The organism is Rhodoferax saidenbachensis, assembly GCF_031457975.1.
Taxonomy (GTDB): domain Bacteria; phylum Pseudomonadota; class Gammaproteobacteria; order Burkholderiales; family Burkholderiaceae_C; genus Allorhodoferax; species Allorhodoferax saidenbachensis_A.
This window is the reverse complement of record NZ_JAVDXO010000005.1, coordinates 1-57,671: the sequence shown is the minus strand read 5'-3', so window position 1 is coordinate 57,671 and position 57,671 is coordinate 1. Positions and strand designations below refer to the sequence as shown.

Below are 57,671 nucleotides of genomic sequence, written 5' to 3'. Positions count from 1 at the left end.
CGCGGTCTGCACGACATGGTGTTTGGCACCGAAACCAGTACGCGCCTGAAGCTGCGCCTGCTGAACGTGACCAAGAAAGAATTGCTCAAGGATCTGGAGTCCGCGGTGGACCACGACATGAGCGTGCTCTTCAAGAAGGTGTACGAGGAAGAATATGGCACCTTTGGCGGCCATCCTTACTCGCTGCTGATCGGTGACTACCAATTCGGCCGCCATCCCCAGGACTTGGCGTTGCTGGAGCGCATCTCCAAAGTGGCTGCAGCGGCCCATGCGCCCTTCATTGCAGCCGCAGCCCCCGCCTTGTTCGACATGAAGTCGTTCACCGAACTGGGTGTTCCGCGCGACCTCTCCAAGATTTTCGAAAGTGCAGAGCTGGCCACGTGGCGTGGCTTCCGCGACTCGGAAGATTCTCGTTATGTTTCCCTGGTGCTGCCAAGCTACGCCGCGCGCTTGCCTTATGGCGCCAAGACCATCCCGGTGGACAACTTCAATTTTGAAGAAGACGTGGATGGCAAAGACCACTCCAAGTACCTGTGGGCCAACTCGGCGTACCAGTTGGGTTTGCGCATTACCGATGCCTATGCCCAGTACGGATGGTCTACCGCCATCCGTGGTGTGGAGGGTGGGGGCAAAGTCGAGGGCATGACTGCCCATGCCTTCAAGACCGACGAAGGCGATGTGGTGCTGAAGTGCCCGACCGAAGTGCTGATTACCGATCGCCGCGAAAAGGAACTCAACGATCTAGGCTTCATTGCCATCGTCAACTCCAAAGGCTCCAACTTTGCAGCGTTCTTTGGTGGCCAAACCGTCAACAAGCCCAAGCTGTATGACAAGGACGCTGCGAATTCCAATTCCCAGTTGTCGGCCCGTCTGCCCTATGTGCTGGCGGCCTCCCGCTTTGCGCACTACCTCAAAGTCATCATGCGTGACAAGGTCGGCAGCTTCCAGACACGTGGGGAGGTAGAGATCTACCTGAACAACTGGATCTCGGCGTATGTATTGATCAACGAGGGGGCGCCGCAGGCCATGAAGGCACGCTTCCCGCTCAATCAAGCGCGCATCGATGTATCGGAAGTGCCCGGCAAGCCAGGCGCCTTCCGTGCCGTAGTGTTCCTGCGTCCGCATTTCCAGATGGAAGAGTTGACTGCCTCCATCCGTCTGGTGGCGGATCTGCCAGCACCTGCGGTCTGAAGCCTTTTTGATTAACTCAACCTGTTTGGATCATTTATGTTGTACCTAAGTATTGACACTATTAGCGGCAATTGCACAGAAAAAGGTTATGAAGACTGGATCATGCTCGACTCCTTTAGTTTGGGGGTGGCAAACTCATTGACGTCCAATGCTGGTAATAGCGAACGCACAAGCGGTGGTGTACAGATTTCCGAAATGAACTGTTCAAAAACCATGGACGTTGCTTCTTTGTTGCTTGCGGAGGCGTGTGCTGGCAACAAGAATCTTGGGGAAGTGATTCTGACCGTGACGCGTACGGATGGCGACGAGCAATTGGAATTGGTGAACTACACCTTGAGTGATGCAATGATTTCGAGCATCTCGACATCTGGTTCTGGTCACGGCGACCTGCCTCATGAAAGTTTTAGTATCAATTTCACTGCGATCGATGCAACGTACACGAAGCAGAAGCCCGAAGGTACTGCCGAAGGTACGGCCAACTTCTCGTGGGATATGAAGACACGCGAGAACAAATCCGCCGCTGGCGGCTAACCAAAGGCAAGCGTCTTGCGGGACGTCTGGCACCCACTAGTCGGATGAGGGATTTTTTGAATGGCAGAACTCATCCGTGGTGCCAGCATTCCGCTCTTCGAACGCTTGCAGGGCGGTGAGTCCGGCCAATTCGGGCAGGTCATGTCGCCGGCTCAACTTGAGCTCTCGATTGGGCGAGAGCTGTCGCGTTTGTTGAACACGCGGTCCAAATTGCTGGTGCGCGAGTTTCTGGAGAGCAGCGGAACCACCCTGGATTACGGCATACCGGATATGTCTGCCTTGTCATCGCGCTCGCAGTCCGACCTGGACTTGCTGCAGTCTGCAATTGCTAGGGCGATTGCCATGTACGAGCCCCGTTTGAAAAATGTGGTGGTGCGGGCCGCGTCATCTGCGACCGACACGACGACGCGGGTGGCAATTACCGGAGCGGTCACCATCGACATGAAGTTGCGCCCCCTGAATTTTGAACTTCAAATTGACCCACGCCACGGCGGCTTGGCAAAGGCGAATTGACGGTGGCTGAAGTCATACACAGCGATCTGCTCCAGTACTACAAGCGTGAACTGACCTATTTGCGCGAGCAAGGCTCCGACTTTGCGGCGCGCTATCCCAAAGTGGCGTCTAGTTTGGCCTTGCATGGTTCAGAGTCCTTGGATCCGCATACCGAACGGCTGATTGAGTCCGTCGCTTTTTTGGCAGCGCGTGTGCACCAGGACCTGGACCGCGAGTTCCCCCAGGTCGCGGCTGCGCTGCTGGACAATTTGTGTCCCTCTCTGGTGCAGCCAGTGCCTTCTATGTCCATTGCCCAATTTCAGTTGGACCCGACGCAGGGCAAGGTCACCTCCGGTTTTCAGGTGCCTCAGCATTCGGCACTCTATGCCAATGCGTCGGATGGTCAGCAATGCCGCTTCCGCACGGCTTGGCATTCGGTGCTGTGGCCTGTCAGCGTGACCGCTGCCGTTTTGGAGGGCGGTAGCAATGCCGTGCGGCTGACCTTTGAGTGCGGTGTCGGCGCAGATTTTGCTGAGTTGGAAATCGACTCCCTGCGCATTCACCTGCACGGCGACTGGATGACGACGATTCCGCTCTACGAGTTTTTGGTGGCTGACGTAGCGACAGTGAGCCTCACTCCCGAGGGCGAACCCACCCGATTCCTTCCTGCGAACTCATGGCGAGAAGTGGGCTATGGCGAGGATGAGAATGTATTGCCACTGCCGCCCAACGCACAGCCCGCATATGGGTTGATGCAGGAGTATTTTGCGTTTCCGAACAAGTTCCACTTTTTTGACCTTTGCAATTTGCGCGGCAGACTGGGTAAGGGGCGGCGCTTTGAGGTGCGTCTGGTCATGGGGCAGCCCGCGCGGGGAATTGCAGGTATTGATGCGGACCAATTTCAACTTGGATGCACACCTATCATCAATCTGTTTCCGCGGACCAGTGAGCCCCTGTTGATCGACCAGAAGCACTATGAATACCGTTTGGTAGCCGACCGCCAGCGCGAAGCCAGTACAGAGGTGCACTCCATTGTGTCGGTCACGGCATCCGATCCAAACGCGCAACGCCCCGTTGTTGTGCCCAGCTTCGCCGCGCTGAGCCATGCGGGAGCCGGTGCTCCGACCTGTTATTGGTCTGCCCGACGAGAACAAAGTTTGCGTCACGACATCTCCGGCACTGACGTATTCCTTTCGTTTGTGGATCAGACCAAGTCGCTGACGACACCGCCGCAACCCGTGGTCTACGCCAATGTGCTGTGCACCAACAGAAGGTTGGCTGAGCAGGTTCCCCGCAACGCGCGCATGGTGGCGGAAGGCATCTCTGACACTGCCGCCGTACGCTGCCTGTATGAGCCCACCTCGCAGCGCAACCCCCCGCTGGGCAGTGAAACGCTTTGGCGGTTGGTCTCGCTGTTGACTTTGAGCCATCAGTCGTTGGTAGATGGCTCCACCGGCAAAGACCAGTTGCGTGAGATGTTGGGGCTTTTTGCATCCGATAGCACGCGTGACCACGAGCAGATCCGGGGTATTCGCAGTTTGAAGGCGCGCAGTGTCACGGGCCATATTGGGACCGAGGCTTGGCGCGGGTACTGCCGGGGCACGGAAATCTCGCTGGAGTTTGACGAAGAGGCCTTTGTGGGTGGGTCGCGGCTTCTCATGTCGGCGGCACTGGCTCGCTTTTTTGCCTTGTACACCTCGGTCAATTCATTTGTGCAATTGCGGGTGTACCGCGGTGATGAGATATGGAAACAATGGGAACCGATGAGCGGCCGCCAGCTGGTTCTCTAGTCCAAGGACTGGTGGCCAAGCCGCAAGGCTATAACCTCTTTCAGGCCATTAGCCTGCTGGAGCGTGAAGTCCGTGCGCGTGAGCCAACACCGACGCCGCAGCGCGACGCGATGCAGCTGCCTGTGCGTTTGCGCTCTGTGGTCTCTCTGGGTTTTCAGGCCAGCGACGTCAGCAACGTGAGCGAGGACGATTCGCAGAGTGCACCGTTTGTCTTGCGCACACCCGTGTTGTCGCTTGCGGGAGCGCAGGGTCCGCTGCCCCTGCCATTTACCGAGATGGTATTGGAGCGCAATGCCGCGCGTGACTACGCCACAGCAGACTTTCTCGATATCTTCAATCACCGTTTTCTGGCCTTTCTGTACCGTAGCCGCAAGAAGCACAACATGGGGCTCAATGGCCTGGCGCCGGCGGCGTCACCACTGGCCTCCTGCCTGGATGCACTTAGCGCACTGGGACTGAAGGCTGGCGTGCGTGCGCCAGATGGTGATGCTGGATGGCTTGAGCACGCAGGCTTGTTGGGTGGTGCACCCCGGTCGATCGCTGGCTTGCTGGCGATGTTGTCCCATCGCCTGGACGTGCGTGCTTCGGCCAGGCAATTTTGTGGTGGCTGGCGTTTGCTGGAGCCCGCGGATGTGCTGCGTCTTGGTGGGCGAGGGAGATCGCCCAGGCTTGGTCGCTCGGCCGCCTTGGGTCAGCGGGTCTGGGATCAAAGTGCCGGTGTTTGCATCACATTCCATGGGCTGCGGCTGCCTCGCTTGCAGCAACTGCTAAAGGGAGGCAGCGAGCACGCATTGCTGGGTTGGATGGTGCGCCGCTACCTGTCACAAGACCTCGACGTTGAAATCGTGTTGCAGGTTCGACCTGACGACTTGCCGCGTGCTGCGCTAAGTGCCCAGCAGCCCTTGCGCCTGGGTTGGACCTCTTGGTTGGTTTCGCGGCCAGCCTCTTTGGTGGATTTGCCGCCAGTGCGCTTCAAGCTCGCTGAGTCTGCGGCAGCGCCACAATGAAGAAGGGCGCCTGACCGTGGAAATAGACACCCGCACCCTTCTTGGCAAATTGAACCCGGAATGCAAGCGCGCTCTGGAGCGTGCAGCCGAGCTTTGCGTTCAACACACGCATTACAACGTCGAAGTCGAGCACTTTTTCTTCATGCTCATGGACAGTAACGCGCCCGACTGGAAGGTGCTGCTGGCTCACTTCGCGATCCAACCCGATGCCATTGCGCAGCAGTTGCAGCAGGCGATGGACCATTTCAAGCGCGGCAATGCACGAACCCCGGCCCTCTCGCCCCACTTGGCTCCTTTGTTGCAGGAAGCCTGGTTGCTGAGTTCCATGCTTCTGGGCGAGCAACGGATCCGCTCCGGGACGGTGCTACTGGCTGCCTTGGAGGTGGATGCCGTGCGCGGCGTGTTGTTGGAGTCGGCGCCCGGACTCTTGCAAATCCCGCGCGAATCTTTGCGCAATGGTTTGCCCGAATGGTTGCGTGGCTCCAGCGAGGACAGCCGCAGTCACTCAGGCAACATCGTTAGCGGCGCGATACCGGCGGTTGCGGTTGCGGCTGGTGCAGGGGCAGGGGCAGCTGCACAGATGCCGAGTCGTTCGGGTACCCATGGAAATACGCCTTCGCTGGACCAATACACCGTAGACCTGACGGAATGGGCACGGCAAGGACAGATTGATCCCATTCGCGGCCGAGATGCTGAGATTCGCCAGCTTATCGACGTGTTGCTGCGCCGCCGCCAAAACAACCCGATTCTCACGGGTGAAGCTGGTGTTGGCAAAACGGCCGTAGTCGAAGGTTTTGCGCAGCGCGTGGTGCAAGGGCTGGTGCCCGCTGCGCTGCAAAATGTGTCGGTACGTTCACTCGACTTGGCGCTGCTCCAGGCCGGGGCTGGCATCAAGGGTGAGTTTGAAAATCGCTTGAAGTCTGTCATCCACGAAGTCAAGGCGTCGGCGCAACCCATCATCCTGTTCATTGACGAAGCCCATCAACTGATTGGTGCGGGTGGGGCGGAAGGTCAGGGCGATGCCGCCAACCTGCTTAAGCCTGCGCTGGCACGGGGCGAGTTGCGCACCATCGCTGCGACCACCTGGGCTGAATACAAGAAGTATGTGGAGCGTGACCCGGCCTTGGCGCGGCGGTTTCAGGTAGTCAAAGTCGACGAGCCCACGGAAGAGGTCGCCATCGAGATGCTGCGCGGCATGGTGGCCACGTTGGAGAAGCACCATAACGTGGAGATTGTGGACGACGCTGTCCGTGATGCCGTCAAGCTGTCCCATCGCTATATCACCGGCCGCCAGTTGCCGGACAAGGCCATCAGCGTGCTTGACACGGCGTGCGCTCGCGTAGCGGTCGGTCAGAGTGGTTTGCCGCCGGAGCTGGAGAATTTGGAGCGAGAGATTGCCAACGCCGAGGTTCAGTTGCGGATCTACAGGCGCGAGAGTGCTGCGGGCAGAGACCATGCCAGTGCCATCCAGAGCCTGACGGCTGAGATCGCCCGGTACAAGCAGGATAAGGAACGACTGGACGAGAAGCTGGCGGAAGAAAAACGGGCGGTTGCGGAGATCATTGTGTTGCGTCGCCGTCTTGCCCAGCAGGCAGATGCCAACACCCCCGTCGACAGTGGTGAAGATGTGGGATGGACCTCCGCCAATCTGGTACGGCTTGAGAAGGGGCTGGAAGCCATCCGCAGTGATGAGCCCCTCGTCCCCGTCTACGTCGATTCGGCGGCGGTGGCGGCGGTGGTGTCAGGCTGGACGGGCATCCCCATTGGCAAGGTGCTGGCGGATGAGTTGCACACGGTGCTGCACCTCAAGGAGCGCCTGGCCGAGCGGGTGGTGGGGCAGGACGCGGCACTGGATGCCATCGCCCGGCGCGTGCGCACCTCTCGCGCGGACCTGGATGATCCGGGCAAACCGGTCGGTGTCTTCATGCTGGTGGGCCCCAGTGGTGTGGGCAAGACAGAAACCGCCTATGCACTGGCCGATCTGATGTACGGCGGCGACCGCAACATGGTGACCGTGAATATGTCGGAGTTCCAGGAGGCACATTCGGTCTCCAACCTCAAGGGTGCGCCACCTGGTTATGTCGGCTATGGCAAAGGCGGTGTGCTGACAGAGGCGGTGCGGCGTCGACCGTACAGCGTGGTGCTGCTGGACGAAATGGAGAAAGCCCATCCGGATGTGCTGGAGTTGTTCTTCCAGGTGTTTGACAAAGGCACGATGGAAGACGGCGAAGGCGTGCAGATCGATTTCAAGAACACGCTTATTTTGTTGACATCCAACGCGGCACAGGACGTCATTACCCAGGCCTGTGCGGGCAACGTGCGCCCCTCTGCCAGCGCATTGGTGGAAGCGCTGCGCCCAGAATTGCTGCGGCAGTTCTCCCCCGCCTTTCTGGGGCGCTTGACCCTGGCGCCCTACTACCCCCTGGGAGACGCGCAGATACGCGCCATTGTGCGGCTCAAACTCGCCAAACTGGCGCAGCGTTTTGCCAACAACCACAAGGCCGTGCTGACCTGGGGTGCGGAGGTGGAAAATGCCATCGTCGCCCGCTGTACCGAGGTTGACAGTGGTGCCCGCAATGTGGATCACATCCTGTCGCATGCCTTGCTGCCGGAGTTGTCGCGGCGCGTGCTGGAGTGCATTGCCACGGCGGATGACTTCAATGCCGTGGTTGTGCGGCTGGATGGTACGGATCAGTTTCAGTTCGACTTTGCACTGACATCCGAGGACTGACCGGCAATGCGCGAGGGATTTACCCAACAGAACTCCGTGATGAGCGTGACTACGCCGTTCGGCGCGGATGCTTTGATTCTGGATACTTTCCACGGGGTGGAGGCGCTTTCCCAGCCGTTCAAGTTTTCGCTGACGATGCGCGCAGCCAAGGCGACGCTGGACCCTGCCACCATCGTAGGCGCGACCATCACGGTCAAACTTCAGGTGCCCAAGGGGCCGAAGCGCTATTTCAGTGGTATTGCCTCCCGCTTTCTGTATGCGGGAGGGGACGACGCGTTCTCCTTCTATACCGCAGAGATGGTCCCTACCCTGTGGCTGCTGACACTCAGCCGCGACCGCAAGATCTACCAGAAGAAGACAGCGGCCGACATCATCAAGGAGGTGTTGGGGGATTTTGCCGTGGTGTTTGATGCCAAACTCACTGGTACCTACGGTGTCCGCGAATACTGCGTCCAGTACGATGAAACTGCGTTCGACTTCATCTCCCGGCTCATGGAGGAAGAAGGTATCTTCTACTTCTTCACGTTTGCCGATGGCGTGCACACCATGGTGCTGGCGGATGCCGCCAGCGCGCACAAGGCGTGCACCGATGCCACCGACTTGAAGTATTTTCCGGACCAGGATGGCCGTCGGCGCATGACCATCGTCAACCAGCTGGAGTTGGAGAGCCGGCTGGTGTCACAGAAATTCGAGTTCGGTGATTTCAATTACCTCACACCCACCACGGCGCTGAAAGCCGAAGTGGACGGCACCCTCGGCAAAGGCAAACAGTTTGTCTATCCTGGCAACCATGTCGTCGCTGCGGACGGCACTCAGCGCGCTACGGTGCGTTCGCAGGCGAGCCAGAACCAGGGCGTGATCTGTCGCGGTACGAGCTACAGCTATCCGCTGACGGCGGGTACCAAATTCAACCTGACAGACCATCCCCGCACCGCGCTCAACACGGCACTGGTGTTGCGCTCGGTGACGCACTGGGCCAGCGCGGCGCAGTATTGCAATGCGTTTGAAGCGTTTGACGCCACGGTGCCGTACCGCACTCCGCGGCACACCGCCTTGCCACGGGTGTCAGGCAGCCAGACAGCCTTCGTGGTCGGACCGTCAGGAGAGGAAATCTGGACGGATGAACACGGGCGTATCAAGGTGCAGTTCCACTGGGACCGGCTGGGCGCCAAGGACGACAAAAGTTCTTGTTGGGTGCGGGTTGCGCAGTCCTGGGCCGGTAAGGGCTGGGGCAGCTTGTTCTTGCCCCGGATTGGGCAGGAAGTGGTCATTAGCTTTGTGGACGGCGACCCGGACCGCCCGCTAGTGACGGGCAGCGTCTACAACGCGGAGAACGCGCCACCGGTGACCCTGCCATCGATGCAGACCCAAAGCACGATCAAGTCGCGCTCCTCAAAAGAAGGCGCTGCCGGCAATGAGATGCGCATGGAAGACAAAAAAGATTCCGAGGAGTTTTACTTTCACGCCCAAAAAGACATGAAGGTGGAGATTGAAAACGATCTAACCACCATGCTCCACAAGGGCGCTGAGATCCACACGCTGGAAAAAGGCGACCGCACCGTGGATGTTCAGACCGGCAAGGAAACCCACAACGTCAAGGGCACGCGGGAATTGACCATCACCGGCAACGAAACACACACCAACAAAGCAGATTTCAAGCAGGTGGTCAGTGGCAAGTACGAGCTCAAGGTGACAGGAGACTTGCTGATTGATGTGACCGGCTCCATCACCATCAAGTCAGCCAGCAGTGTGTCGAGCAAGGCCGGCACCACGTTCACCAATGAGGCGGGTACAGCCTTGACCAACAAGGCCGGAACGGAGCTGACCAATCAGGCGGGCACCGGACTCAAGAACAAAGCGGGTACCACGTTGGACAATGAAGGGGCCATGGTCAACAACAAAGCGTCTGCGACACAAACGGTCGATGGCGGTGGCATGCTGACCCTCAAAGGCGGCATGGTGAAGATCAACTGATATGGACGCAACCTCCTCCACCGCCACGACGGAGACCATTGAGCAGTTCGATGCTGAGGGGCGACTGACACAGCGCTCCGGTCTGCGGGCGGGCATCTTGCATGGTGACTTCAGTGCGTTTGGTACCAACGGAATCACGCTGCTCAAGGCCACTTACGTCGAGGGGGTTCTGGATGGGGGGCTGACGACGCGGGATGAGCAAGGTCGCTTGTTGCAAGAGGCCAGTTATTCAGCGGGTGTGCAGCATGGTCTGACGCGTGTTTACCTAGCGGGTCGACTCTGTATGGAGCAGAACTACCAGCGGGGAGTACTGCACGGCCCAAGTGTCATGTATTCCGAGGCAGGCGAAATTTCTTCCAAGCAGATGTATGTGCAAGGGCTGCTCGAAGGCGAGGCTGTTTATCTGAACGAGGGCCGTATGGTTCGCAAAGTGGCTTACCGCGGAGGGGTGCAAAACGGAGAGGCGGTGGATTTCAACCGCGACGGAAAACCCGTGCAAAAGGCCTTCTACAAAGACAATCTGCTGGATGGCACCGTGACACGGTTTTGGCCCGATGGGAAGATTCTGGAGATGCAGGACTACAAAGCGGGCAAGCCAGTATCTGCTCTGCGCAGTTTCGATCAGAATGGTGACGAAATGCACAGCGCCAGTGCCAAGCCCGGCATAATGCAGCGGCTCGAACAACTGGTGAAAGGCTGAACATGGGGATTCAAGTAGCCATGGGCGCCAATCTTCAGTGCAGCTTTGGCGCAGCGCCGGGTACGCTGATGGTGCTGCCCGCCAACAAAGTCCTGACGGGCACCCCGGCGGCCAACATCATGGACAACAAGCCCATGGTCAACATCCTGCCGTTTGGCATGTGCAACTGCCCGGCGAATCCCATGGTGGCCGCTGCGACGGCGGCGGCACTCGGTGTGTTGACCCCTATGCCATGTATTCCTGTCACCGCTGCGCCTTGGGCACCGGGCGCTCCTACCGTACTGGTGGGAGGCATGCCAAGTTTACAAAACTCTTCCAAGTTAATGTGCAATTGGGGTGGTGTGATCCAGATCCTGGTACCAGGACAGACGACCGTCATGGTTCCCTAAAGTGAGGTTACTAGCGCATGCAATACACATTTTCAATGACACCGCGAATGGTGACCCTGGCCGCGGTGTGTGTCATCTTGCTCTGCGTTCTGCTTTTCCTGGTTGGTATGGAGATCGGGCAGAAGATGGCAGGTCAGACGATCAACGTGCAAGTCCCAGACGTTTCCAAAGCCTTGCCCGCACCACCAAAGTTGCCGGGTGTTGCGGAATTGGCGGCACCCTTGGCCCCCACAACCAAACCATGAACATGACCAAGAAAGACGAGAGCGTATCCATGCAACACGGGCCACGATCCATGACGCGCCATGCTGTGCAGTGTTTGGCAATATTTGCTGGTGCATGGCTGACCGCAGGGGCACATAGCGCAACCCCGGCTCCCGTGCTTATGAAGCCGGCTGCCGTAGTGGAGGCGCCTGCACCCGCACCGGTGCTTCCCACCACAACGCTGGTCAAGGTGGCGGATGGGCGCTTGCTGGCGCCGGACATCGCGCGCATTGTTAACCGTGGCGAGCTTATCGTGGCCATGCTGGGCGTGGATTCGCCACCGTTCTTTTATACGCGCAACGGCGAACTGGTGGGGTTGGAGGTCGACCTGGCCAAGGCTATCGCCAAAGAGCTCAAGGTGACCGTGCGCTTTGATCGCAGCGCCCAGACTTTCAACGAAGTCGTGGCCGTGGTGGCACGGCAGGAAGCGGATTTGGGGGTTAGCAAACTCTCGCGCACCTTGGCGCGCGCCCAGACCATCAGTTTTACCGATCCGTACCTGCGCTTGAACCATGCATTTATTTTGAACCGGGTCAAGTTTGCAGAGTTAGCCCGGGATCGGCCATTGCCCACGGTCATCCGCGGTTTCAAGGGTTCGATTGGTGTGATCGCCAAATCATCCTTTGCCGACTACGCCGTCAAGAATTTCCCCAATGCCGAGATACGGGAATTCCCAAGTTGGGGAGACGTACTCAAGGCGCTTGAAAAAGGTCAAATCATGGCGGCCTATCGCGATGAATTCGAGATCAAACGCCTTCTGAAGATTGATCCCACCGTATCGCTGACGCTGCGCACCGTGACATTCAAGGACCTGGAAGACAGCCTGGGAATTGCTGTGGGCATCCAGGATCCGACCTTATTGGCGTTCGTCAATCAGTTCCTCGCGGAGGGAACGGAGAAATTGACCATCGATAAGGTTCTCAAGGCAGTGTCGCAATAAAGGCTGACGGAAATTCCTCCATGATTGATTCTAAAAAACTATACGCACTCGCACTCAACCCCTGGGTCGTGGTTTCCATGCTGGCCGCGGGGTTTGCGCTGGGGCTGTACCAGCCTGGCGTGGCGCGCAACCTGGGCATTGTTGGTGATGTTTATGTCGACATGCTCAAAATGATTGCCTTGCCGTTCATGGTGTCCGCTGTGATATTTAGCTTGCAGCGGCTGTTTCGTGAAGGTGGCGCGGGCAGCTTGTTGGCGCGCGTGGGAGCGGTTTTTGTCGTGTTTTCCATTGTGGTCGCTGCCTTGGGTGCCGCCACCCTGTTGGTGATCCGTCCAGGCGAAGACTTGTCTGTCCAGACCCGCCAGACCTTCGGCAAGATTGTCGGCAATGATCTCAACTCCAGTGACACCGTGATGAGTCTGCAGGGCATTGATGCGCCAGCCAAGTCGGTCAACTTTGCCGACGTGTTGGTGAGCATTGTTCCCTCCAACATCTTCGCAGCGTTGGCTGGGGGAGAAACGCTCAAAGCACTCGTGTTTGCCTTGATGTTTGGTTTCGCGGTCGGGCAGGTGCCGTCGCGGATTGCGGATGGACTGACCTATTCCTTGGAGACGATTTACCACGCCTGTCAGACGCTCATGCGTTGGCTGAACTACCCCTTGCCCATCATCCTGTTGTGCATGAGCGCGTCGCAGATGGCCAAGACCGGGTTGGGGCCGCTGCAGGCGATGGCTCAGTTTGTATTGGCTTTCGCGGTCGCTTCGCTGTTGGCCCTCGCCTTGGCGACCCTCATCATCTGGAAGCGATCGAACGCCAGCCTGGGCCAGACTTTGGGGGCCTTGCGTGGGCCTTTTGCATTGGCGCTGGCTACGCGCAGCAGTGCTACTTGTATGCCCATCATGATTGAGGGGCTGGTGGATCGTTTGGGGTTTGCCCGTTCCCGCGTCGAATTGTTAGTGCCCCTGAGTGTGTCGTTGCTGCGTGTGGGGCCGGTTATTTACTATGTTGCGGCCACGCTTTTCATTGCACAGCTCTATGGCCGCGTGTTGGGCCCGAGCGAGCTGGCCATCGTCATGGCGGCATCTATTCTTGCGGGTTTTGCGTCAGCAGGCATGACAGGTTTGCTGACAGTGTCACTTGTCGGCCTCACCTGCAGCTATTTGGGGCTGCCATTTGAGGCAGCATTCATTCTCTTTTTGGCCGTGGACCCAATTTGCGACATGCTGCGAACGCTGGTCTTGGTCATCGGCAACAGTGCTGCGGTTTCCGTGGTTTGTGCGAAACCCTTGAAGATATAGAGGGCACGCTGGATGTCACGAATTGGTGTGTTTGGCGGAATGGGCCCTTTGGCCACAGTCGATTTCATGGAGAAATTGGTTCGACTGACGCCTGCCACGCGTGACCAAGACCACATTCCTTTGTTGGTTGCCAGTTTGCCCCACACACATGACCGTTCCAGTGCCATCTTGGGCCGTGGCCGTGACCCGCTTCCACAGTTGCTGCAAGGCATCGACCTGCTCAACCATGCGGGTGTTGGTGTTATCGCTATCCCTTGCAATTCTTCGCACCATTGGTTTGCGCAGTTGCGCGAACGGAGTCAGGCACCCTTGCTGCATATTGCCGAGGCCAGCGTGGCGGCTGTGCCCCGATCACATGCGACACGCGTTGCAATCTTCGCGACGCGGGGAGCGTTGCTGTCTGGCTTTTATCAACGCTCTCTTCAGGAGCAGGGTCTCGACTATTTCTTACCGGATCCAGATGGAGCGCAAAACGAGGTTGACGTGTGTATCCGGGAGGTCAAGGCGGGTCGCTTCAATGTGGCAGGCTCCTCGCTGGAGCGAGCCTGTGTTGCTGCCGCCGCCGCAGGTGCTACGGCCCTGATCATGGGTTGTACCGAGATTCCCATTGCAAGCCGACACGCGGACACGGCCGGATTAACGCTGATTGACAGCTCATTGGAGTTGGCGCGTGCCAGCGTCGGATATGCCCTTGAGCGTGGGTGGAACAGGCCGGGATGGGACTCCTGAAAACGCTGGCCTCCAATCCCCTGATGCTGCTGCTTTGCCTGCTGGCGGGTGCGGCAGTAGGGAGTGCGGCACCGGAGGTAGCCGAGCTCGCGTTTGTGTTGGGACAGGTCTACCTGGCCTTGATCAATATGGTGGCTATCCCTCTTATGGTGGTGGCTACTTTCTTTGGTCTGCGCCAGACGCTGGCATTGCCGCAACCTGCGCGCAGAAGTTTCATGATTGTGGTGCTGGCAGTGGGCTTGGTGTTTGCATCGGCGCTGCTCGGAACGATTTTTGGCTATGTGACCGATCCAGGAAGCAGCCTGAGTGTGGCAAACCGCGCGTATCTGGGATCTGTTGTGCTCAGTTCGGCCGCAGGCAACACCGAACTCTCCCTTTTTGATATAGATACCCAGAACACGGCCTCTGCTGTCCATGCCTGGGGTACTTTTTTGCCGGACAATTTTTTCAAAGCACTGGCGCTGGGCCAGCCGCTTGGAATTCTGATCTGTGCCATTTTGTTCGGATTGGCCTTTGCGTCCATGGGCAAGACCCGGAGCAACGTGTTGATGGGGATTTTTGAGGCCATCTACCGCACCTTCGAAACGATTATTTCCCGGGTGAACCTGCTTATCCCGGTTCTGGTGTTTGGCTTGGCAGCGCACTTTGCGGCCAGTGCGGATGGCCAGGTTTTGCGATCCATGAGCTCCTTCATCGCAACGTTTGTCGGACTGTCGTTGCTACTTGCCACATTCGCCACAGTGCTGGTATGGCGAAACTCAGCAGCGCCTTTGTTGACGGTGCTGTCTTGCCTGAAAACACCCGCCTTGATCAGCTTGACGTCAGCCAGCTCTACGGCTGGCGTGCCGGACACCATTCGTGCCATGAGTGCCAAGCTCGGATATAGCCGGGGCATCGTTGAGCTGGTGGTGCCCGCGGCCTCTATTTTTGTACGTGCCGGCTCTGCCGTGTATTTCGCACTGCTGGCGGTCTTCGTCGCCAATATTTATGGACACGCGTTGGATGGCACCGGGTTGATGCTGATTTGTCTGGGGGCCACGATGTCGGCTTTTGCATCGGCCGGGACCAGCAGTTTTGCGGTGGTTGCTTCGGGGAGCGTGGTGCTGTCGCTGCTGAACTTGCCTGTAGAGGCAGCGCTGGCACTTTTCCTGGCAATTGACCTGATTTGTGAGGCACCACGCAATCTGCTCTCCACGCTGTGCTGTTGCGTATTGATTGTCTTGGTGTGCCAAGGGCTTCCTTCTGAGCGTACCGATGCAAAGCAAGGCGACGATGTGGAGGTAGCTGCCCCGGTTCAGTTCTCGTTCACCCGGACGAGTGCGTCGCTGGCAGTCATTTGCTGCATAGTCCTGGCCAGCTTGATTGTGGTGGTTGGGATTGGCGTTGGACAAAGGGCCGGCAGTCCGGGCGTTGGACGGCCCAGTGCTGCTCTTTCTGGGGAATTGCTAGTGGATAATCCTTTGAATACAAAATGATTACCTATCTGAAGCACATCCTCCTGGCTTTTGCATTGCTCCAACTCACAGGCTGCGGAGTGTTGGATTACATCATTCCCAAAGGCATGATGGATTTCGCGTCGCCAAAAGGGACGAAGCTGGGGTGGGACAGCGTCACTATTTCGGCTGCCAATGACGCCAACCTCAATAGTCCTGTGGCGCTGGACATCGTCGTGCTCAAGGACGATGCCTCTTTGAATATGTTGGCTACTCTGCCCGCTGCGAAATGGTTCGCTACGCGGGGTGAGATGGAAAAGACGTTCCCTCTGGTGATCAATTACAAAAGCTTCGAGGTCGCACCCGGCCAGACATTGCGTATCGCCGCGTCCGAATTCGGATCTGCGCGAGTGGCTGGCGTCATGATGTACGCCGACTATTTGACACCTGGTGAGCACCGGATCCGGGTAGACCAGCTACAGGGTACTGTGTTGGTTCAGCTGGGCGCCCGCGATTTCACAGTTACCGCGCAGTCGCCCAAATGAACCCCGGAGCAGCCATGTTGAATGACATAAAAAACCTTTCCCATGGACCAGCAACAGGAGGCGGGCGATGAATAACCCAGGTTCACCGCGCGCGCGGATTCAGTGGCACGAGGGCATGTTGCTCTCGCCGCAGCACTTTCAACAAGAGTCTGGTCGTGTGGATGCCTTACTGGCGTGGCAAATGCAAGTCGCAGTGCCTTTTGCCTGGGGTGTACGGCGACTCAAAATAGACACTGCCTTATTGGCTGCCGGTATTTTGAGAGTGGTCCAGCTGGAAGCGGTGATGCCAGATGGCACGGCCGTTGTGCATTCTGCACAAGACGTACAGCATGGCGTTTTGGAGTTGGATTTGGGTCCTTATGCGACGGCCATGTCGAATGCGGCGATAGATATCTACCTTGCCCTGCCCGTTTCGCCCAGTATGCGATCCAATGGTTCGCCTTCACGCTTTCGTTCCGTAGCGACAGTGGCAGTTGAGGATGAGGTTTCTGAGGCGTTGCCAGCAGATGTGCCGCGGCTGCTTCCCAATTTGTCGCTTCTCGCGGGTGCTACGCCATCGGGTCTCTACACCAGCTTCAGGTTGGCCACTGTGTTCAAGGACAATGAGGTCATCAAATTGGGCCCGGCATTGCCGCCCCTGCTGGAGGTTCCCAAAGAGGGGGAGTTTTGGGAGCGTCTCTCCACGTTTGTGGCGCAATTGCGCGGCAAGGCCGCCTTTGTGGCCAAGCAGACTGCGGTGCCTTCCTCGCGCACGGAAGACCGTTTGGCCTACCTGGAGCAGCGTGAGCGTCTGCGCAACCTGATGACAGGTTTGCCCCTGGTCGAGGCTGTGATGCGGACACCTGCCTTGCATCCCTACCAATTATTTCTGTCTCTTTGCAGTCTTTTAGGGCCCTTGAGTCTCTTGCGTCCCGGCGGTCTCCCGCCGGTACCACCGGAATACGACCATGCGGATCCGCTGGCGACGCTGACCCCGGTTTTGGCAGCCCTGCAGGGGGCGTTGGACGAAATCAGCCAAGACTACCGCGAGTTCAAGTTTGAATTCCGCCATGCCGCATTTGAAATCGTGTTGCAGAGCGAGTGGATGGCGCCTCAACTCATCGTGGGTCTGCGGGGGCAGCCAGAGCGTGAATTGATTGCCTGGATGGAGGGGGCCATTGTCGGGTCACAGTCCACGTACGGCTCCTTGCGCGAGCGCCGGGTCTTGGGGGCTGAGCGGCTGTTCATCGAATCGTCCAAGGAGCTGGGTGTACGTGCCAGTGCAGGTTACACCTTGTTCTCTATCAAACTCGATGAGACATTGATTTTGGCCGCAGAGTCATTGGTGATTAGCAACTCTGCCGAAAGTGCTATGGCGCAGCGTCCTCAAGAGATGGTGCTGTTCGTCAAAGGCTGAGGCTAAAACAGGAGCAATTTGCGCATGGCCCGTCAGATCCGAGAAAAACACGAAGACGACCATTTGATCGCGCAATTTCGCGCGTTCTTTGCCGAGGTTTCCAAAGCGCAGACCCGTGCGATGGAGATGCGCGAGATCAATCCCGATGCCGCCGCCGCGGCGGTGAGTAAGGATCTGGAGCAGTTGATCGAACTTCAGACCCTGGAGTCCAAACGCGAAGGCAGTCGCTCGGAACTGCAAAGCATTGCCGATGCGCGCTACCTTAAAGCGGCCCTGGCGGACGAGATTTTGCTCAACACCGAATGGGTTGGGCGCGATCGCTGGACCGACCATTTGTTAGAGGCCTCGCTGTTCCGGACGAGTTTTGCGGGTGACCGTATCTTTGAAAAGATCGAGGAGTTGCTGTCCAATCGCGAGCCGTCGCTGAGGCCTATCGCGGCACTCTACCTGTTCGCTCTGGCCCTGGGGTTTCAGGGCAAGTTCCGCGGTGCGGTAGCGACCGAGCGTTTCGCGGGTTACCGTGCCGAACTGTTCCAGTTTGTATACCAACGCCAAGCCGATTTGTCGGGCCGCGACCGCGTGTTGTCCGAGCGTGCCTATGCCAGCACCTTGTCGCATCTCTCCCCGCGCAAGATGCCAACACTGAGCCGTTGGTCGGTCATCTTCCTGGTCGGTGTGCTTGGGCTTTTGGCAGTGTCTGAAATGCTGTGGCTCTGGCAATCGTGGCCAGTGCGTGATGTGCTGCAAAGTGGCACGGGCACAAGCCAGGAAGGTGCCAAATGAGCATCTTGCGGGACAACCTGTTCCTCGCCTCTCTGGCCCTGCTGACCCTGATCGTCTTGGCCGTTCTGGGCCTGGTTCTTTACTTTGCAATGCGCAGTGCCTCTGCCAAGCCTGGCAGCGATCCCAAGCTGGCCAAACTGCGCTTTGACTCTTTGCGCAACTCGTTTCGCCAAGCGGTCGAGTTGATCGAAGGAAATATCGCCGCACGCTCGGAGCGTTACGCAATCCCCTGGGTATTGGTGTTGAACGAAGGATTGGAGCAACGCGGGCTGCCGATTGAGCAATCTGGCGTGCCCAGTGCGCTGAGTTCGGAAGCCGCCTCGGCGGCCACCTCACAAGGCATTTCTTGGCATTTCTTCGACAAAGGTGTTGTTGTGGAAATGCAGGGGGCCTATCTGGGCTCTCCAGACGACGAAAATGCGGCCGAAAAACCCTGGGACGAATTTCTCAGCCTGTGCCACAAATACCGCCCCCAGCGCCCATTTGATTCGGTCGTGATCACGGTGCCCGCCGCCATGCTGATGGATACGAGCCCAGACGCCGCGCTGGAATTGGGCAAGATGGCACGGCTGGCCCATCGCAGGTTGTGGCTTGCACAAAACCGTTTCGCCATGCGCTTCGCCGTATACGTTGCGATTTCAGGGTGCGAAAAGATTGAGGGCTTTGCAAGCTTTGCACGGACCTTGCCTGAACCCATGCGTGCTGGCATGTTGGGCTGGTCCTCGCCGTATGACCTGTCGACCACTTACCAAGACACCTGGGTGGGCGAAGCACTCGACGGTGTGGTACGCACCATTTCCGATACGTCTGCGGAGCTGTTCGCTAGCAAGCAAACCCTGGCCGACACCCGCGGTTTCTTCTTGCTACCCAGCCGTATCGAGGCTTTGCGCGACCAGTTGCAGGTCTACACCGATGAGCTCATGCGCCCGAGTGCCTACCATGAGCCCTTCTTCTTTCGGGGCATCTACTTCACTGGAGATAGCAGCCAATCTGCGCAAACGGCCGAGACGCAGTTTGCAGAGGCGGATGCGGAGCCCGTGCTGGAGTCCCTGGACACTGCGGATCTGGTGTCCCAGCTCATGCAAGAGCCTGCATTCTTGCGGGATCTGTTCGAAAAGAAAATATTCATGGAGTATGGGCTGGCGCGTCCCTCGCGCCAACCGCTGGCTCGGCCCATGCTTACCCGTGTTGGCCAGTTCACCGCCATTGTGGTGCTGGGCGGGTGGAGCGTAGGGTTGGTTGTCGCCACCTTGCACCTGGACCGCCGCAGTCACCACCTCAGTGCAACCCTTCAGCAGATCGAAGCGGACGCAAGCTACCGGACCCAGAAGATGCGCAGTGGGGAGTCCATTGCCCCAGACTGGTACAAGGCGCGAACACTGACGCTCCTGAGCGTCATTGAAGAGCTGGGTTCACAGAAAATGTTCTCGGTGTTCATGCCGGGGTCTTGGCCCATCTGGGACAACCTTGACACCCGTGTGGTGGAGCGCGTGGAGCGCGAGTTTGGTGACATTGCCATTGGTACTTTGCGGCGAGAGCTCTATGCACGCGCCTCCGAGCTCACTGGGGTGCCCCAGGATGAAAGCACGGCAGAGCTCATCATTGGCGGTGAATGCGTGAATCCCGTGCCTGTGGCTGGCCCAACCCACAAGGCCGTATTGGCAGTGGAGGACACCGCTGAATTCCCGGCCATGCTGCAATACATCTCGTCCGTAGAGCGGCTGGAGCAGGCCGTGGAGGCGATGAAGCGACTGCAAAAGGGCGGTGCCAACGAAGCCAACGACCTACGCCTGCTGGTCAAATTTACGTTAGGTGCCGAGCTGCCCAGCAATCTGTCGCAAAGCCTGCGTTTGCTGCGCGGCAGTGATTCAGGTTCTAGCGGTTCCAACGGCGTCAGTGTCATGCACATGCAGCAGGCCGTACGCTGCTCTCTGGTCAAAGGCATGAACGCACTGGACCAGCGCGTGTTTGTCAACAATGACCTGCTGGTCATGGAGCGCCAGCTGGCGGCATTGAGCTACCGACTCTTGTCAACCGATTTCCGTGTCACTGGCTTCACCCAGACGGTGGCGGGTTACAAGGAAATTTTGAACATCATCCGCGAGCAGGAAAATATGCTGGCGACCGGCCGAGGTGGCTGGATGCACGAATTGAATTTCGATTTGGGCAAGGCCTATGCCGCAGCGCTGGACCGCATTGCACAGGCGACACGGCTTCTTGGTCCCGAGGCGGCAGAACAAGTTCGCCAGCGCGCAGTCAACGAGTTTCTGAAGTTTTCCAGCGAGTTCTCGGCACGCTCCAACCCGGAGCAGCAAAGCGACATTGTTTGGCAGGAAAAGGAAGCGCGCTATGGTCTCTCCGCCCAGCGGCTGGGCTTGCGTGATGCGATTGCCGGCCTGTTAGGCCAACCCTTCATGACCCAGCCTGGGGACCGGGACATTCCCGAGATTCCCGCGCAGGGCGTTCTGCTGTGGGACGTCACCAAGCTAGACCAGGCGCTGGCACTGGGGGACCTGCACAAGCGCTTCATGGCCGAAGGCCTGCTGAAGTTTCCGCCGTCCAATCGTCCGGGCGTGGTGGCATTCCTGAATGCGCAGTTTGCACGATTGATCAACGACCGCATCGTCGATGCCCTGTCGGTGAGTGGTCGCGTGGACCCTGCCAATGCGACCGATGCCAATGCGTTTGACGCGGCGCGCGCCCGACTGACCAAGGTGGAGGCTTTGCTGTCCGATCTCGGTGCCAACACCACCGCAGACACTTTGCAGCGTTTGGTGTCTGCCGATGCGAGCATCCGCTTGCGCCAGATCGACAAGAGCCTCAACCAATCCGATCTGTACGCCATTCGTGGACGTGATTTCAGCTACTGGACCGGCGATCGCGGGCCTTTGCTGCAGGCCTTCGGAGTGCCCGATACCCAAGCCCTGCAGCAGTACTTGGCACTGCAATTCAGCCGGGCCGAGACCTTGGGGCGGCAGGCCGAAATCTACCTACCGTCATTGGACAAGATATCGACCGATGGCCAATTGGCCAACCGCTGGCAAGCCATCAATCGCGAGCTGGAGCGCTACCGCAGCAAAAACCCCAACAGCAGCCTCGGTGTGTACGAGCAATTCCTGCTTACCGTCGGTGCAGAAACTGATCGCAATACATGTACCGAAAAACTGGCCGGAAAATCTCCGGGTAGCAGGCCTGCAGATTACTTTGCGGAACGCTATGTCCAGGTCTACGGTGCTCTGCTTAAGCGCTGCAACGAATTGCGCTACACCGAGCAACTGGAGCAATGGTCCGCGTTTGCGAATACATTCAACGGGCAGGTCGCTGGCCGCGCTCCGTTTGCGGTGCCAGGGGTCAAAGACACGATCGATGCGGACTACGAGGATGTCAACCAGTTGTTAAAGACCTCCGAGAAGCTGTCCCGCGTGTTGAAAGACCCTCAGACTGCGAGCCGCACGGCGCCGTATTCCCAGTCTGTGCGCAAGTTCTCGGACCAGTTCGAGCGCGTGCGCGCCTTCCTGGCACCCCTGTACCCGCCGGAAGATGGCATGGTGCCTGGCTACGACGTGATGGTGGAGTTTCGAGCCAACCAAGCGGCCGAAGTAGAAGGCAACAAGGTCATTGACTGGTCGTTGGATGTCGGGCCGCAAACAATCAAGCTGCGCGATACCCCCCGTTTGATGCGCTGGGAGCCTGGTATGCCGGTGACGCTGAACTTGCGGCTCGCCAAAGACATTCCTGGCAACGCCTTGCCGGATCCTCAACAAACGGCAATGGCCGTCGATGGCAAGGCGGTGACCTATCGCTTCACCGATACCTGGTCGCTGGTACGCATGGTGCAGCGCCAGCGCGAGGCGGACCCAAGCGGCCGTGGCGATCTGCGTACTCAGTTGCTGCGCATGGAGTTCCCGATTGGAACGGGCACGGAACCGGGCAAGGGTGCACAACCAGACACCCGCGCCAAAGTCTATCTGCGGTTGACCTTGTTCCCTGTGGGCAAACGCACACCCATGGTCTGGCCTGTTTCCTTCCCGGTCCGGGCGCCTGAATTCAATGGCCAGTGAGCGCCTGCACATGGATGACTCTGATGAGTTTCAGCCAGACGTAGAGGGCTTGCTCGTGCCTGTCGCGGGCGAATTGCCGGCTGGCCCCTCCATGCGGTATGACCCGCAGTACATGGCGATCCGGATCGCACGCGAGGAAGAGGATCCACGGTTGCCCATGCGCGAATGGGAGCGCCCCCTGAAGAAGGCCGACTGGCGTGCGGTGGCGGACAACGCCTGTGCCATTTTGCGCAGCCGGTCCAAAGATTTTCAGGTCGCTGCCTGGCTGTGTGAGGCTTGGATACAGCAACATCAGCTCAAGGGCTTCCATGCGGCCGTGAGGCTGATCACGGGGCTTGTCGACGGGTACTGGGATACGGCGCATCCCCAAATTGAAGCGGAGGATGACGAAGCCCGTATTGCACCGCTGTACTGGATGAATGAAAACCTGCCGCGGGTGCTGATGCTGCGCGTGCCTCTGATGCATCTGCCTGAGCGTATGCCCAGTGCCGTGAATGTGTTTGATTGGGACCAGGCGCTGGCGCTGGAAAACCGCAAGCCCGAAGGCAAGAAGCCCACGTCGGCCAAGAACGCCGCCGTGGTGGATAGCCCCATTCCTACGCGTTCGGAAATCGTGGCAGGGGCCAGTGGTACCCAATTGCAGTTGCTCATTGACAACCGCGGTCTTCTGCTTGCGAGCGTGGCCGCATGGGAAGCTTTCACGCAGGCACTGAATGAAAAAATGGGTATGCAGGCGCCCAGTGTCGCCAAGGTGCCGGATGTGTTGCAGCGCATGCTGCGCATGTGCGACACCCTGATTGCCGGGCGCGAGCCCCTGCCCAAAACGCCAACGGTGGTCACACCGGCCCCTGCTCCCACCGCTCCGTTTGTGCCGGTACGGGCGACGGAGTCGCTGGCAACAGTGGCTCCTGCGGCGCCATTGTCGGCATCCACACCTTTACCTGAAAGTGACAACGCCATGGGTCCCATCAACAGCCGTGAAGATGCCTATCGCATGCTCGATGCCGTGGCGGAGTATTTGCAAAAAACGGAGCCGCACAGCCCGACGCCGTATTTGGTCAAACGTGCAGTCACCTGGGGCCGCATGTCGCTGGGCGATTTGATGCAGGAGATCGTGCGCGAGGAAGGCGACATCGGACGCTATTTTTCTCTTTTGGGCATCAAAGGGCCCAAGGGTTGAGCGATAGGGTGTGACCATGCTCTCGGACGCCGAAGTCATTCAACGCATGCGCGAGTTCCTGGCGGCCCAAGCGCCATTGCAGGGGAATGGTGGCTTGGGGGCGCCGTCGCACATGCTGATCGGGTGGCCTGAGGCCCCCGAAGAAACCGCGGCACCTGTCAGCGATGCCGCACCTGTCAATCTGAACACGCTGCCCGACAAGCCGCCTGTGCCTCCTCTGTTGCCCATTCTCGAAGAGGTGCAGCTGGAGAACGCGCAGGTGCTGCCCGAGATTGACCAGACGCTGGAGCAAATCGATGTTTCCATGGGTGGCGTTGACCAGGCCGGGGTATCGCTGGAGCCCGCCCCGCTGCAGATTCCCAAGATTGAGGAAACCATGACCGAGGCAGGCGGTAACGTCAAGAAGACACTGGACGCGCTCTGACGGCACCCGGCCATGCAGCTTGTTACCAAGGCGACCGACGCCATCACCGAAGGCGCCAACCAGGTAGTGGCTGCGGTTCTCAAAGCAAAGGCCACTGTCGAAGAGGAGGTAGTCGGTGGCATTGAAGAGGCCACCAACACCGTGAATCTGGTGGTGGAAAAGGTCACGGGTATCGCCCAGGCCATCCAGGGCTTGCAAGACACCCTGAACCCCCAAGCCCTGTCCGGTCCCCTGCTCACCGCCTTGCAGTCACTGCCCCCACACGCGCAAGACATGGCGGACCAGTTGAAAGGCATGGGCGAACGCCTGCTCGCTGTCGGAGAAAACCTGGCGGGCGTCACCACCGATGTGCAGGACATCGTGGCGATGGCCCAGGGTCTGCCGCAGCGCGTGGCCGACATCCGTCCCGACGTCACAGCGGTACCGCCGCGTGTGCAGTCGGTGATTGCGGAGGGCTCGGGCCTGATGGACAAAGCCCGTGCGCTGGGGCCACGCATGAAAGCCTTTGCCGACCAGCTTGCTCCACTGCAGCAACGCGCACAGCAACTGCGCAGCACCCGCCCTGCCGATCTGGTGGCCACTCAAGCCCAGATCGCGTTGGAGGTACAGAAGTTGGTTGGCAGTGTGCAGACGGAGATTGACAACACCGATGCCGAGCTTGCCAGCACGGCCACCGATATCCGTACCGAGGTGGATGCGACCGAGCAACTGGTGGCTGACATGGTGCAGGACGTGCGAGGCAAGGTGGACGCGCTGATCGACGAGGTCAGCGGGGCGCTGGACCCCATCGTCGAGAGGGTGGACACTGCCGTGAGCGACATTGAGGCTGAACTCCAGCTGCTGCGTGGCATGGGCGACACCCTCAAGGATAAGGTGAATGAACTTATCGAGGGGGTATTGCACCCTGTGCGCGAAGTGGAGTCTGCCATTGATACCGTGGTCGAGCAGATCGACACGGTGGCGCAAACGGTAGATGCGATTCTGGACGCCGTCGAGTCCGCGTTGCAGCGCCTGGAGCGCATCGTCGAGAAGCTCAAACGCAGCCTGGATGAGGTGGTAGACGCCGTGGACTACGCCATCCGCGGCCTGCAGAATGCGCTGCAGGACGTGGTGGTCGAAATCGACAAGCTGGAGGTGCTGCTGAACCACTTGCCCGAAGAATTTGACATCGTGGAGCAGCAGATCGACCTCTCCAAAGTGTCCATTGCCCAGGTGCAGGACACCATACGCCAGTTCATGGTGGTGGCAGACCGCAGTCTGGCGCAGGCGGCACGCGAAATGGAACAGGCCAATGGCCTGTGCGACCAGGCCATCGAGGTGTGCACCAAGTACATCAGCCGCTCCATGGCCATGGTGGCGGCGCGCGCGCTGTTCATGGGCGTCAAGGGCATGATCCCCGGCATCAAGGCGACTATCGCCACGGCGCGCACCACGGTCAAGACGGCGGGGGACACCTCCATTGGGTTGATGGACGAGGCCATTGTGCAGGTGGAGGGCCTGCGGCCGGTGTTGGCGCAGGTGGTGGAGCTGGTGCGCCAAAGCATCGCGCAGGTCATCCTTGTGCTCGACCAGGTCAAGGCCGCAGTGCAGGAAGCCAGTGCCCAGATGGATGCGGTCTCCGAGCAAATGCATACCGTGGTGGAGCAGGTCGAACTGCAGCCCGATCCCCTGTTGGCGCAAGTGCGTCAGGCACGTGACGACTTTTTGGCGGCGGCGCAGCCGCTGGAGAAGATTCAGCTGCTGCACGACAAGGTGGTGGAGATCAAGGCGACTGCCGTGGTGCCTGTGCACGACAAAATCGATGCGATGCGCACGCAGTTGTTGGAGGCGGTCTCCAAGGTGCAGGCGCAGATGCAGCCGCCCATGGACCTGGTCAAGCAGCAGATGCGTGTGGTCCATCAGCAGATCGACGTGCTCAGGGTCAAGGTGCAGGAACCACCTGCCAAGTTAATGGACATGGCGGAGGATCTGCGCCAGCAGTTCCATGTGCAGTTGCAGAAGGCGTTAGGCGTCATGGACGGGTTGTTTGCGCAGGCCCGCAATGTGGTGCGCCAAGCCAAGGTGGCGGTCGACCGCGCTGCAGGACTCAGCGGTGATGCGGTGCGCATGTCGGCGCAGCTGGAAACCCAGTGGGCGCAAGCGCAGAGCACGGTGGACCGGCTCACCGAGCAGGGCCAGGCGGCCCTGGACGCCGCCAAAGGCCAGGTGGACGGGGTGCAGGCGCGCATCGACGACGCCAAGACCCAAGCCACCGCCGCAATGGATTCGGTCAGCGGCAAGCTCAAGGAGGCCGGAGAGGCGGTGTCGGGAGCGCAAGAAGGTATGAAGACCGCCGGCGGCAGTGCGAAAGAAGCGGCAGACTCTGCCACGTCCGAGGCAGACTCTCTGCAGTCGTCAGGCCAGCCGGTGCAAGACGCGCTGCAACAGGCCAAAGACGACGCTGCCTCTGCGGGCGACAAGGTCAACGCTGCCACAGAGGGGCCCTGTTCACAGATGAACCAGGCCCTGGAGACTGTCAAGACCATGAAGGATGACACCCTGGCTGCGCTGCAGCCGGCGGCCGATGCGGCCGAGTCGGTGCAGGCCAAGATGCAGGAGAGCCTGGCATCAGTGGCAGCGCCGGTGGATGCGTTGAAGGACAAGGTCAAGGAAGCATCCGCGCAAATGACCGAGAAAACGCAAGCAGCGCAGGCACAAGTACAGAAGCTGCGCGACCAGGGGCAGGCGCTGATTGACGATGCCAAAAAGAAGGTCGAGAGCGCCAAGCAGGAGGCCCAGGTCGCACGGGCCGATGCGGTGAAGGCCGAGACCACGATGGATGCGGCGGTAGTGGCACAGGGCGGGCAGTCGCAGGCTGCCAAAGCGGCAGCGGCAGGAGCAGCGCCCGCGGCCGCTGCTGCAGCTCCGCCCGCGGGCGCTGCTCCTGCCGCAGCCGCAGCGGGAAGTTCTGGGGCGGCAACCAGTGCGTCGGCTGCGGGTGGTGCCACTGCCGCAGCACCTGCCGCTGGTGCCGGGGCCCCCGCGGGCGCCGGTGCTGCGCCCCAAGAGGCGGCCAAGACGGCTGCGCCAGCGGCGGCGCCTGCCGCCACACCCGCTACTGCTGCGCCTCCAGTGTCCGCCGCACCACCGGCTGCCACAGGTCAAGCACCCCAAGCCGCCGCCGCGCAGGCGCCAGAAAGTGCTGCAACGGCAACCGGCGCTGCGAGCGCTCCCGCCAGCACTGCACCAGCGCCTGCCGCAGCTGCGACCTCGCCGCCCGCTGCTGCCACCACCACCACCGGGGCGCCTGTAGGTGCAACAGCCTCGGCTGGTGCTGCCCCGCAAGCCGCAGCGGAACCCGCGGTGCCGGGCATGGCCACGCCCGAGGTGCCATCCCTGCCCGAAATCCCTGCAATGCCAGAGATTCCGCCGCTGGACATGCCCACCATGCCCGCTGTGGATGGGCTGACCTTGCCAAAAGACATCGCATTGCCGGAGGTGACGCTTCCCGATCTGGCAGCAAACATGGCGGTACCCGATTTGTCCGCGCTCAAGGTGCCGGAGTCGCCTATTGCGGGTTTGAACTTGCCACAGGGCCTGACCTTGCCAGAGGGCTTTGCTCTGCCTCCGGGTACGACCATGCCCGAGTTCAGCGATGTTGCCAGTGCGCAGCAGTGGCTGGATGCCTTTGCGAAAACTGCGCCTCCTCCGGGCTAGGGCCGACGGGTTCTAGTCAGTGTCCAGCGCCTGGTTCACGCGCCGTACCATCCACCAGACACCGCCTAGCGCCAACGGAATCAGTGCCCCTACCCAGAGTTGGGGATCAAACGCCAGCCCGCCACTCTTGAGGGCCTGGGCCGCCTGCCAGAGCAAACTGACGATGCAATAGGTGGCGGCCGCAATGGTCAGCCCCGCCACCGTCCGCTGCAGGCGCCGCACCAACAGCTGGGTGCTGTGCAGTGTGGCGATGGCATGCCGGTTCTGCGCCTCTCCGATGGCCTGAATGCGCGTTTGCAACAGGGCCGTGGCGTGGCTGATACGCACCGACAGATCCACCATGCGCTTTTCGACAGCCGTGATGGTGGCGATGGCAGGGGCCAGTCGGCGGTCCAGCAGCTCACTGAGTGTGCGGGTTTCTGGTGCCGCTTTTTCACGCAGCTCGCTCAGGCGCTGCGTGACAATGGCTGCGTAGGCCCGGCTGGCATCGAACAACGCGCGGTGCTCCGCAATGCTGCGCTCCAGACGTGCCGCCAGCGGCGTGATCTGGTCCAGCAACTCCTGGTTATTGGCCAAAATTCCGCGTAACTGCCCACTGAGGCCCGCCAGTTCGGTTTCCATTTCGGTGATCTGCGGCATGAGCTGTTGCGCCGCGGGTAAGCCGCGCAGTGCCATGATCCGGTAGGTTTCGATGTCCAGCAAGCGCTGCGCGATGCGGCCCGCTCGCGGCTCGCTCATGCCCGGTGTGGCCACTACCAGCAGGCGCTCAAACCCATCGGGCTGCAGCACCAGGTCGGTGACGACGCAGGAGTGGGGCGGGGCACCCATCAGGGCCGCCACGGCAGCGCCTTCGGCAAACCAGTGACCATAGGCCGTGGCCCGTGTGACTGCATGCGGGGGCTCGCCCCACAGCATGACCAAGTGCATGGCGGCCAGCGTGGTGCCTGGAATGTTCTCCAGCCAGGCATCGTCAGGAAACAGCTGCGACACATACTGCTGCGGCACGTCGTTGATCAGCGTGGCCGGTGGCAAGGCGCGCATCAATGTGTAGCGCGTGAACTCAGTATGGCGTTCCCAGCGCAGCGTGCAGGGGCCCACCTGCACCCGCAGCTGCTGCGTCTGCAGCATGGAAACATCTAGGTCCTTTTGGCCCGGCAACAAGGCCAGGTGGGCACATTCGGCCTGCAGGTCCACGTCTGTATTGCGCACCACCACACACAGCAAGTGCACCGGCAGGCCCATGCGGGGCGGGGGGCGCAGCAGAACCTCGTTGTGCAGCACAGCGCGCAGCGCATCGTCTTCGGGTAGATGCCGTTTGCCGGGTGCAGCGGTGTGAGAGTTCATGGTGGGCTTGGGGGCTTGCCTTAGGGTGCAACGCTGCGCAGCCGCAGGGACAGTTCCCTGGCGATATTGCGCGTGATTTTCAGGGCCGCAGCCGGATGCTGTTCCATCAGTGTAGCAATGGCGCTGCGGTCCAGCAGCCATGCGCTCACTGCGGTGTCGGCCCGCGCACTGGCGGAGCGCGCTTGGCCATCGATCAGTCCCATTTCCCCCACGAACTGGCCCGGCCCCAGCGTTGCGAGCCGCGCAGCGTCCTGCCGGGCATCCCACAGGATGCTGACCTGGCCCGCAGTGAGAAGCCAGATGCCGTTGGCCTGCGCACCCCGGTCAAACAAAGTAGCGCCTTGCGTCACGTTGCACATCTCGCCCAGAGCCACAACGGCCTGCACCTCCTCCTGCGTCAGGTCTTGCAGGAGTTGGTTGTGGGCGATGGGATGTGTCTGGGCACCGTGGAAGACGCCGGCATCCGCCAACAGACGGTTTTCGCAGTCTTCCAGGCTGCGGTCCAAGTCGGGGTGGTAGGCCACGCCGGGCAGTTGGCCCACGCCCGCACGCAAGGCCTGCGATGGAGAACTACCCAAGCCACTGAGCAACACGGTGCGCCCGTCTGCTTGCAAGGCGAGCACCAGGTTGCGCACGGCATTCACCCCGCTGGGATCTACGTCGTACACCTGGCTCAGGTCCAGAGCCACCAGGGTGGCCTGGGCATCGAGCTCGCTGGCGAGCTGCCGCAGGCGTACGCTGTTGCCAAAAAATAGATGCCCGGTCAGTTGCAGCACGCCCACAGTACGCGCCTGCTGACCCAGCAGGCGCAGTTCCTCAGGGCCGCGGACGCGCCGCGAACGGCGGCTGTCCAGATAGGTCCACTGGGCCGTGAGATGGCTGGATACCCGCTTGAGCACGGCCAGGCTGGACAGGGCAATGCCCACGATGCAGGCCCAGATCAGGTCACCAAAGAAACCAATCAACGAGATCACCAGGGTGATTTGAAATCCGAGGTCCCAGACCGGTGCCGTGCGGCGACGCAGCAGTTGTGCCAGTTGCGCGCGGAATATGGGATCGACCAAGGGGCCGCATTGCAGCAACAACAGACCCGCACCGATGCCCACAGGCAGCGCGATCAGCCAGGGCGCGGCCAGCAGCAGTGCCGTCAGCACTGCCGCGTACGCCACCAGCACGGCAAAAGTACCGCGTCCCCCCGCGTTGCGATGCGTGACGCTGACCAAGGCGCTGGTCGTGCAAGGCACCCCACCGGCCAGCGCGCCGACCATATTGGCGCCACCCAATGCCATCAATTCACGGTTGCCATCGGTGCGCAGGTTGAAGCGGTTTTCCATAAGGGCAGCCGCCGTGAAGCTCTCCAGAATCATGATGAGCGCCAGCGTGATGGTGCCCGGCACTGCGATTCGCAGCATGCGGGGCAGTTCTCCCAGCGCCATATCCGATGCGTGCAGCACGGGCACCCACTGGCCGGGTGCAATCGACAATAGGGACAACGCGGGCGCGGATTCGGCCGCCTGCAGTCTCGTCATCGCAAGGCCCGTCAACACGGATGTCACCACGGCGGGGATCGCCCGTGTCCATGCGGTGTTGCGCTGCAGCCATTGCCACAGCGCGTAGGCTCCCAGCATGGCCAGCGCCGTCAACCCGGCGCCGGATGGTGCCCCCCAGAGCCGCTGCAGCGCCAACCAGGCCAGCAGCAAGGCCGTGCCATTGCCAATGCCCGCGGAGACCGGCGACGGGATCATCTTGAACAGGGTGCCCAGCCGAAAGACGCCGGCGAGCAGCACCAGCGTGCTGGCCGAGAAATACAGGATGGCACCGGTGGCGAGGCCTGCGCGCAATTGCTCGGGTGTCAGTCCCTGGGACAGGTCTGGCGCGTGGGTGCCTGCAGACGCCACGCAGAGCAGGTAGACCAGGGTGGCGTAGGTGGTCTGCGATGCCGCACGTGGTGCAGACAGCAGGGCGATGTGCCCCCCCAGCGCAAAGCGAGCCAAAGGAACCACACCGACAGCCACGAGCGTGGCCCAGTAGCCTGCGCCCAAGGCAGCACTGCCCAACAGCCCGACCAAAATGAGGATGGGGGCGATGAAGCTGGATAGGCCCTGCAAGGCGGTCTCCAGGCCGCCGCGCAGGTCCCGACTCCAGGATGAGGTGGTGGTCAGCATGGCTACTGGTCGTTCGCCACAAAATTCACCAGCGCATCCATGGCCGGCCGCGCCTCACCAGCGTTGGCATGGTTGATAAAGGCCACCACCACGTAGCGTTTGCCGCTGGTGGCCAGCACATAGCCTGCGCGCGCCACCACATTGCTCAGGCTGCCAGTCTTCAGGTGGGCGCTGACGCCGCCTTTTACCTTGCGCAAGGTGCCATCCACGCCCGAGATGGGCAGGGACGACATCAGCTCCGGCATCACCGGCGAGACATAGGCAGTTTGCAGCAGGCGGGCCAGGGCCTGGGCGCTGATGCGTTCCTGGCGCGACAGGCCCGAGCCGTTGTCCAGCACGGGCACGTCGTCCGCACTGATGCGCTCACGCCACCACCGCTGCACCACGGTGCGGCTGGCGGCAAAGCTGCCTTGGGGCAGCGTGGGATCGGATTGACTCTCTGCCGATGCGGCGGCGGGGGCGTTGCCCACGCGACCCAATGTCAGAAACACCTGTTGCGCCATCACGTTGTTGCTGTACTTGTTGATGTCGCGGATCACTTCGGCCAGCGGCGCCGAGTTGCTCACAAACGCAGGCTTGCCGGCCGCAAGGGCTGGCGGAACCAAGCCAAAGCGCACCGCGCCCATGACCTTACCGCCCATGCTTTCCCACAGGCCTTGCACGGCACGCGGGCTGTAGCTCTTAGCGTCCGCGTAGGCCACGGGCCAGACCTTTTCGCCGCAACTGGCCGGGTAGCTGCCCAGAAAGCGGATGCGGGCGGGGTCGGCAAAGTCGGCCTTCAAAGTGCCGCGGTAGTCACCGCACTCGCCCGCGCTCAGCGGTACGGTGGCCGCCAGGGCCACACCGGCCAGCGGTGGGTCGTACTGCACCTGTGCCACATTGCCGGCGCGATCGGGGGTGAAGGTCATCACCACCGATTTGAAGTTGATCAGCAGCGCATCGGGCGCTGCGTTGTAGGGGCGCAGCGGTTCACCATCGAATTTGGCGGGGTCGGTCTCAGGCACCTCCAGCGCGCTGCGGTCCAGCACGATGTCACCGGCAATGGTCTTGATGCCCAGGCCCTGCACGCGGCGCAGCAGCAACCACAGCCGCTCCAGCACCAGCTTGGGGTCACCCTGGCCTTTGATGTAGAGGTTGCCGTTCAGGATGCCGTTTTGTACCGCGCCATCGGTGTACACCGGGGTGGCCCAGGTGTAGGCCGGGCCCAGCAGGTCCAAGGCGGCGTAGGTGGTCACCAGCTTCATGACCGAGGCGGGGTTCATGGGCGTGTTGGCGCGGTAGGTCAGCCGCGCCGGGGCGCTGGGGTTTTGCGCGTCCACGACCATAAAGGCCACCGCCTCACGCGGCACCTTGGCGCGGGCGAGGGCGGCGTCTACCTCGGGTGGCAGGGGCTGGGCCAGGGTGGGTAGTACGGCGGCCAGCAGGCTAAGGGTCAGGAAGGCGGGGCGGAGGCGATGGGGCAGGGGCATGCGGGCATTATCCGGGTAGCCCCGATAATCAGGGCATGCCTGTATTCACCCCAGTTCACACCCGCATTGGCGGTGATGCTCGCCTAGCCGGGTGCAAATTGCTCCTGAAAAAGGAGCTGCTAGCGCAATATCTACGGGGGCTAGAGGCCTATTTTGCTTAAAACCATGAACTTGCTGGCCATCGATACCGGTACCGAACACCTGTCCATTGCGGTCAATCGTGGCTCCGCGTTGTGGCAGCACACGGGTGTGGGTGGTGCGCGCGCGTCCACCGACCTGATTGCCGGTGTGCTGGACCTGCTGGCCCAGGCTGGCCTGACCCTGCAGGCGCTGGACGCCATCGCCTTTGGCGCAGGCCCGGGCTCGTTCACCGGGCTGCGCACGGCCTGTTCGGTGGTGCAGGGTCTGGCCTTTGGCGCCAAACTGCCGGTGTTGCCCGTGGATTCGCTGATGGCTGTGGCCGAGGACGCGCGCATGGCTGCAGTGCCCGATACGTCGGCCCTGCAGGTGCTGGCCTTGCTGGACGCCCGCATGGACGAGATGTATGCCGCCCACTATGCCTATGCCAACGGCCAGTGGCGTGTACTGCAGCCACAGCAACTGCTGCGGCCCGAGCATCTGGCGTTGCCCGCGCAGGACGCGGCACTGGGCCCCTTGCTGCTGGCAGGCAATGTGTTTGGTGTGTACACCGACCGCCTGCCCGCGGCCGCACTGCAGGCCGCCACGGTGGTGAATGCCCTACCCACTTCTACGGCCATGCTGCGTCTGGCGCCCGCGCTGCTGGCCGCCGGCCAGGCTGTGGACGCGGCCCATGCCATGCCTAGCTATATCCGCGACAAGGTGGCCAAAACCACCTCCGAGCGTATGGCCGAAAAAGCCGCTGCGGCTGTTTGAGTTTCCCGCACGCCATGTCATCCCTCCCGCGCGCACCCGAAGCCCTCTTTGAGCCCCTGCTGGCGGATCGCCTGGACGAAGTGCTGCGCGTGGAAAACCGCGCCTATGCCCACCCCTGGAACCGTACCAACTTTCTGGACGCACTGCACAGCGGCTACCAGGCCCAGATGCTCATGGCCGATGGCTATGTGCTGGGCTACTTCGTGGCCATGAAGGGGGTGGACGAGGTGCACCTGCTCAACATCACCGTCGCCCCTGAGTTCCAGGGCCAGGGCTGGGCCCGCGTGATGCTGGACGGTCTGGCGGTCTGGGCCCGCGGCCAGGGGGCGCAGTGGCTGTGGCTGGAAGCCCGGGTGAGCAACCTGCGCGCCCTGCACGTGTACGAGCGCTATGGCTACCGCCGTGTGGGCCAGCGCAAAGCCTATTACCCGGCAGACGGTGGCCAGCGTGAAGACGCAGTGGTCATGAGTCTGCCCCTGTGAATCTGACGAGAACCTCCACCCCATGGCCCTGAACCTTGACGACCGCCAACGCGCTATGCTGCTGGAGATGGGCGTGCGCGTCTGGCTGCCCGGCACGGCCTTCGAGACCGAGCCGCCCAGTGTGGTGGCCCTAACAACCCCTGTCGCACCCACGCCAGCACCGGCCGTTCGCGCCGTCCCGGTACGCAGCGAAGTGCCCGTGCCCGTGGCGGCACCCGTGCGCGCCGTGCCTACGGTGCAACCGCTGGCCGCAGGCGATGGCCTGGCCATGGACTTGGCTGGCTTGGGTTGGGAGGCCCTGGCCGATACCGCCGCCAACTGCCAGGCCTGTGGCCTGTGCGCGGGCCGCAAAAATGCGACCCTGCAGCCCACCACAGGCCAGCGCGACTGGATGGTGGTGGGCGACCCGCCCGAGGAAGACGAAGACCGTGCGGCCCAGGCTTTTGTGGACAACCCCGGTGCGCTGTTGGACAACATGCTGAAGGCCGTGGGTGCCAGCCGCGCGGGCGAGGGTGCACAAGGTGCCTACGCCACCAATGTGGTGAAGTGCCGCCCGCCACACGGGCAGATCCCGCAAGTCGCCGACCTGGCCCAGTGCGCCCATTACCTGCAGCGCGAAATAGCGCTGCTGCAGCCCAAAGTCATCCTGGCCATGGGCCGCTTTGCCACCCAGACCCTGTTGGCCGAACACGGCGCGCTGGCCACCCAGCCGCTGGGCAAGCTACGCGGCACGGTGTACCAATACCAGGGCATCCCCGTCATCGTGACCTACCACCCCAAAGTGCTGCTACGCGCCAGCGCCGACAAGGCCAAGGCCTGGGCCGACCTGTGCCTGGCCATGGACGTACGGGATGGCCGGTAGGGCCCCCACGCTCCGCCGCTGTGCGGGTCGCTGCCCCCCGAGGGGGCTCATTTGCTTTGGGGCGGCCCGGCGGCAAATGGCCTCCGTAAAATAGCCCCATGACCTTTCTTGACCAGTTGCGCACCGCCGAGCGCCAAAACGGCTCCCTGTTGTGCGTGGGCCTGGACCCCGAACCCGCCAAGTTTCCCGCCCACCTCAAGGGTGATGCCAGCAAGATCTACGACTTCTGTGCCGCCATCGTTGATGCCACCGCCGACTTGGTCATCAGCTTCAAACCGCAAATTGCCTACTTCGCCGCGCACCGCGCCGAAGACCAGCTCGAAAAGCTCATGGAGCACATGCGCCGTACCGCGCCCCAGGTGCCCATCATTCTGGACGCCAAGCGCGGCGACATTGGCAGCACGGCCGAGCAGTACGCGAAGGAAGCCTTTGAGCGCTACGGTGCCGACGCGGTCACGCTCTCTCCCTTCATGGGCTTTGACTCGGTGCAGCCGTATTTGAAGTACCACGGCAAGGGCGCTTTCCTGCTGTGCCGCACGTCCAACCCCGGTGGCGATGACCTGCAGCCCCAGCGCCTGCTGGATGTGCCGGGCCAGCCGCGCCTGTACGAGCACATTGCCAGCTTGGCCCAAGGCCCTTGGAACCTCAATGGCCAACTGGGGCTTGTGGTGGGGGCTACCTACCCCGCAGAGATTGAACGCGTGCGTGCGCTGGCGCCCACCTTGCCACTGCTGATTCCCGGTGTGGGTGCACAAGGCGGCGATGCGGTGGCCACCGTCAAGGCGGGATGGAAATCGGCAAACGGAGAGACCACTGCGCCCATCGTGGTGAATTCTTCACGCGCTATTTTGTATGCCGCGAGTGGTGCGGACTTCGCATCTGCAGCCCGCCAGGAAGCACTGCGCACCCGCGAAATATTGCAAGCTGCCACGCGCTGAATACCGCATGGGGCGGGCCCATGTCGTCAAGCGCACCCTCGGTAAATGTTTGTAAGAGCGCTGGGCAATCCAGCGGGATGGCCCTAGCCTCGGGCCCTACTTACAAGCTACGCGCCATTGGGCGACTTCGCTATGCACTCCGCCGTTGGAGATATTGCCACCGCCCCTGACACGCAGCCCGTTGAAGCGGATGCGCGCGCCGCTTCGCTGGCCGCAGCAGTGCTTGCCTCCGCGGCGTTATCAGCGTGTGGTGGCGGTGGTGGCGACTCGTCGTCTGGCGGCTCTGCGTCGGCCCCTGCTATTGGTGGGCGCGCAGTAGCGTTGCAATCTGCCAGCTTCGCTGCCGCCACGCGTGCGGTCGTCCCCTCGGCGGAACAGGCCGCCCGCTTCTTGATGCAAGCGCAATTCGCGGCCACCGATGCCGACATCGCATCCGTGCGCGCCAATGGCTACGCCGCGTGGATAGAGCGCCAAGTCGCTCTGAACTACGGCACTACTGGCTGGGATTGGCTCAACAGCCAAGGCTATGGCGACGTTTACAGCACTAACAATTATTACAACCAAAGCTACCCTGCCGATTACATGGCCTGGAGCCAGCTCATGGCGTCCAGCGACCCCATGCGCAAGCGCATGGGGCTGGCGCTGTCCGAGTTCTTTGTCGTGTCACTCTCGGGGTTGGAGTTCGGTTGGGTCAGCCACGCCATGGCCCACTACTGGGACACCCTGTGTGCGCATGCCTTTGGCAATTTTCGGGATTTGCTGGGCGCGATCACCCTGCATCCGGCCATGGGGTACTACCTCAACACCAAGGGCAACAAGAAGGAAAACGCGTCGGGTCGCCAGCCCGACGAAAACTTCGCCCGAGAGGTGATGCAGTTGTTCAGCGTGGGGCTGTACCTGCTCAACGCGGATGGCAGTTTGAAGCTCGACGGCAACGGCAATCCGCAGGAGACCTACACCACCAGTGACGTCAGCAACCTGGCCCGTGTGTTCACGGGCTACGACCTGGACATGCGGCAGAACGTTAATGTCACGATCAATGGAGACGCCATCGGCAACACCGCATTTGCGCGCTTGCCCATGTTGCTGACGGCCAGCAACCATTCCAACCTGGCGGCTACGTTTTTGGGCGTGACCATTCCGGCGAACACGCCTGCTGCTGCGGCCTTGAAAACAGCGCTGGACACGCTATTCAACCACCCCAACACCGCGCCGTTTTTCTGCAAGCAGATGATCCAACGTCTGGTGACCAGCAACCCCAGCGCCGCCTATGTGGGGCGTGTGGCCGCCGTGTTTACCGACAACGGTCTGGGTGTGCGCGGGGATTTGGCGTATGTGTTTGCGGCCATTCTGCTGGACCCCGAGGCGCGCAATGCGCCAGGCTTGAGCGACCCGGAGTACGGCAAGCTGCGTGAACCGATGTTGCGCCTGGTGCAGTGGGCGCGGACCTTTGGCGTGGGCTCTGCTAGCGGTGGCTGGAAGATTGGTGACCAAAGCAATGCGGGCACTCAGTTGGGCCAGAGCCCGCTGCGCTCGCCCTCGGTATTCAATTTCTTCCGGCCGGGTTACACCCCGCCCTCCACGGTGGCACCACCCGCCGTAGGCATGAGCGCCGGATCTGTGGCACCCGAGTTTCAGCTGGTGACTGAGACCAGCGTGGGCGGCTACCTCAACTTCATGATGGTCGCGATTGAAAGTGGCGTGAATTACTCGTCGGATATCAAGGCCGCCTACAGCACTGAAATCAGCCTGGCGACCAGTCCCTCTTCGGGCAACCCCAAGGCGCTGGTGGATCGGCTCAATCTGTTGTTGTGCGCGGGGCAGCTGTCTTCCACAACCGTGACCACCATCACCAATACCGTGGGCGGCATGGCCGGCATAGTGGCCTCCACCAGTACTACGGCCACCAACCTGCGCAAGCGCGTGTGCGCGGCTGTGCTCATGGTGATGGCCCATCCCGAATACCTGATCCAGAAATAGGCGGACTGCCATGCAATTTCCTCCGTCCGACCTACACACTCGCCGCGCGTTTTTGCGCCGCTCCGGGCAATTGGCCCTGACCGGCACTGCGCTGCCGTTTGCACTCAATTTGGTCGCTATTGGTGAGGCCGCAGCTTTCAACGCACCCAGTGGGGACTACAAGGCGCTGGTGTGCGTTTTTTTATACGGCGGTAATGATTACGCCAACACCGTCATTACCTATGACGACCCGAGCTACAACCAGTACAGCACCATCCGCGGCGGCGGCGCTGGGCAAACCGCTGGTGGCATTGCGCTAGCCAAATCCGCGTTGACGCCCACTCTGCTGGCACCCACCGTGGTGCCTCAAGACGCGCTGGGCCAAAACCGCCAGTACGCCCTCCACCCCTCCATGACGGGCCTGGCCAACCTCTTCAACAACGGCCATGCTGCGGTACAGCTCAATGTGGGGCCGCTGGTGGCACCCTTGACCCGGGCCGAATACAACAACAGCAACCACACCCTGTACCCACGTCCGCCGCAGCTGTTTTCCCACAACGACCAGCAGTCCATCTGGCAGTCCTCTTCGCCCGAGGGCTCCAAGGTGGGCTGGGGTGGCAACATGGGCGACCTGGTGCTGCAAAACAGCTTGAACACCAGTTCCATCTTCACCTGCATGTCGGTGTCGGGCAACGCCGTGTTCTTGTCCGGTGATACTGCTCTGCAGTACCAGGTCAGCACCAATGGAGCCATCAAGATCAAACCGGCGACCGATGCCACGGTCTACGGCTCCGCCTCAGTGCGCAGCACGATCGAGGCGTTTTTGCGCGACAGCCGTGTGCACAAGATGGAGAACGAATACAACGCCGTGACTGCGCGGGCGTTGAATGCCGAGTCGTCCGTCACCGCCGCACTGGCGCTCACCCCACCCAGCACCGTTTTCCCCACTGATGGCTTGGGCCCTCAGCTCAAGATGGTGGCGAGGCTGATCAATGGCCGCGCCCAGCTGGGTGCTCGGCGCCAGGTATTTTTTGTATCCATCGGTGGATTTGATCTGCACGACAACCTGGTGAGCCTGCAGTCGGTGTTGATGGACCGCGTGAGTAAGGCCATGACGGCGTTTTACGACGCGACGGTGGAGGTGGGCATTGCCGACAAGGTGACTGCCTTCACCGCATCCGACTTTGGCCGTACGCTGGCCTCGAACGGTGATGGCTCCGACCATGGCTGGGGCAGCCACCACCTGGTGGTGGGTGGTGCTGTGAACGGTAAAGCGTTTTACGGGGTGCCGCCGCCGGTGAGCGTGAGCGACGTGAAAGATGGCGGCGGCAATTACTTGCCCGAAAACGCTTGGCATGTGGGCCAAGGGCGCCTGTTGCCCCGTACTTCGTCTGACCAGTACGCGGCCACGCTGGCCAAATGGTTTGGGGTGACCGATGCTGAGATGCCCAGCGTGCTGCCAAAGATCGTGAACTTTGGCACCGCAGCAGGCCGGCCGGATTACCCGACCGACCTGGGGTTCATGCAATAGGGGTTGCGTTCAGGCGCTAGGCTTCTCAATCCCCAGCTCTGCCAATTCCGCATCGTTGAACACGCGGGACCGCGTATGAAAGGCCTTGCCCTCCGGCCCTTCCAGCGAGAAGGTACCGCCGTGGCCTTCGATCACATCGATGATGAGCTGCGTATGCTTCCAGTACTGGTACTGCGCCAGCCCAATGTAGAACGGGCAGCCACCAATATCGCCCAGGTACACATCGCCCGCACCCATGGTGATCTCACCTGGCAGGTAGCAGTTGGCGGCGCTGTTGTCGCAGCAGCCGCCACTCTGGTGGAACATCAGCTGCTCGCCGTGTTTGCTTTGCAGAAACGCGACGAGCTCCAATGCGGCCGGTGTAGCAACGACCTTGTCAACCATCAGAAGAAGCCCAGCTTGTTCTCGCTGTAGCTCACCAAGAGGTTCTTGGTCTGCTGGTAGTGGTCCAGCATCATCTTGTGCGTCTCACGCCCAATGCCGGATTCCTTGTAGCCGCCGAAGGCTGCGTGGGCCGGGTAGGCGTGGTAGCAGTTGGTCCACACGCGGCCGGCCTTGATGGCGCGGCCCATGCGGTAGGCCACGTTGCCGTTGCGGCTCCAGACACCGGCGCCCAGGCCGTACAGCGTGTCGTTGGCAATAGCTAGCGCTTCCGCCTCGTCCTTGAAGGTGGTCACGGCCAGCACGGGGCCGAAGATTTCTTCCTGGAAGATGCGCATCTTGTTGTGGCCCTTGAACAGTGTGGGCTGCACGTAGTAACCGCCTTCCAGGTCACCGCCCAGGTGGGCTTGCGCGCCGCCAATGAGTACTTCAGCGCCTTCTTGCTTGCCCAAGTCCAGGTACGACAAAATCTTGGTGAGTTGCTCTTTGCTGGCCTGTGCACCCATCATGCTGTCAGTGTCCAGCGGGTTCTTCTGCTGGATGGCTGCCACGCGCTTCAAGACGCGCTCCATGAATTTGTCGTAGATCGATTCTTGAATTAATGCACGTGAGGGGCAGGTGCAGACTTCACCCTGGTTGAACGCAAACAGCACCATGCCTTCGATGGCTTTGTCCAAGAAGGCATCGTCCTTGTCCATGATGTCGGCAAAGAACACATTGGGGCTCTTGCCGCCTAGCTCCAGCGTGGCGGGAATCAGGTTGTTGGCAGCGGCCTGTGCAATCACGCGGCCTGTGGTGGTGGAGCCGGTAAACGCAATCTTGGCGATGCGTTTGCTGGTGGCCAGCGGCATGCCGGCTTCGCGGCCGTAGCCGTTGACGATATTGAGTACGCCGGGAGGCAGCAGGTCGGCAATCAGTTCGGCCAGGATCAGGATGGAGATGGGGGTGGACTCTGCCGGTTTGAGCACCACGCAGTTGCCTGCGCCCAGTGCCGGCGCCAGCTTCCACGCGGCCATGAGGATGGGGAAGTTCCACGGAATGATCTGGCCCACCACGCCCAGCGGCTCCTGGATGTGGTACGCCACGGTGTTCTCGTCGATGTTGCTCAAGGCACCTTCTTGCGCCCGCACGCAGCCCGCAAAGTAGCGGAAGTGGTCCACGGTGAGCGGGATGTCGGCGTTCAGCGTTTCGCGGATCGCCTTGCCGTTGTCCACGGTCTCGGCATAGGCCAACAGCTCCAGGTTCTGTTCGATGCGATCGGCAATCTTCAGCAGGATGTTGCTGCGCGTGGCGGCATCGGTCTTGCCCCAGGCGTCGGCTGCGGCATGGGCGGCGTCCAGTGCCAGCTCAATGTCTTCGGCAGTCGACCGTGCGGCTTTTGTATAGACCTTGCCGCTGACCGGCGTGATGACGTCAAAGTATTGGCCCTTGACCGGGGGCACAAACTTGCCGCCAATGAAGTTGTTGTACTGGGTCTTGTAGGTGATCTTGGCGCCGGCCGTGCCGGGTGCTGCGTAAATAGCCATGGTTGTCGTCCTCTTGTGGTTGCTTTGAATGAACCTGCGTCGGCTTTTCCGGCAGGTACAAAGCTGTCTCAAGACGCGTGCCATGCAAGCGGCGACCGTGGGCCTTTGATTTCATTGGGTTTGTTGCGCCGCAGCACCCCGTGCAAGCTGTCCGCAAGCCAGGGCTGTCACGATTCGCCACAGTGACAGGTGTCACAAAATGGAACAGTTGGACATGCGGACCGGTGTGCGCCATTGCCTCGCACACCACCCACCCCCATACTGTGCCGAAGCGGGGCGAACACGACCCCGCGCAGGAGACAACGTGCGACAAACCTCCCCCATGCTGGCCTTGCGACAGGCCCGCCAGCAGCTATTGGAAACCGGCCAGTGCCCTGATGGCGTATTGGACGAACGCTTGGCCCGCTCTTGGCACCGCAGCCTGGCCGCGGGCTTGGCACCGGCCGGTCGTGCGGCCACCGACCACGCGGGCAGCGCCAACCTGCGCCAGGCGCTGGCCAATAGCCACGCCTTGCTGGCCCACTCGCGCCCGGTCATGGAGTACGTGTTTGACCAGGTGCGTCACAGCCAAAGCGTGGTGGTGCTGGCGGACCCGCACGGCATGCTCATGCATACGCTGGGAGACGTCAGCTTTGTAGGCAAGGCCGAGCGCGTGGCGTTGACCAGTGGTGCCTCCTGGCACGAATCGCACCGCGGCACCAACGCCATTGGCACCGCACTGGCCGAGCGCAATGCGGTGGAGATTCATGGAGGTGAACACTTTCTGGAGCGCAATGGTTTTCTCACCTGCGCGGCCTCGCCCATCCTCTCCGCCACCGGCGAACTCATGGGCGTGCTCGACATCTCGGGCGACCACCGCCATGGCCATGGCCACACGCTGGGCCTGGCCAGCACCGCCGCCCGCATGATCGAAAACCGGCTCATGGTGGCCACCTGCAAGCGCAACATCCGCCTGCACCTGCACAGCCAGCCCGAGGGTATCGGCAGCGTGGCCGAAGGCATCGTCGCCCTGTCGGACGATGGCTGGGTGGTCGGCGCCAACCGCGTGGGCCTGGCGCTGTTGCGCCTGAATGCCGGTGACATCGGCGCCACCCTGCTGGAGCGCGTGCTCGATGTGCGGCTGGATGATCTACTGTCGCGTCACAAACGCCGCCCCCAGCAGGTGCAGCAGCTGCGCCTGCACAGCGGCGCCGTGCTGTTTGCCCAAGTGCAGGTAGACGCCGCGGCGCTGCCGGTGACCAGCCTGTCACTGCCTGTGGCGAATGCCATCGTCAACGATGCACTGGCTGCGCTGGACACAGGGGACTTGCGTTGGCGCAGCGCCGCCGACAAGGCGCGCCGCGTGGTGGCCAAGCCCATCCCCGTGCTCATCCAGGGCGAGTCGGGCGTGGGCAAAGAGCTGTTTGCGCGCGCCCTGCACGCCAGTGGTCCGCGCCATGGGGCGCCTTTTGTGGCCATCAACTGCGGAGCCATTCCCGAAAGCCTGATCGAGTCCGAGCTGTTCGGCTACGTGGCGGGCGCCTTCACCGGCGCGCGCAAAGAAGGCAGCCTGGGCCGCCTGCGTGAGGCCGAGGGCGGCACGCTGTTTCTGGACGAGATTGGCGACATGCCCCTGCCCATGCAGACCCGGCTGCTGCGCGTGCTGCAGGAGCGCACGGTTACGCCCGTGGGGGCGGGCAAAGCAGTGGCCGTGGACTTTGCCTTGGTCTGCGCCACACACAGCAAGCTGGCTGAGGCGGCAGAGCGCGGCACATTCCGCCAAGACCTGTACTACCGCATCAACGGCCTCACCGTGCAGCTGCCGGCCTTGCGTGAGCGCAGCGACTTTGGCGCGCTGACCGAGCGCCTGCTGGCCGACCTGAGCCCGGAGCGCGAGGTACAGCTGGCCCCTGAACTGCTGGCCCGCTTGAGCGCCTACGCCTGGCCCGGCAACCTGCGCCAATACGCCAGCGTGCTGCGCACCGCCTGCGCCATGCTGCTGGAGGGAGAAGACACCTTGGACTGGGTGCATATGCCCGACGATCTGGTGGACGCGCTGAGGGTGGGGGATGTTGCGGAGGCAGTGCCAGTGGAACCCGCTGCTGCCCAGGCCCCGCAAAGCCTGCAGGCCCTGGGCCACGCCGCTATCCAGCAGGCGCTGGAGGCTGCGCGTGGCAATGTGTCGCTGGCCGCGCGCCAACTGGGTATTAGCCGGCAGACGCTGTACCGCAAGCTGCGCACATAAATCGCTATTGTTTTGATAGCTGTTTGCGCAAGTAACACGGGGGCTGGAGCCCAATTTAACACTCGGGTGGGCTAGACCTTGGCGCCCGCCTTGATCAGCGCAGCCCGCACCTCTTGTTGATCTCCGAAGGTGGCGAGGAGCAGCGCGTTGATGCTTCTTTGTCCAGGGTCGACCGCATTAGGGCTCGCACCCGCCTTGAGCAGCGGGCCTACGACGGCGCTGTTGTAGTGCTTGATGGCGTCGATCAAGGCCGCGTCGAGTTCCTTGCGCCCTGAGAAGGCGTTGGAGTCGAGGCGGAACTGGACTTGTCCCGCGCAATGGGCACGCACCGCCTCACCCAAGGAGCCCACGCGGTCGCACGGGTCCATCAGATTCCCGGCTTGGGGGTTGGCAGCGCGCAGCGCCAGTTGCAAACCCATGTAGTTGCCATTCGACGCAACCGTCGTGTCATCCGAGAGCAGAAAACGGGAGTGCCCATTGGCGTTCGCCGTCTGCACCACCAGCTGCAAGCGCACATCCTGGTCGCCAGCCAGGCTCTGCGGCAGCGTGAGTTGAAAGCTGCCATCGCTGCGCAGGGCCACGGGGTCTTTTGCCAGATCGACCACCCAGGGCAGGGGCTCGCTTTGCGCCAAGGTGGTGGTGGTGCCGTCGCTGGCGGCCTGGCTCAGCACCAGACGAATGCTTTCCACCCGGCAGTTGACAGCCGGTTTACAGGCGCCCGCTGGCGCGAGCGCCAACTGCTGAATGCGCATGCGCAACTCCCCGCGGTTCACTTGTGCCTGGCCTTGCAGGTGCGCGCGCAAGTGCCCATCGTCGATCAACCAGTTGCTCAGCAACACACCAAACTCCGGTGTGCGCACGTGCGTGCTCAGGAGCCAGGAGGCATCGGTTTCGTCCACGCCGCGCACGCGCTCCACTCCCGCCACCGCAGCATCTTCGACCACCGACACGCTGTCCGTCGACATGGTCATGACCGGCCAGTCCTTGGGCGGCGCATCTGGGGACCACATGGGCAGCAGCAAGCGCCAAGCTACCAAGCCCACCACGGCAAGGGACAGTGCGAACGCGCCCCGCCGGACCCAGCGAAGGCCACTTCGGACGCGTGCTGGCGACGGAAGCCTAGACGCATAGTCCGGCTCCGGCAGTTCCGAAGTCGACGGGGTGTCAGTATCTGGGTGTAGCGATTCCGAGGCGTCGTCTTCGCTGTCTAAGCCAGTTTCGCGGGACGTTTCGGCTTGGGTCTCAATGTGAAAAGGCCATGCCGCGTCATCGCCCTGGAGTACCAGGGAAACGTACAAAAAGTCATCTTCTGAACCTGGCAGATCGGTGGGAAGGGTGAATTCGGCCGTGACGGCCTGCACCATGAGCTCGCCGTCCACCAGCGTGGGGACCGGGGTGGCCATAAATTTGCGCTCCCAGACGCTCCCAAAGCTGCTCATGTCTTCGCTCGGCGAATCAATGGTCACCAGCAGTGTCCAGGCCTGCGCCTTCATAGGCCGGGTCAGGTTGAAGGTCGCCATCGTGGGCACGCCGTGGGGCACGGGGTCCTGCGAGAGGTGCAGCGTGACGCCAGTGCCGCGCAGGCGACTGAGCCAGAGCAATAGGGCGCCAACGGCAAGCCCCACACCCGTGAGCACCGCCACGCCTTTGAACCATTCCGCAATGCCAGGCTCGGGCATGACCAGCGCCCAGACCAGCGCGTTCCAGGCGATGGCGATCACTGTCAGCTTCGGTGCGCCAGTGCCGAGCGAGTTTTTGTGGTGGGACATCGTATTTTTCATCGTTGCTGGAACAGGCGGCGTTTGGCGATGCGGTCTAGTCGGTGAATAGATTTGCTATTAAATCAGGAGCTGCTCGCGCATATTCCACGGGGCTAAGTGCCACTTTGGCATTTAATTCTCCAGTAGCAGCGGCTTCAGATAGCGCCCCGTATAGCTGTCCGGGTTCGCTGCAATGTCTTCCGGCGTGCCCACGCCCACCACCGTACCACCACCCGCGCCACCCTCGGGGCCGATGTCGATGAGCCAGTCCGCGGTTTTGATCACGTCCAGGTTGTGCTCGATGATGACGATGGTGTTGCCCGCGTCGCGCAGCTGGTGCAGAACCTTGAGCAGCAGCGCAATGTCGGCAAAGTGCAGGCCCGTGGTCGGTTCGTCCAGGATGTAGAGCGTGCGCCCGGTGTCGCGCTTGCTCAGTTCCAGCGCCAGCTTCACGCGCTGCGCCTCGCCGCCGCTGAGCGTGGTGGCGGCCTGGCCCAGGCGGATGTAGGAGAGGCCCACGTCCAGCAGGGTCTGCAACTTGCGCGCGATGGTGGGCACGGCCTGCAGGAACTCGTAGGCGGCCTCCACCGTCATGTCCAGGATCTGCGCGATGTTCTTGCCCTTGTAGAGCACTTCCAGCGTTTCCCGGTTGTAACGCTGGCCCGCGCACACGTCGCAGGGCACATAGACGTCGGGCAGAAAGTGCATCTCCACCTTCACCATGCCGTCGCCCTGGCAGGCCTCGCAGCGGCCACCGGCCACGTTGAAGCTAAAGCGCCCCGGCCCGTAGCCGCGTTCGCGCGCCATGGGTACCTCGGCCATCAGCTCGCGAATGGGCGTGAACAGGCCGGTGTAGGTGGCAGGGTTGCTGCGCGGTGTGCGACCAATGGGCGACTGGTCGACGTTGATGACTTTGTCGAAGTACTGGATGCCGTCGATGCTCTCGTGTGCCGCGGGCTCGTCGTGCGCGCGGTAGAGCTGGCGCGCCACGGCGGCGTACAGCGTGTCGTTCACCAGCGTGCTCTTGCCCGAGCCGGAAACGCCGGTCACGCAGGTCAGCAGGCCCACGGGGAAGTCCACGTCCACGCCCTTGAGGTTGTGGCCCGATGCACCCACGACGCGAATGGCCTGCATGTTGCCTTGGGTGGCAATGTGGTGGGCCTGGCGCTCGGCCCAGGCCAGCGCGGCTTTGCTGGGGGCGCCCTTGTTGCCGGTTTTGGCGCTGGCCTTGGCCACGGGTTTGGCTTCTGCCACTACCGGCAGCCAGGGCGTGCGGCGCTTGGGCACGGCAATCTGCAGCGTCTTGGCCAGGTACTGGCCGGTCAGCGATTCGGGGTGGGCCTTCACTTCGTCAAATGTGCCTTGGGCGATCACCCGCCCGCCGTGCACGCCCGCGCCCAGGCCCATGTCGATCACATGGTCGGCAGCGCGCATCATGTCTTCGTCGTGCTCCACCACCAGCACGCTGTTGCCAATGTCGCGCAGGTGCTGCAGCGTGCCAATCAGGCGGTCGTTGTCGCGCTGGTGTAGGCCGATGCTGGGCTCATCCAGTACGTACATCACGCCCGTCAGGCCCGAGCCGATTTGCGATGCGAGGCGGATGCGCTGGCTCTCACCACCACTCAGCGTTTCCGCGCTGCGGTCCAGGCTCAGGTAGTTCAGGCCCACATCGTTGAGGAACTTCAGGCGCAGGCCAATCTCGCGGATCACCTTGGAGGCAATTTCGCCACGAGCACCGGGCATCTGCAGCGTGTTGAAGTACTCAAAGCTCTCGCGCAGCGTGGCGTGGCTGATTTCAAAAATGGCACGGGCCTGGTCACCCTCCCCCACCTTCACATGGCGCGCTTCCCTGCGCAGGCGCGAGCCAAAACAGTCGGGGCAGGGTTGGGTGCTGCGCAGGCGGCCCAGGTCTTCGCGTACCAGGGCGGAATCGGTCTCGCGGTAGCGCCGCTGCATGTTGGGGATGATGCCCTCGAAGGGATGCTTTTTGGTGACCTTCTTGCCTTGTGAGGCGCCCGAATCCATCACGTAGCTGAACTTGATCTCTTCCTCGCCGGAGCCGAACAGGATGGCGTTTTGCACCGCTTCGGGCAGGCTCTCGAAGGCCGCATCGATGTCGAACTGGTAGTGCTTGGCTAGGCTCTCTAGCATGCTGAAGTAGTAGCCGTTGCGCCGGTCCCAGCCCTTGATGGCGCCGCTGGCCAGGCTCAGCGTGGGGAAGGCGACCACGCGCGTGGGGTCAAAAAACTCGTGGTTGCCCAGGCCGTCGCAGGTGGGGCAGGCGCCCACGGGTGAGTTGAACGAGAACAGGCGCGGCTCCAGCTCGCTGATGGAGTAGCTGCAGATGGGGCAGGCGAACTTGGCGTTGAATAAGTGCTCTTTAGGCCTCTGGCCCCCGTCGTCATTGCGCGAGGTGCTATCAATTTCAGAGTCCTTGGGCGTATCCATCTCCAGCGCAATGGCCCGTCCGTTGGCTAGGCGCAGCGCCGCCTCAAAGCTTTCGGCCAAGCGCTGCTTCAGGTCGGCGCGCACCTTGATGCGATCCACCACGACGTCGATGTCGTGCTTCTCGGTCTTCTTGAGCTTGGGTAGGTTCTCGGCCTCATAGGCCTCGCCGTTGATGCGAAAGCGCACATAGCCCTGGGCCTGCATGTCGGCAAACACGTCCAGAAATTCGCCCTTCTTCTCGCGCGCCAGCGGCGCCAGAATCATCAGCCGCGTGTCTTCGGGCAGGGCCAGCACGGCGTCCACCATCTGGCTCACGGTCTGGCTCTGCAACGGCAGGTTGTGGTCCGGGCAAAACGGGGTGCCCGCGCGGGCAAACAGCAGGCGCAGGTAGTCGTGGATCTCGGTCACCGTGCCCACGGTGGAGCGCGGGTTGTGGCTGGTGGCCTTTTGCTCGATGCTGATGGCGGGCGACAGGCCCTCGATCATGTCCACATCGGGCTTGTCCATGAGCTGCAAGAACTGGCGGGCGTAGGTGCTCAGGCTCTCTACATAGCGGCGCTGGCCTTCGGCGTACAGCGTGTCAAACGCCAGGCTGGACTTGCCGGAGCCGCTCAACCCGGTGATCACCACCAGCTGGTTGCGGGGGATGTCCAGGTCGATGTTCTTGAGGTTGTGGGTGCGCGCGCCCCGCACGCTGATGTTTTGCTGCTGCAGGGCTCTGGCCAGATATTTGCCGTCGTCAGTAGGAGAGTTCAAGTTCGTGGCCGCCAAAAGAGTAACCCGCCATGATAGACAATGTCGGGTTGCGCCGCCCGACCCGGGTTTGTGCCGCCTTTTGCCCACGAGTGCCCGTTTTGCCTACGTCCGCCCTGCCCGACACCACCATGACGCCGCAAGAGCGTCGCTCCAGCGCCTCTTTGGCCCTTATATTTGCCCTGCGCATGCTGGGGCTTTTCCTGGTTTTGCCGGTATTTGCGCTGGAGGCGCGCCGCTACCCTGGTGGCGACGACACCGCGCTGGTGGGCCTGGCCATGGGCATTTATGGACTGACCCAGGGCGTGTTGCAGATCCCGTTTGGCATGGCGTCCGACCGGTTTGGCCGCAAACCGGTGATGGTGGTGGGGCTGGTCATTTTTGCTGCTGGCAGCGCGCTGGCGGCCTGGGCGCCCAGCCTGCCCTGGCTGGTGGCCGGGCGAGCACTGCAGGGTGCCGGGGCCATTTCGGCCGCGGTGACGGCCCTGCTGGCCGACCAGACGCGTGATGTGGTGCGCACCAAGGCCATGGCGCTGATCGGTGCCAGCATCGGGCTCATGTTCGCGCTGTCTCTGGTGCTGTCGCCTTTGTTGGCGGCCCACGTGGGCTTGCACGGCTTGTTTGCCATCACCGCTGCGCTGGCGTTGGGCGGTATTGCCGTGGTGCTGTGGTGGGTGCCGCCCGAGCCAACCCAGCATGTGGACGCCGCGCGCGGCGGTTTGCTGGAGGTGCTGCGCCATCCGGCGCTGCTGCGGCTGGATTTGGGGGTGTTTGTGCTGCACGCGGTGCAGCTGGCCATGTGGGTGGCCTTGCCTGCGATGCTGGTGCAGGCGGGCTTGGCACGCGATCAACATTGGCAGGTGTACCTGCCGGCGGTACTGGCCTCGTTCGTGGTGATGGGGACCACCCTGTTTCCGCTGGAAAAGCGGGGTTACCTGCGCGCCGTATTCCTTTGCGCCGTAGGGCTGGTGACGCTGGTGCAACTGGGCCTGCTGGTGCTGAGTCGTGCCACGCCTTCGGTAGCGCTGCTGGCTACACTGCTTTTTGTATTTTTCTGCGGATTCAATGTGCTGGAGGCCAGCCAGCCCAGCCTGGCCTCGCGCGTGGCGCCGGCTTCCGCCCGCGGTGCGGCGCTGGGCGTGTACAACACCTTGCAGTCGCTGGGGTTCTTTGCGGGCGGTGCGCTGGGCGGCTGGCTGGTGAAATGGGCCGGACCGCAGGCCCTGTTTGCCACCAGCACAGCGGCCATGCTGGTGTGGCTGGCCGTGGCCTGGCCCATGCGCGCGCCTGTTGCAGCCCGGACGGCATAATCGTCCCACTTTTCTGGAGAAAACCATGGCATCCGTCAATAAAGTCATTCTGGTCGGCAACTGTGGCCGCGACCCCGAAATTCGTTACCTGCCCTCTGGCCAGGCCGTGGCCAACGTCAGCGTGGCCACCAGCAGCCGCCGCAAGGACCGCAACACCGGCGAGACGGTGGAAGACACCCAGTGGCACCGCGTCACCTTTTATGACCGCCTGGCCGAGATCGCCGGCGAATACGTGAAAAAAGGCCGCCCCATCTACGTGGAAGGCCGCCTGAAGTACGGCAAGTACATCGACCAGGCTGGCGTGGAAAAGAACACGGTGGACATCGTGGCCACCGAATTGCAGCTGCTGGGCGGCCGTGAAGGCATGGGCGGTCCGTCGGATGGCGGTGACGAAGGCGGTGCACCGCCGCCCCCCCGTCGCATGGCGCCTGCCGCTGCCCCGCGCGCTGCAGCCCCTGCGCCAGCACCCCGTCAGGCACCGGCGCCACGCCCTGCCAGCGGCTTTGACGACATGGACGACGACATTCCGTTCTGAAATCGATGCGCCTCCGACAACAAAAAAGCGACCCTCGGGTCGCTTTTTTGTTGCACGCGCCCTGATCAGAAGGTGCGGCCCTTGGTCACCGTTTCACGCACGATCTTCCAGGCATCGCCGACGCGGACCAGGGACAAGGTCTTCTCTACCGAGTCGCGATAGTCCACCGAGCCATATTCCTGTTTGAAAGCTACCTCGGCACTCTTGGCATCGCAGGTCAGGGGCTTGATGTCGCTCACGGTGGCCTGGATGTCACCCTGTTTGCCAATGCGCTTCTTGCGCAGGGTCTCCCACGCGCTGCGGCTTAGGCCCATGGCAGGCACAAAGTTTTCTGCGTAATGGCTCAGGTAGCCGGTGGCGTCCTTGGAATTCCAGGCCGCTAGCCAGGTCTGTACCGACTGGGGTACCTGCATGCAGGCTTGCGCGGCCGGGTCAGGCGTGGGGGCTTTGACCGGTGCGGGCAGTGCTACTGGCAAGGGGGCGGGTTCTACCGGCGATGGTTTTGCCACGGCGACCGGCACAGGCGTCTTCTCAATCGAGGGCAAGGTGTGGCTGCTGCACTCCATCATCTCGTCATCGTTCTCTTGGCCACCTTTCACTTCGGGCAGGGTGCTGGACAAGGTCTGCAGTTTCAGCGCTTCCAGCAGCGAGCCTGACGACGCCAGCACCCGGGCATGGGCCAGTTGCAGGTCGTATTCGGCATTGGCCAGGGCACGGCGTGCCTGGTAGTACTCGTTTTCGGTGTCCAGCAGGTCCAGCAGCGATCGCTGGCCAATGTCGAATTGCTGCTGGTAGGCCACGCGGGCCTTGGAGGTGGACAGCTCGTGTTGTTGCAACAGCTTGATTTGCGAGGCAATACGCATCGAGTCGTTGTAGGCAATTTGCCCGGTCTGCCATACATCGCGGCAGGCCTTGTCGCGCAGGTCAAAGGCCGAGTTGAGCTTGGCTGCGTACTGCTTGATGCGGGTGATGTCCGAACCGCCACGGAACAGGTTGTAGTTCAGCACCAGCTCTAGCGTGGAATCGCGGAAGTCTCCGATGACACCGCTCTGGTTGGCTTCATAGCTTTGGCGCGCCCGGAATTCCAACGTGGGGTACATCGCCGCTTTGCGCAGATTCAGGTCGGCACGGAAGGCGCGCAGGGTGGCTACCGAGGCAAGAAAGTCCGGGTTTTTGGCGACAGCACCGCGCAGAAACTCGACGCTCTGGGGCATCTGGCCGGCCAGCGGAGGAGGAGGGGGCAGCTCGGCAGCTGGTGTGTCACCGACCAGGCGCTGATAGCGGGCTGACACGTCATGCAGGTTGCTCACTTCGGTGAGCCAGTTGGACTCGGCCAGCGCCATGCGGCCCGAGGCCTGCTCCAGGTCCACGCGGCGGCCCACACCGGCTTGTACTTTCTGGTTCAGGCGGCCATGCACCTCTTGGTGGGTGATCAGGTTGTCGGCGGCCATTTCTACCAGCTCACGGTAGCGGATCACGTCCAGGTAGGCGCGGGCGGCTTCCAGCCCAGTCTGGTTGCTGGCCGACTGCAGTTCGTAAAACGCGCTTTGTTGGGCATAGCTCAGGCGGCGCACATCGTTCAGAGTAGCAAAGCCATCGAACAGGGTCTGGCGCAACTGGATGGAGGCCCGGTTGCCGTTGTACGACTGGGTGGACGACAGGTAGGGCTTGAGCGTCTGGTTGGACGAGGTGGCGGCCTCCAGATCTACCTTGGGCAGCCATCCGCCTTCGGCCGATTTGCGTTCTTCCTGCGAGGCTTCGAAGTTGTGGAAGCGCAGTTTGACTTCCGGGTTTTGCAGGATGGCGCGCTCCACCGCATCCTTCAAGTTGGTGGGCGATGGTGCTGTTTGTGCATTGGCCCCCACAGAGAGGGCGACAAGCGCAATCGCTTGGCTGATTGCGGTCAGTCGATTCATAGTAGAAACTTCTTTGAATTCAAGCTCGCCGGGCTTGTTGGTGGAGCGGAGCGCTGTGCTAACCTCAATGCCAGCGTCCATCCCCTGATTATCAGGCCAGCGATCTATTTTTAGCATACCTTGCTTGCAGCGGCCCTTTGGTAAAACCAAGATCAAGTGCGATGAATTTCACGTTATCAGGATTTTTCTGCGGGTGATGCCTGCCGACGGAAGCAGACTGGAATGGTGCTTGCACTGCGTTCTCTCCACAAGTGGACCACCGCCGTGCTGCTATCGGCGGTGCTGTTGGGTGTCGCGGGGATTGTGCAGGGTGCCGCCGATTTCGATCGCCTTCTGGCCACATTGACGCAGCGCTGGGGCAATGGCCCGGTGCCCAAGTTCACGGCTTGGCGAGGTTTGATACAGAACAACTTAGCGGCTTCCGATGCTGAACGCATCAAACGCGTGAACCAGTTCTTCAACCAGCAGGTGCAGTTTGCTGAAGACACGGTGGTCTGGGGACAGGCCGATTACTGGGCCACACCCATGGAGTCGTTGGGGCGCGGCGCGGGAGACTGTGAAGACTTTGCCATCGCCAAATATTTCACCCTGCTGCAAACCGGCGTGATGCCCGAGAAGCTGCGGTTGATCTATGTGCGCGCCAAAACAGGCGGTGCAGATGGTGCGCCCACCCAGGCGCACATGGTGCTGGCCTATTACGCCCAGCCTGATGCCGAGCCGCTCATCATGGACAACCTGATTCCCGATATTCGTCCTGCATCACGCAGGCCGGACTTGGTGCCTGTTTTTAGTTTCAACAGCGCTGGCGTGTTTGCCGGTGTCGGTGGTGGCGAGGCCGCGGCAGCAGGGGGAACGGGGCGCTTGTCCCGTTGGGAAGATTTACTGCGCCGTGCGAAAGCCGAAGGTTTTGAATAGATTGCTTGCAAGAGGAATACGAAATGTCGATGTACCGTCAACTATGGCTCGCGATTGTGGTCAGCATGTTGCTGGCCCTGGGTGGTGGTCTGCTGGCCTCCATGCTGAGTGCACGTAGCTACCTGGGCTCTCAGCTGTCGATCAAAAACACGGATAACGCGACGGCATTGGCCCTGTCTCTGAGCCAGGGGACCCCGGATGCGGTAACCGTGGATCTGGTGGTGGCGTCGCTGTTTGACAGCGGTCACTATGAACTGATCCGCGTGACAGACCCCAGCGGCAAGCTGATTAGCGAGCGGGTGGGCGATGCCAAAGATCTGGATGCGCCCGCCTGGTTTGCCCATCTGCTACCCATCACCGCCACACCGGGGCAGGCCCAGATCAGCAGTGGGTGGAAGCAGTTTGGTACGGTCACTCTCGTCAGCCACAGCCGCTTTGCCTATGGTGCGCTATGGAAGACTGCCTACGAGATGGTGTTGGCGTTGTCACTCGCAGGCGTTGTGGGTGGTTTTTTGGGATCCATGGTGCTGGGGCGGATTCGCGGGCCATTGCGCACCGTGATTGAGCAGGCCAAGGCCATTACCCAGCGCCGTTTTGTGACGGTGGAACTGCCCAAAGTTCCCGAACTCAAACAGCTGGCCGTGGCCATGAATGCCACGGTGGGGCGGCTCAAAGCTATGTTTGAGGAAGAGGCTTCGCGGTTGGAGCTGGTGCGCAAAGAGGCCAATTTTGATCCGCTGACGGGGCTGGCCAATCGATCGCATTTCATGGCGCGCTTGCGCCAGGCGATTGATGCAGAGGATTCAGTGGGTGGGACCTTGATGATGGTGCGCTTGGCGGATCTGATAGGTATCAACCGGCGACTCGGGCGTGCTTCAACGGACGATTTTTTGAAAGTCATGGGGCGCACGATCCATGCGGTGTCTGCAACATCCAGCAATGGGGTAGCGGCCCGCCTCAATGGCGCAGACTTTGCTGTATTGCTGCCCGCAGAAAAAGCGGGGTATGCGGTGGGCGTGCAACTGTTGCAGGACATGGCATTGGCGGCTGCGCCGTTTGTGGATGGCGCAGTGACAGCCTGGATTGGCGTCGGCCGATTCGCTGCTGGTGCGGATGTGGGGAGTCTGTTGTCGCAAGTGGACTTGGCGCTGGCCGACGCCGAAGCGGGAGGGACGGACGGCGTCAGGGAGGCGCAGGCTGATGCCGCGGATGAAATGCCGCGCACCGTGGATCAATGGTCCACGATGATCAAGCGCGCGCTGGAGCACCAGTGGGTACGGCTGATTTCGTTTCCCGTGGTCAATGCACAAGGGGCCTTGTCACACCGTGAGTGTCCGTTACGGTTGATGTTTGACGAAAAAGGCGAGTGGTTGCCTGCCGGCCGATTCCTGCCCGTGGCTGAACGCCTCAAACTGACGCCGGCACTGGACCTGGTGGCAGTGGCCCTGGGCCTGCAGGAGCTCAAGTCCGCCCCGGACTTGCCTGGGTTGGCAATCAATCTGTCGGCAAGTTCGTTGGAAGATGCTACTTTTCAACCGCGACTGATGGCATTGATTGCGGCACAGAAAGAGTTGGCACCCCGGTTGTGGCTGGAAATGGCGGAGGGCGGTGCTTTGAAGCACCTTGAGGCCTTCAAAGTGCTGTGCCGCGCGTTGAATGCTGCCGGTTGCCGGACCGGGCTTGAGCATTTTGGGCATCACTTCAGCCAGATTGGCCAATTGCATGACCTTGGCTTGGATTACCTGAAGGTGGACTCCAGTTTCGTGCGGGGGGTTGAATCCAACACTGGCAACGCAGCCTTCCTGAAGGGCTTGTGCAGCATTGCCCACAACATCGGCCTGTTAGTGCTTGCCGAGGGCGTTACTTCTTCCGCAGAGCTGGACGTGCTGTTGGCTCTCGGTTTTGACGGCGCTACTGGGCCTGGCGTGCGAATCCTGCCCATCACACCTTCCTCGCACTGAGCTGTCAATGCCATCATGAGGCATTCATGATGGCCTCTGCGTCCTGAAATGACCGATCAATCGACGATTAGTCGTTTGTTGGTGAGCAAGTCCTGTATGACGGCGTTGTCATTGAGCAATGCGGTGCCGCTGTTGTCCTGCAGCAGATTCACACCTGTCAGCACGATGGTCTGATTTTCATTTGCTGCGTTGTAGGTGCCACCCGTAAAGCCGCCTGTGGTACTGACGTGTACAACGGTATTTCCGTTGGAAACTTCAAAGTGCAGGTAGTTCGACAGGTTGCCGGATGCGAGCCCTTGATGGTTTTCACCAACTAGCAGATCACGCAGATCGAGCGCGTCGCCTTCTGACTTGCTGAAGTCCATCACCAGGTCGGTGGTGCCGGAGAGGCCGATGCTGTTCCCTACGCCGTAGGCATTGCCCCCACCTGCGTTACTGACGCCAGTGGTACTGTTTCCGTCGTTCAGTGACCAGGAGAAAACGTCGGCTCCGGTATCGCCCTTGAGCACGTCGCTGCCTGCGCCGCCTTCCAGTCGGTCATTGCCAGCACCGCCGCGCAGCGCATCGTTACTTGCACCACCGTTCAAGTAGTCATTACCGGCGCCACCATACAGCAGATCGCTTCCAGCTTCTCCAAACAAAGCGTCATTGCCTGCGCCACCATGGACCAGATCTCCGTAGCCTTTGTTGGTCGTGCTGGCGACTGTGGCCGTAAACACCCCGCCGGAGGTCATGCTGGCATCGGTTGTCGTCATGAAGGTCGAACCAGCTAGGTTGGCGACCGTCGTTGTGGCCGTCCCACTGTCACCAGCATAGACCACGTCATTACCAGCACCCGCTTCGACATAATCATTGCCAGCCAGGGCGCTGATGTTGTCGTCCGATGCCGTACCGGTTAGCGTGTCCGCAGCAGCGGTGCCCGTGATCAACGATGTGCCGGTATAGGAGTCCGTGTGGCCGTTGATCGTGATAGTCAGCGTACTCGTGCTGGTTGCGCCACTCGGGTCGGTGACCGTGTAGGCAATGAAGTCCGTAAGCGTCTGCCCTGTGTTGAGCGCATTGATTCGTGCATCATCACTGGTGAGTACGTAGGTGTACGCGCCGTTGCTGTTGATCACGAAAGTGCCGTAGGAACCCGCCACGCTGGCGCCTGTGAGTGCGCTCTGGCCGCTGACTGTAGCGACGGTCAAGGTGTCGCCATCCACGTCTGTGTCGTTGCTGATCACAGAGCCCGTGACCGTGTACGTCCCCGAGTCCTCTGTCACACTGTTTGTGTCGGCTACCGCGATAGGGGCGTCATTGACCCCTGCTACCGGGATCGACAGCGTGGTCGTGGTGGTGGCCAGTTCGTTGGTGGCGTTTTCTTTGCTGCTCAGTTCCAGCGTCAGGCCGTAGGTGCCGCTGAAGTTGGCTGGGGGTTTGATGGTTAATGTGCTCAGCGACCAACTGGTGATATTGATGGAGGTCGTGCCTGTCGTTGCCGTGAAGCTATTGGTCCCATCGGATAGAACCGTCCCAACCAGTAAATTCTTTGCGAAAAGTGAGACCAGTGCTTCAGATCCATCCGTGTCTGCAAGAGCTATCGTGATCGGTGAAAGCTTGATCGTGGTGTCTTCCACGCCGCTGTTGCTGATAGGGTAGTACCCGGCTGTCGTTGTGCCGACCACTGCATCATGAATGCCGCCGGCATTTTCGACAGCTGCGATCGAACTGTAGATTTTGAAGTTACTGCTGGTCAGGTCCTGCGCAGTGCCGCCATCAACACTCAAGTACGGTTTGACTGCGCCAATCCCATCGCCGTTGTAAACGGCCCAATCGAGTGTGTAGTAACCGCTGACTGTGGCTGAATACGTGGTTCCGGTGATATTGCCCCAGCTGTTGTACTGTTTCTCCAGAACAATAGTGCCGCCCAAGCTGAGCAAGGCTGTATCGTCCATATAGGAACTGAAGGTATAGGTGTGACCGGCCTCCAGGTAGATCAATCCGGTCATTCGATACGCTCCGTCGGTTGAGATTCCAGATGGATCGCCGCCGGCGTTTGCGGTGTAGTTTTGTGGGGCCGTTGATATGGAGGTGGTGGCTGGCGTGTCCGCATCTAGCAATGTGAGCAGTTGCTCAACTTCTGTCACGGTATCGACCGTTGTTGCAGAGATGTTGGGGACGGCCGTATAAGTGCGTACGGTCAATCCATCGCCTGACGGTTGTATCACGACGGTGGTCGCGCCGTCTATTACTGAGGTGCCACCAATTCTAAGTATGGGGTCATCGGCTACTGGTGCGATATCAAGAGTCAATGTGGCTGTCGTGCTGGTCGCGCTGCCGTCATTGCCTTGGTATGTGAAGCTTGCGTAGTCGCTCTTCATGTTGCCGGTGCCTGATGAGTAGACATTGCTCCCAGACTCATTAAGGTCCGGTGCGAAGCGCAAATGTCCTGCATCGATCTCGGTCTTGCTAACAACCTGATTGGCAGTGACATTCGTCCATGTCACACCGTTGCTTGAATACTGCAGGATCCCGTCAGATGGCAGGGTGACAATTTTCACGCTCATGGCACTGGCAGACGAATCAACGTCGCTGACGCCAAAGTTGGCCCATGACAGGGTGATCGCCGTGTCTTCAGTCCCGATTACTGTGCCGCCGATGGCTGTTGGCACATCGTTGGTGCCGGTGACGGTGATGGTGAGCTCGGCCTTGTCGGTGGCGCCCTGTGCGTCGCTGAGGGTGTACGTGAAAGTATCGGTGGC

At 61.3% G+C, this 57,671-nt stretch carries 41 protein-coding genes (1 of these 41 running past the window's edge); 31 read left to right on the top strand and 10 right to left on the bottom strand.

Annotated elements, in window-relative coordinates; translation table 11 throughout:
* The 20 genes from tssC to J2X15_RS11960 form a co-directional block, all read left to right on the top strand.
* Positions 1-1,191: the 3' portion of a type VI secretion system contractile sheath large subunit gene (tssC, locus tag J2X15_RS12055; protein WP_310343137.1), read on the top strand. Its footprint begins 300 nt before the window's first position; only the last 1,191 of its 1,491 coding nucleotides appear in the window; the start codon falls outside the window, past its left edge; it ends in the stop codon at positions 1,189-1,191.
* 36 nt (positions 1,192-1,227) lie between these two features.
* Positions 1,228-1,722, top strand: coding sequence for an Hcp family type VI secretion system effector (locus J2X15_RS12050; RefSeq protein ID WP_310343135.1), 495 nt, complete (start codon positions 1,228-1,230; stop codon positions 1,720-1,722).
* Positions 1,723-1,782: 60 nt separating this feature from the next.
* Positions 1,783-2,235 carry a type VI secretion system baseplate subunit TssE gene (tssE, locus tag J2X15_RS12045; RefSeq protein WP_310343134.1) on the top strand — a complete coding sequence of 151 codons (453 nt, stop codon included), beginning with the start codon at positions 1,783-1,785 and terminating at the stop codon, positions 2,233-2,235.
* 2 nt (positions 2,236-2,237) lie between these two features.
* Positions 2,238-4,004 (top strand): type VI secretion system baseplate subunit TssF, encoded by a 1,767-nt coding sequence (tssF, locus tag J2X15_RS12040; RefSeq protein ID WP_310343595.1) that lies wholly within the window; start codon positions 2,238-2,240, stop codon positions 4,002-4,004.
* Positions 3,959-5,011: a type VI secretion system baseplate subunit TssG gene (gene tssG, locus J2X15_RS12035; RefSeq protein WP_310343133.1), complete on the top strand. Its 1,053-nt coding sequence runs from the start codon at positions 3,959-3,961 to the stop codon at positions 5,009-5,011. Before tssF ends, tssG begins: the two co-directional genes overlap by 46 nt.
* Before the next feature lie 16 nt (positions 5,012-5,027).
* Positions 5,028-7,742 (top strand): type VI secretion system ATPase TssH, encoded by a 2,715-nt coding sequence (gene tssH / locus J2X15_RS12030; RefSeq protein ID WP_310343131.1) that lies wholly within the window; start codon positions 5,028-5,030, stop codon positions 7,740-7,742.
* Positions 7,743-7,781: 39 nt separating this feature from the next.
* Complete coding sequence (locus J2X15_RS12025; protein ID WP_310343128.1) at positions 7,782-9,716, top strand: type VI secretion system Vgr family protein; 1,935 nt, start codon at positions 7,782-7,784, stop codon at positions 9,714-9,716.
* Position 9,717: 1 nt separating this feature from the next.
* Positions 9,718-10,416: a toxin-antitoxin system YwqK family antitoxin gene (locus J2X15_RS12020; RefSeq protein ID WP_310343126.1), complete on the top strand. Its 699-nt coding sequence runs from the start codon at positions 9,718-9,720 to the stop codon at positions 10,414-10,416.
* A 2-nt stretch (positions 10,417-10,418) separates the two neighbouring features.
* The gene (locus tag J2X15_RS12015; protein ID WP_310343123.1) at positions 10,419-10,805 is read left to right on the top strand and encodes a DUF4280 domain-containing protein; all 387 of its coding nucleotides are present in this window, start codon (positions 10,419-10,421) and stop codon (positions 10,803-10,805) included.
* Between the two features lie 247 nt (positions 10,806-11,052).
* Positions 11,053-12,009, top strand: coding sequence for an ABC transporter substrate-binding protein (locus J2X15_RS12010; RefSeq protein WP_310343121.1), 957 nt, complete (start codon positions 11,053-11,055; stop codon positions 12,007-12,009).
* Positions 12,010-12,032: 23 nt separating this feature from the next.
* A complete protein-coding gene (locus tag J2X15_RS12005; protein WP_310343593.1) occupies positions 12,033-13,307 on the top strand; it encodes a dicarboxylate/amino acid:cation symporter in 1,275 nt (424 codons plus the stop codon).
* Between the two features lie 12 nt (positions 13,308-13,319).
* Positions 13,320-14,036, top strand: coding sequence for a cysteate racemase (gene cuyB / locus J2X15_RS12000; RefSeq protein ID WP_310343119.1), 717 nt, complete (start codon positions 13,320-13,322; stop codon positions 14,034-14,036).
* On the top strand, positions 14,024-15,511 hold the full coding sequence (locus tag J2X15_RS11995) for a dicarboxylate/amino acid:cation symporter (RefSeq protein WP_310343117.1): 1,488 nt from the start codon (positions 14,024-14,026) through the stop codon (positions 15,509-15,511). Before cuyB ends, J2X15_RS11995 begins: the two co-directional genes overlap by 13 nt.
* The gene (locus J2X15_RS11990; protein ID WP_310343116.1) at positions 15,508-16,014 is read left to right on the top strand and encodes a hypothetical protein; all 507 of its coding nucleotides are present in this window, start codon (positions 15,508-15,510) and stop codon (positions 16,012-16,014) included. Before J2X15_RS11995 ends, J2X15_RS11990 begins: the two co-directional genes overlap by 4 nt.
* Positions 16,015-16,081: 67 nt before the next feature.
* A complete protein-coding gene (gene tssK / locus J2X15_RS11985; RefSeq protein WP_310343114.1) occupies positions 16,082-17,410 on the top strand; it encodes a type VI secretion system baseplate subunit TssK in 1,329 nt (442 codons plus the stop codon).
* A gap of 24 nt (positions 17,411-17,434) precedes the next feature.
* Entirely contained in the window at positions 17,435-18,193 is a 759-nt protein-coding gene (locus tag J2X15_RS11980; protein ID WP_310343112.1) for a DotU family type IV/VI secretion system protein, read from the top strand.
* Positions 18,190-22,254 (top strand): type VI secretion system protein, encoded by a 4,065-nt coding sequence (locus J2X15_RS11975; RefSeq protein ID WP_310343111.1) that lies wholly within the window; start codon positions 18,190-18,192, stop codon positions 22,252-22,254. Before J2X15_RS11980 ends, J2X15_RS11975 begins: the two co-directional genes overlap by 4 nt.
* 10 nt (positions 22,255-22,264) lie before the next feature.
* A complete protein-coding gene (tssA, locus tag J2X15_RS11970) occupies positions 22,265-23,434 on the top strand; it encodes a type VI secretion system protein TssA (protein ID WP_310343109.1) in 1,170 nt (389 codons plus the stop codon).
* Between the two features lie 16 nt (positions 23,435-23,450).
* Positions 23,451-23,858: a hypothetical protein gene (locus J2X15_RS11965; RefSeq protein ID WP_310343107.1), complete on the top strand. Its 408-nt coding sequence runs from the start codon at positions 23,451-23,453 to the stop codon at positions 23,856-23,858.
* Positions 23,859-23,870: 12 nt separating this feature from the next.
* A complete protein-coding gene (locus J2X15_RS11960; protein ID WP_310343105.1) occupies positions 23,871-27,554 on the top strand; it encodes a coiled-coil domain-containing protein in 3,684 nt (1,227 codons plus the stop codon).
* Positions 27,555-27,566: 12 nt separating this feature from the next.
* On the opposite strand, the gene J2X15_RS11955 is transcribed toward J2X15_RS11960, so the two are convergent.
* From J2X15_RS11955 to dacB, 3 genes are read right to left on the bottom strand one after another with little or no spacing between them, the layout of a single operon-like run.
* Positions 27,567-28,898 carry a DUF3422 family protein gene (locus J2X15_RS11955; protein ID WP_310343103.1) on the bottom strand — a complete coding sequence of 444 codons (1,332 nt, stop codon included), beginning with the start codon at positions 28,896-28,898 and terminating at the stop codon, positions 27,567-27,569.
* A gap of 20 nt (positions 28,899-28,918) precedes the next feature.
* A complete protein-coding gene (locus tag J2X15_RS11950; RefSeq protein ID WP_310343101.1) occupies positions 28,919-31,063 on the bottom strand; it encodes a SulP family inorganic anion transporter in 2,145 nt (714 codons plus the stop codon).
* A gap of 2 nt (positions 31,064-31,065) precedes the next feature.
* Positions 31,066-32,532 carry a D-alanyl-D-alanine carboxypeptidase/D-alanyl-D-alanine endopeptidase gene (gene dacB / locus J2X15_RS11945; RefSeq protein WP_310343098.1) on the bottom strand — a complete coding sequence of 489 codons (1,467 nt, stop codon included), beginning with the start codon at positions 32,530-32,532 and terminating at the stop codon, positions 31,066-31,068.
* A gap of 165 nt (positions 32,533-32,697) precedes the next feature.
* Between dacB and tsaB the strand changes: the two genes are divergently transcribed.
* From tsaB to J2X15_RS11915, 6 genes are all read left to right on the top strand, one after another.
* On the top strand, positions 32,698-33,426 hold the full coding sequence (gene tsaB, locus J2X15_RS11940) for a tRNA (adenosine(37)-N6)-threonylcarbamoyltransferase complex dimerization subunit type 1 TsaB (RefSeq protein ID WP_310343097.1): 729 nt from the start codon (positions 32,698-32,700) through the stop codon (positions 33,424-33,426).
* Positions 33,427-33,440: 14 nt separating this feature from the next.
* Positions 33,441-33,908, top strand: a complete 468-nt coding sequence (rimI, locus tag J2X15_RS11935) for a ribosomal protein S18-alanine N-acetyltransferase (RefSeq protein ID WP_310343096.1) — start codon at positions 33,441-33,443, stop codon at positions 33,906-33,908.
* 22 nt (positions 33,909-33,930) lie between these two features.
* Positions 33,931-34,770 (top strand): uracil-DNA glycosylase family protein, encoded by an 840-nt coding sequence (locus J2X15_RS11930; RefSeq protein ID WP_310343095.1) that lies wholly within the window; start codon positions 33,931-33,933, stop codon positions 34,768-34,770.
* A 98-nt stretch (positions 34,771-34,868) separates the two neighbouring features.
* Positions 34,869-35,708, top strand: a complete 840-nt coding sequence (gene pyrF / locus J2X15_RS11925) for an orotidine-5'-phosphate decarboxylase (protein ID WP_310343093.1) — start codon at positions 34,869-34,871, stop codon at positions 35,706-35,708.
* A 132-nt stretch (positions 35,709-35,840) separates the two neighbouring features.
* On the top strand, positions 35,841-37,688 hold the full coding sequence (locus J2X15_RS11920; RefSeq protein ID WP_310343091.1) for a DUF1800 domain-containing protein: 1,848 nt from the start codon (positions 35,841-35,843) through the stop codon (positions 37,686-37,688).
* Between the two features lie 10 nt (positions 37,689-37,698).
* Positions 37,699-39,198 (top strand): DUF1501 domain-containing protein, encoded by a 1,500-nt coding sequence (locus tag J2X15_RS11915; protein ID WP_310343089.1) that lies wholly within the window; start codon positions 37,699-37,701, stop codon positions 39,196-39,198.
* 9 nt (positions 39,199-39,207) lie between these two features.
* Here the strand turns inward: J2X15_RS11915 and J2X15_RS11910 are convergent, their stop codons facing one another.
* Positions 39,208-39,582: a DUF779 domain-containing protein gene (locus J2X15_RS11910; RefSeq protein ID WP_310343086.1), complete on the bottom strand. Its 375-nt coding sequence runs from the start codon at positions 39,580-39,582 to the stop codon at positions 39,208-39,210.
* A complete protein-coding gene (gene exaC / locus J2X15_RS11905) occupies positions 39,582-41,105 on the bottom strand; it encodes an acetaldehyde dehydrogenase ExaC (protein ID WP_310343085.1) in 1,524 nt (507 codons plus the stop codon). Before exaC ends, J2X15_RS11910 begins: the two co-directional genes overlap by 1 nt.
* Positions 41,106-41,409: 304 nt before the next feature.
* On the opposite strand from exaC, the gene J2X15_RS11900 reads away from it, so the two are divergent.
* The gene (locus J2X15_RS11900) at positions 41,410-43,329 is read left to right on the top strand and encodes a sigma-54-dependent Fis family transcriptional regulator (RefSeq protein ID WP_310343083.1); all 1,920 of its coding nucleotides are present in this window, start codon (positions 41,410-41,412) and stop codon (positions 43,327-43,329) included.
* Between the two features lie 71 nt (positions 43,330-43,400).
* Here the strand turns inward: J2X15_RS11900 and J2X15_RS11895 are convergent, their stop codons facing one another.
* Together J2X15_RS11895 and uvrA are read right to left on the bottom strand one after the other, a co-directional pair.
* Positions 43,401-45,098: a hypothetical protein gene (locus J2X15_RS11895; protein WP_310343081.1), complete on the bottom strand. Its 1,698-nt coding sequence runs from the start codon at positions 45,096-45,098 to the stop codon at positions 43,401-43,403.
* A gap of 123 nt (positions 45,099-45,221) precedes the next feature.
* Entirely contained in the window at positions 45,222-48,293 is a 3,072-nt protein-coding gene (gene uvrA / locus J2X15_RS11890) for an excinuclease ABC subunit UvrA (protein ID WP_310343079.1), read from the bottom strand.
* 128 nt (positions 48,294-48,421) lie between these two features.
* Between uvrA and J2X15_RS11885 the strand changes: the two genes are divergently transcribed.
* Together J2X15_RS11885 and ssb are read left to right on the top strand one after the other, a co-directional pair.
* Positions 48,422-49,600, top strand: coding sequence for an MFS transporter (locus tag J2X15_RS11885; protein WP_310343592.1), 1,179 nt, complete (start codon positions 48,422-48,424; stop codon positions 49,598-49,600).
* 25 nt (positions 49,601-49,625) lie between these two features.
* Positions 49,626-50,135, top strand: a complete 510-nt coding sequence (ssb, locus tag J2X15_RS11880; RefSeq protein ID WP_310343077.1) for a single-stranded DNA-binding protein — start codon at positions 49,626-49,628, stop codon at positions 50,133-50,135.
* A gap of 65 nt (positions 50,136-50,200) precedes the next feature.
* Here the strand turns inward: ssb and J2X15_RS11875 are convergent, their stop codons facing one another.
* Both J2X15_RS11875 and J2X15_RS11870 read right to left on the bottom strand, forming a co-directional pair.
* Complete coding sequence (locus J2X15_RS11875) at positions 50,201-52,051, bottom strand: TolC family outer membrane protein (protein ID WP_310343076.1); 1,851 nt, start codon at positions 52,049-52,051, stop codon at positions 50,201-50,203.
* 91 nt (positions 52,052-52,142) lie between these two features.
* Positions 52,143-52,286, bottom strand: a complete 144-nt coding sequence (locus J2X15_RS11870; RefSeq protein WP_310343074.1) for a hypothetical protein — start codon at positions 52,284-52,286, stop codon at positions 52,143-52,145.
* Here J2X15_RS11870 and J2X15_RS11865 point away from each other — a divergent pair.
* The gene (locus tag J2X15_RS11865) at positions 52,274-52,966 is read left to right on the top strand and encodes a transglutaminase-like cysteine peptidase (protein ID WP_310343071.1); all 693 of its coding nucleotides are present in this window, start codon (positions 52,274-52,276) and stop codon (positions 52,964-52,966) included. The genes J2X15_RS11870 and J2X15_RS11865 overlap by 13 nt on opposite strands.
* A gap of 23 nt (positions 52,967-52,989) precedes the next feature.
* Positions 52,990-54,927 carry a bifunctional diguanylate cyclase/phosphodiesterase gene (locus tag J2X15_RS11860; RefSeq protein ID WP_310343069.1) on the top strand — a complete coding sequence of 646 codons (1,938 nt, stop codon included), beginning with the start codon at positions 52,990-52,992 and terminating at the stop codon, positions 54,925-54,927.
* A gap of 56 nt (positions 54,928-54,983) precedes the next feature.
* On the opposite strand, the gene J2X15_RS11855 is transcribed toward J2X15_RS11860, so the two are convergent.
* Positions 54,984-57,671 (bottom strand): type I secretion C-terminal target domain-containing protein (locus J2X15_RS11855; protein WP_310343068.1); only part of this gene is annotated, 2,688 nt, incomplete at its 5' end.

What these genes read in the sequence shown, in the direction of transcription:
- J2X15_RS12050 (WP_310343135.1), top strand. Translation starts at nt 1,228, where the DNA reads ATGTTGTACCTAAGTATTGACACTATTAGCGGCAATTGCACAGAAAAA.
- tssE (WP_310343134.1), top strand. Translation starts at nt 1,783, where the DNA reads ATGGCAGAACTCATCCGTGGTGCCAGCATTCCGCTCTTCGAACGCTTG.
- tssG (WP_310343133.1), top strand. Translation starts at nt 3,959, where the DNA reads ATGGAAACAATGGGAACCGATGAGCGGCCGCCAGCTGGTTCTCTAGTC.
- J2X15_RS12025 (WP_310343128.1), top strand. Translation starts at nt 7,782, where the DNA reads ATGAGCGTGACTACGCCGTTCGGCGCGGATGCTTTGATTCTGGATACT.
- J2X15_RS12020 (WP_310343126.1), top strand. Translation starts at nt 9,718, where the DNA reads ATGGACGCAACCTCCTCCACCGCCACGACGGAGACCATTGAGCAGTTC.
- J2X15_RS12015 (WP_310343123.1), top strand. Translation starts at nt 10,419, where the DNA reads ATGGGGATTCAAGTAGCCATGGGCGCCAATCTTCAGTGCAGCTTTGGC.
- J2X15_RS12010 (WP_310343121.1), top strand. Translation starts at nt 11,053, where the DNA reads ATGACCAAGAAAGACGAGAGCGTATCCATGCAACACGGGCCACGATCC.
- cuyB (WP_310343119.1), top strand. Translation starts at nt 13,320, where the DNA reads ATGTCACGAATTGGTGTGTTTGGCGGAATGGGCCCTTTGGCCACAGTC.
- J2X15_RS11995 (WP_310343117.1), top strand. Translation starts at nt 14,024, where the DNA reads ATGGGACTCCTGAAAACGCTGGCCTCCAATCCCCTGATGCTGCTGCTT.
- J2X15_RS11990 (WP_310343116.1), top strand. Translation starts at nt 15,508, where the DNA reads ATGATTACCTATCTGAAGCACATCCTCCTGGCTTTTGCATTGCTCCAA.
- tssK (WP_310343114.1), top strand. Translation starts at nt 16,082, where the DNA reads ATGAATAACCCAGGTTCACCGCGCGCGCGGATTCAGTGGCACGAGGGC.
- J2X15_RS11980 (WP_310343112.1), top strand. Translation starts at nt 17,435, where the DNA reads ATGGCCCGTCAGATCCGAGAAAAACACGAAGACGACCATTTGATCGCG.
- J2X15_RS11975 (WP_310343111.1), top strand. Translation starts at nt 18,190, where the DNA reads ATGAGCATCTTGCGGGACAACCTGTTCCTCGCCTCTCTGGCCCTGCTG.
- tssA (WP_310343109.1), top strand. Translation starts at nt 22,265, where the DNA reads ATGGATGACTCTGATGAGTTTCAGCCAGACGTAGAGGGCTTGCTCGTG.
- J2X15_RS11965 (WP_310343107.1), top strand. Translation starts at nt 23,451, where the DNA reads ATGCTCTCGGACGCCGAAGTCATTCAACGCATGCGCGAGTTCCTGGCG.
- J2X15_RS11960 (WP_310343105.1), top strand. Translation starts at nt 23,871, where the DNA reads ATGCAGCTTGTTACCAAGGCGACCGACGCCATCACCGAAGGCGCCAAC.
- J2X15_RS11955 (WP_310343103.1), bottom strand. Translation starts at nt 28,898, where the DNA reads ATGAACTCTCACACCGCTGCACCCGGCAAACGGCATCTACCCGAAGAC.
- J2X15_RS11950 (WP_310343101.1), bottom strand. Translation starts at nt 31,063, where the DNA reads ATGCTGACCACCACCTCATCCTGGAGTCGGGACCTGCGCGGCGGCCTG.
- dacB (WP_310343098.1), bottom strand. Translation starts at nt 32,532, where the DNA reads ATGCCCCTGCCCCATCGCCTCCGCCCCGCCTTCCTGACCCTTAGCCTG.
- tsaB (WP_310343097.1), top strand. Translation starts at nt 32,698, where the DNA reads ATGAACTTGCTGGCCATCGATACCGGTACCGAACACCTGTCCATTGCG.
- rimI (WP_310343096.1), top strand. Translation starts at nt 33,441, where the DNA reads ATGTCATCCCTCCCGCGCGCACCCGAAGCCCTCTTTGAGCCCCTGCTG.
- J2X15_RS11930 (WP_310343095.1), top strand. Translation starts at nt 33,931, where the DNA reads ATGGCCCTGAACCTTGACGACCGCCAACGCGCTATGCTGCTGGAGATG.
- pyrF (WP_310343093.1), top strand. Translation starts at nt 34,869, where the DNA reads ATGACCTTTCTTGACCAGTTGCGCACCGCCGAGCGCCAAAACGGCTCC.
- J2X15_RS11920 (WP_310343091.1), top strand. Translation starts at nt 35,841, where the DNA reads ATGCACTCCGCCGTTGGAGATATTGCCACCGCCCCTGACACGCAGCCC.
- J2X15_RS11915 (WP_310343089.1), top strand. Translation starts at nt 37,699, where the DNA reads ATGCAATTTCCTCCGTCCGACCTACACACTCGCCGCGCGTTTTTGCGC.
- J2X15_RS11910 (WP_310343086.1), bottom strand. Translation starts at nt 39,582, where the DNA reads ATGGTTGACAAGGTCGTTGCTACACCGGCCGCATTGGAGCTCGTCGCG.
- exaC (WP_310343085.1), bottom strand. Translation starts at nt 41,105, where the DNA reads ATGGCTATTTACGCAGCACCCGGCACGGCCGGCGCCAAGATCACCTAC.
- J2X15_RS11895 (WP_310343081.1), bottom strand. Translation starts at nt 45,098, where the DNA reads ATGTCCCACCACAAAAACTCGCTCGGCACTGGCGCACCGAAGCTGACA.
- J2X15_RS11885 (WP_310343592.1), top strand. Translation starts at nt 48,422, where the DNA reads ATGACGCCGCAAGAGCGTCGCTCCAGCGCCTCTTTGGCCCTTATATTT.
- ssb (WP_310343077.1), top strand. Translation starts at nt 49,626, where the DNA reads ATGGCATCCGTCAATAAAGTCATTCTGGTCGGCAACTGTGGCCGCGAC.
- J2X15_RS11875 (WP_310343076.1), bottom strand. Translation starts at nt 52,051, where the DNA reads ATGAATCGACTGACCGCAATCAGCCAAGCGATTGCGCTTGTCGCCCTC.
- J2X15_RS11865 (WP_310343071.1), top strand. Translation starts at nt 52,274, where the DNA reads ATGGTGCTTGCACTGCGTTCTCTCCACAAGTGGACCACCGCCGTGCTG.
- J2X15_RS11860 (WP_310343069.1), top strand. Translation starts at nt 52,990, where the DNA reads ATGTCGATGTACCGTCAACTATGGCTCGCGATTGTGGTCAGCATGTTG.